Origin of the sequence: Methanohalophilus levihalophilus (assembly GCF_017874375.1) — an archaeon.
GTDB lineage: Archaea > Halobacteriota > Methanosarcinia > Methanosarcinales > Methanosarcinaceae > Methanohalophilus > Methanohalophilus levihalophilus.
The window spans coordinates 1-57,671 of record NZ_JAGGLK010000003.1 but is presented as its reverse complement, the minus strand read 5'-3'; the positions used below and the strand labels follow the sequence as shown (position 1 = coordinate 57,671).

58 protein-coding genes (1 of these 58 running past the window's edge) are annotated in these 57,671 nt (G+C 43.2%); 23 read left to right on the top strand and 35 right to left on the bottom strand.

The window, feature by feature from the left end:
* Both feoB and J2755_RS07565 read right to left on the bottom strand, forming a co-directional pair.
* Positions 1-1,130, bottom strand: the 5' portion of a protein-coding gene (feoB, locus tag J2755_RS07570; RefSeq protein ID WP_342591082.1) for a ferrous iron transport protein B. 805 nt of this gene lie to the left of the window's left edge; 1,130 of the gene's 1,935 nt are visible here — the first part of the coding sequence; the start codon lies at positions 1,128-1,130; its stop codon lies beyond the left edge, outside the window.
* 31 nt (positions 1,131-1,161) lie between these two features.
* Entirely contained in the window at positions 1,162-1,842 is a 681-nt protein-coding gene (locus J2755_RS07565; RefSeq protein WP_209681600.1) for a metal-dependent transcriptional regulator, read from the bottom strand.
* A 185-nt stretch (positions 1,843-2,027) separates the two neighbouring features.
* Here J2755_RS07565 and J2755_RS07560 point away from each other — a divergent pair, with 185 nt between their 5' ends.
* Entirely contained in the window at positions 2,028-2,969 is a 942-nt protein-coding gene (locus J2755_RS07560) for a deoxyhypusine synthase family protein (RefSeq protein ID WP_209681597.1), read from the top strand.
* A gap of 19 nt (positions 2,970-2,988) precedes the next feature.
* Positions 2,989-4,032: a decarboxylase gene (locus J2755_RS07555; protein ID WP_209681595.1), complete on the top strand. Its 1,044-nt coding sequence runs from the start codon at positions 2,989-2,991 to the stop codon at positions 4,030-4,032.
* Here the strand turns inward: J2755_RS07555 and J2755_RS07550 are convergent, their stop codons facing one another.
* A complete protein-coding gene (locus J2755_RS07550; protein ID WP_209681593.1) occupies positions 4,033-4,575 on the bottom strand; it encodes a pyruvoyl-dependent arginine decarboxylase in 543 nt (180 codons plus the stop codon).
* Positions 4,576-4,709: 134 nt separating this feature from the next.
* Here J2755_RS07550 and lysS point away from each other — a divergent pair, with 134 nt between their 5' ends.
* Together lysS and J2755_RS07540 are read left to right on the top strand one after the other, a co-directional pair.
* Positions 4,710-6,296: a lysine--tRNA ligase gene (gene lysS / locus J2755_RS07545; RefSeq protein WP_209681591.1), complete on the top strand. Its 1,587-nt coding sequence runs from the start codon at positions 4,710-4,712 to the stop codon at positions 6,294-6,296.
* On the top strand, positions 6,293-6,925 hold the full coding sequence (locus tag J2755_RS07540) for a class I SAM-dependent methyltransferase (RefSeq protein ID WP_209681589.1): 633 nt from the start codon (positions 6,293-6,295) through the stop codon (positions 6,923-6,925). Before lysS ends, J2755_RS07540 begins: the two co-directional genes overlap by 4 nt.
* Here the strand turns inward: J2755_RS07540 and J2755_RS07535 are convergent.
* The 7 genes from J2755_RS07535 to hisF all read right to left on the bottom strand — a co-directional run bounded on the left by J2755_RS07535 (position 6,922) and on the right by hisF (position 12,500).
* Positions 6,922-7,173, bottom strand: coding sequence for a pro-sigmaK processing inhibitor BofA family protein (locus tag J2755_RS07535; protein ID WP_209681586.1), 252 nt, complete (start codon positions 7,171-7,173; stop codon positions 6,922-6,924). The genes J2755_RS07540 and J2755_RS07535 overlap by 4 nt on opposite strands.
* A gap of 28 nt (positions 7,174-7,201) precedes the next feature.
* A complete protein-coding gene (locus J2755_RS07530; RefSeq protein WP_209681583.1) occupies positions 7,202-7,627 on the bottom strand; it encodes a nucleoside 2-deoxyribosyltransferase in 426 nt (141 codons plus the stop codon).
* The gene (locus J2755_RS07525) at positions 7,624-10,011 is read right to left on the bottom strand and encodes a DUF3656 domain-containing U32 family peptidase (protein ID WP_245312831.1); all 2,388 of its coding nucleotides are present in this window, start codon (positions 10,009-10,011) and stop codon (positions 7,624-7,626) included. Before J2755_RS07525 ends, J2755_RS07530 begins: the two co-directional genes overlap by 4 nt.
* A gap of 75 nt (positions 10,012-10,086) precedes the next feature.
* Entirely contained in the window at positions 10,087-10,323 is a 237-nt protein-coding gene (locus J2755_RS07520; RefSeq protein WP_209681581.1) for a hypothetical protein, read from the bottom strand.
* Positions 10,316-11,284 (bottom strand): DUF7490 domain-containing protein, encoded by a 969-nt coding sequence (locus tag J2755_RS07515; protein WP_209681578.1) that lies wholly within the window; start codon positions 11,282-11,284, stop codon positions 10,316-10,318. The genes J2755_RS07520 and J2755_RS07515 overlap by 8 nt, the downstream gene beginning before the upstream one ends.
* Before the next feature lie 92 nt (positions 11,285-11,376).
* Positions 11,377-11,664, bottom strand: a complete 288-nt coding sequence (locus J2755_RS07510) for a MazG nucleotide pyrophosphohydrolase domain-containing protein (protein ID WP_209681576.1) — start codon at positions 11,662-11,664, stop codon at positions 11,377-11,379.
* A gap of 5 nt (positions 11,665-11,669) precedes the next feature.
* Complete coding sequence (hisF, locus tag J2755_RS07505; protein ID WP_209681574.1) at positions 11,670-12,500, bottom strand: imidazole glycerol phosphate synthase subunit HisF; 831 nt, start codon at positions 12,498-12,500, stop codon at positions 11,670-11,672.
* A gap of 161 nt (positions 12,501-12,661) precedes the next feature.
* Here hisF and J2755_RS07500 point away from each other — a divergent pair, with 161 nt between their 5' ends.
* From J2755_RS07500 to J2755_RS07460, 9 genes are all read left to right on the top strand, one after another.
* Positions 12,662-12,940, top strand: coding sequence for a hypothetical protein (locus tag J2755_RS07500; protein WP_209681571.1), 279 nt, complete (start codon positions 12,662-12,664; stop codon positions 12,938-12,940).
* 129 nt (positions 12,941-13,069) lie between these two features.
* Positions 13,070-14,059 carry a DUF4198 domain-containing protein gene (locus J2755_RS07495; RefSeq protein ID WP_245312829.1) on the top strand — a complete coding sequence of 330 codons (990 nt, stop codon included), beginning with the start codon at positions 13,070-13,072 and terminating at the stop codon, positions 14,057-14,059.
* 108 nt (positions 14,060-14,167) lie between these two features.
* A complete protein-coding gene (gene cbiM / locus J2755_RS07490) occupies positions 14,168-14,782 on the top strand; it encodes a cobalt transporter CbiM (RefSeq protein WP_209681569.1) in 615 nt (204 codons plus the stop codon).
* A gap of 13 nt (positions 14,783-14,795) precedes the next feature.
* Positions 14,796-15,266: a carboxypeptidase-like regulatory domain-containing protein gene (locus J2755_RS07485; RefSeq protein ID WP_245312827.1), complete on the top strand. Its 471-nt coding sequence runs from the start codon at positions 14,796-14,798 to the stop codon at positions 15,264-15,266.
* Between the two features lie 21 nt (positions 15,267-15,287).
* On the top strand, positions 15,288-16,052 hold the full coding sequence (gene cbiQ / locus J2755_RS07480) for a cobalt ECF transporter T component CbiQ (RefSeq protein WP_209681568.1): 765 nt from the start codon (positions 15,288-15,290) through the stop codon (positions 16,050-16,052).
* On the top strand, positions 16,049-17,008 hold the full coding sequence (locus J2755_RS07475; RefSeq protein WP_209681567.1) for an energy-coupling factor ABC transporter ATP-binding protein: 960 nt from the start codon (positions 16,049-16,051) through the stop codon (positions 17,006-17,008). Before cbiQ ends, J2755_RS07475 begins: the two co-directional genes overlap by 4 nt.
* Positions 17,009-17,034: 26 nt before the next feature.
* Positions 17,035-18,762: a DUF11 domain-containing protein gene (locus J2755_RS07470; protein ID WP_209681566.1), complete on the top strand. Its 1,728-nt coding sequence runs from the start codon at positions 17,035-17,037 to the stop codon at positions 18,760-18,762.
* Positions 18,763-18,782: 20 nt separating this feature from the next.
* Positions 18,783-19,088 (top strand): hypothetical protein, encoded by a 306-nt coding sequence (locus tag J2755_RS07465; protein WP_209681565.1) that lies wholly within the window; start codon positions 18,783-18,785, stop codon positions 19,086-19,088.
* 76 nt (positions 19,089-19,164) lie between these two features.
* Positions 19,165-19,536 (top strand): pre-peptidase C-terminal domain-containing protein, encoded by a 372-nt coding sequence (locus J2755_RS07460; protein WP_209681562.1) that lies wholly within the window; start codon positions 19,165-19,167, stop codon positions 19,534-19,536.
* 477 nt (positions 19,537-20,013) lie between these two features.
* Here J2755_RS07460 and J2755_RS07455 read toward each other — a convergent pair whose 3' ends face one another.
* From J2755_RS07455 to J2755_RS07380, 16 genes are all read right to left on the bottom strand, one after another.
* Complete coding sequence (locus J2755_RS07455; RefSeq protein ID WP_342591081.1) at positions 20,014-21,267, bottom strand: sensor histidine kinase; 1,254 nt, start codon at positions 21,265-21,267, stop codon at positions 20,014-20,016.
* A gap of 147 nt (positions 21,268-21,414) precedes the next feature.
* Positions 21,415-23,184 (bottom strand): ribosome biogenesis/translation initiation ATPase RLI, encoded by a 1,770-nt coding sequence (locus tag J2755_RS07450; RefSeq protein WP_209681557.1) that lies wholly within the window; start codon positions 23,182-23,184, stop codon positions 21,415-21,417.
* 32 nt (positions 23,185-23,216) lie between these two features.
* Positions 23,217-23,606: an EMC6-like membrane protein gene (locus J2755_RS07445; RefSeq protein WP_209681555.1), complete on the bottom strand. Its 390-nt coding sequence runs from the start codon at positions 23,604-23,606 to the stop codon at positions 23,217-23,219.
* A gap of 75 nt (positions 23,607-23,681) precedes the next feature.
* Positions 23,682-24,671 (bottom strand): MBL fold metallo-hydrolase, encoded by a 990-nt coding sequence (locus J2755_RS07440; RefSeq protein WP_209683249.1) that lies wholly within the window; start codon positions 24,669-24,671, stop codon positions 23,682-23,684.
* A gap of 86 nt (positions 24,672-24,757) precedes the next feature.
* Entirely contained in the window at positions 24,758-24,952 is a 195-nt protein-coding gene (locus J2755_RS07435) for a hypothetical protein (protein ID WP_209681546.1), read from the bottom strand.
* Positions 24,953-25,101: 149 nt separating this feature from the next.
* Positions 25,102-25,371 carry a thioredoxin family protein gene (locus J2755_RS07430; RefSeq protein ID WP_209681543.1) on the bottom strand — a complete coding sequence of 90 codons (270 nt, stop codon included), beginning with the start codon at positions 25,369-25,371 and terminating at the stop codon, positions 25,102-25,104.
* Positions 25,372-25,496: 125 nt separating this feature from the next.
* The gene (cofE, locus tag J2755_RS07425) at positions 25,497-26,300 is read right to left on the bottom strand and encodes a coenzyme F420-0:L-glutamate ligase (protein ID WP_245312824.1); all 804 of its coding nucleotides are present in this window, start codon (positions 26,298-26,300) and stop codon (positions 25,497-25,499) included.
* Positions 26,284-27,540 carry a phosphomethylpyrimidine synthase ThiC gene (gene thiC, locus J2755_RS07420; protein WP_245312822.1) on the bottom strand — a complete coding sequence of 419 codons (1,257 nt, stop codon included), beginning with the start codon at positions 27,538-27,540 and terminating at the stop codon, positions 26,284-26,286. Before thiC ends, cofE begins: the two co-directional genes overlap by 17 nt.
* A 23-nt stretch (positions 27,541-27,563) precedes the next feature.
* Entirely contained in the window at positions 27,564-28,478 is a 915-nt protein-coding gene (locus tag J2755_RS07415) for a methylenetetrahydrofolate reductase (RefSeq protein WP_245312820.1), read from the bottom strand.
* Between the two features lie 32 nt (positions 28,479-28,510).
* The gene (locus J2755_RS07410; protein ID WP_209681539.1) at positions 28,511-31,945 is read right to left on the bottom strand and encodes a P-loop NTPase fold protein; all 3,435 of its coding nucleotides are present in this window, start codon (positions 31,943-31,945) and stop codon (positions 28,511-28,513) included.
* Between the two features lie 254 nt (positions 31,946-32,199).
* Positions 32,200-32,811, bottom strand: coding sequence for a methylenetetrahydrofolate reductase C-terminal domain-containing protein (locus J2755_RS07405; protein WP_209681537.1), 612 nt, complete (start codon positions 32,809-32,811; stop codon positions 32,200-32,202).
* Between the two features lie 6 nt (positions 32,812-32,817).
* On the bottom strand, positions 32,818-34,041 hold the full coding sequence (folP, locus tag J2755_RS07400; protein ID WP_209681535.1) for a dihydropteroate synthase: 1,224 nt from the start codon (positions 34,039-34,041) through the stop codon (positions 32,818-32,820).
* Between the two features lie 27 nt (positions 34,042-34,068).
* Positions 34,069-34,947, bottom strand: coding sequence for a tetrahydrofolate dehydrogenase/cyclohydrolase catalytic domain-containing protein (locus tag J2755_RS07395; RefSeq protein WP_209681532.1), 879 nt, complete (start codon positions 34,945-34,947; stop codon positions 34,069-34,071).
* Between the two features lie 10 nt (positions 34,948-34,957).
* Entirely contained in the window at positions 34,958-36,199 is a 1,242-nt protein-coding gene (glyA, locus tag J2755_RS07390; RefSeq protein WP_209681530.1) for a serine hydroxymethyltransferase, read from the bottom strand.
* A 43-nt stretch (positions 36,200-36,242) separates the two neighbouring features.
* The gene (gene purN / locus J2755_RS07385; RefSeq protein ID WP_209681529.1) at positions 36,243-36,851 is read right to left on the bottom strand and encodes a phosphoribosylglycinamide formyltransferase; all 609 of its coding nucleotides are present in this window, start codon (positions 36,849-36,851) and stop codon (positions 36,243-36,245) included.
* Between the two features lie 48 nt (positions 36,852-36,899).
* Positions 36,900-37,853, bottom strand: a complete 954-nt coding sequence (locus J2755_RS07380) for a transcriptional regulator (protein WP_209681527.1) — start codon at positions 37,851-37,853, stop codon at positions 36,900-36,902.
* Positions 37,854-37,919: 66 nt separating this feature from the next.
* Between J2755_RS07380 and J2755_RS07375 the strand changes: the two genes are divergently transcribed.
* Positions 37,920-39,203 carry a tRNA(Ile)(2)-agmatinylcytidine synthase gene (locus J2755_RS07375; protein ID WP_209681526.1) on the top strand — a complete coding sequence of 428 codons (1,284 nt, stop codon included), beginning with the start codon at positions 37,920-37,922 and terminating at the stop codon, positions 39,201-39,203.
* Positions 39,204-39,206: 3 nt separating this feature from the next.
* Here J2755_RS07375 and J2755_RS07370 read toward each other — a convergent pair whose 3' ends face one another.
* A complete protein-coding gene (locus J2755_RS07370) occupies positions 39,207-39,989 on the bottom strand; it encodes an NAD+ synthase (RefSeq protein ID WP_209681524.1) in 783 nt (260 codons plus the stop codon).
* A gap of 121 nt (positions 39,990-40,110) precedes the next feature.
* Here J2755_RS07370 and J2755_RS07365 point away from each other — a divergent pair, with 121 nt between their 5' ends.
* Genes J2755_RS07365 through J2755_RS07355 form a run of 3 tightly spaced genes read left to right on the top strand, consistent with a single transcriptional unit; the run spans position 40,111 to position 42,648 of the window.
* The gene (locus tag J2755_RS07365; protein WP_209681522.1) at positions 40,111-41,472 is read left to right on the top strand and encodes an ATPase domain-containing protein; all 1,362 of its coding nucleotides are present in this window, start codon (positions 40,111-40,113) and stop codon (positions 41,470-41,472) included.
* Positions 41,473-41,514: 42 nt separating this feature from the next.
* Positions 41,515-41,991: an NOB1 family endonuclease gene (locus tag J2755_RS07360; RefSeq protein WP_209681519.1), complete on the top strand. Its 477-nt coding sequence runs from the start codon at positions 41,515-41,517 to the stop codon at positions 41,989-41,991.
* Positions 41,992-42,033: 42 nt separating this feature from the next.
* Positions 42,034-42,648, top strand: coding sequence for an orotate phosphoribosyltransferase-like protein (locus J2755_RS07355; RefSeq protein ID WP_209683237.1), 615 nt, complete (start codon positions 42,034-42,036; stop codon positions 42,646-42,648).
* Between the two features lie 6 nt (positions 42,649-42,654).
* Here the strand turns inward: J2755_RS07355 and J2755_RS07350 are convergent, their stop codons facing one another.
* A complete protein-coding gene (locus J2755_RS07350; protein ID WP_209681516.1) occupies positions 42,655-44,784 on the bottom strand; it encodes a DHH family phosphoesterase in 2,130 nt (709 codons plus the stop codon).
* 121 nt (positions 44,785-44,905) lie between these two features.
* Here J2755_RS07350 and J2755_RS07345 point away from each other — a divergent pair, with 121 nt between their 5' ends.
* Entirely contained in the window at positions 44,906-45,667 is a 762-nt protein-coding gene (locus J2755_RS07345; RefSeq protein ID WP_209681514.1) for a slipin family protein, read from the top strand.
* 16 nt (positions 45,668-45,683) lie between these two features.
* Positions 45,684-46,985 carry an NfeD family protein gene (locus tag J2755_RS07340; protein WP_209681512.1) on the top strand — a complete coding sequence of 434 codons (1,302 nt, stop codon included), beginning with the start codon at positions 45,684-45,686 and terminating at the stop codon, positions 46,983-46,985.
* A gap of 4 nt (positions 46,986-46,989) precedes the next feature.
* On the opposite strand, the gene J2755_RS07335 is transcribed toward J2755_RS07340, so the two are convergent.
* The 5 genes from J2755_RS07335 to hisI all read right to left on the bottom strand — a co-directional run bounded on the left by J2755_RS07335 (position 46,990) and on the right by hisI (position 52,598).
* Positions 46,990-48,312 (bottom strand): AIR synthase-related protein, encoded by a 1,323-nt coding sequence (locus J2755_RS07335; protein WP_209681510.1) that lies wholly within the window; start codon positions 48,310-48,312, stop codon positions 46,990-46,992.
* Positions 48,313-48,322: 10 nt separating this feature from the next.
* A complete protein-coding gene (gene hisH, locus J2755_RS07330) occupies positions 48,323-48,931 on the bottom strand; it encodes an imidazole glycerol phosphate synthase subunit HisH (RefSeq protein ID WP_209681508.1) in 609 nt (202 codons plus the stop codon).
* A gap of 47 nt (positions 48,932-48,978) precedes the next feature.
* Positions 48,979-50,274 carry a UDP-glucose dehydrogenase family protein gene (locus tag J2755_RS07325; RefSeq protein WP_209681506.1) on the bottom strand — a complete coding sequence of 432 codons (1,296 nt, stop codon included), beginning with the start codon at positions 50,272-50,274 and terminating at the stop codon, positions 48,979-48,981.
* Between the two features lie 70 nt (positions 50,275-50,344).
* Positions 50,345-52,189: a PINc/VapC family ATPase gene (locus J2755_RS07320; protein ID WP_209681504.1), complete on the bottom strand. Its 1,845-nt coding sequence runs from the start codon at positions 52,187-52,189 to the stop codon at positions 50,345-50,347.
* A 46-nt stretch (positions 52,190-52,235) separates the two neighbouring features.
* Positions 52,236-52,598 carry a phosphoribosyl-AMP cyclohydrolase gene (gene hisI / locus J2755_RS07315; RefSeq protein WP_209681494.1) on the bottom strand — a complete coding sequence of 121 codons (363 nt, stop codon included), beginning with the start codon at positions 52,596-52,598 and terminating at the stop codon, positions 52,236-52,238.
* 128 nt (positions 52,599-52,726) lie between these two features.
* On the opposite strand from hisI, the gene J2755_RS07310 reads away from it, so the two are divergent.
* The 4 genes from J2755_RS07310 to J2755_RS07295 all read left to right on the top strand — a co-directional run bounded on the left by J2755_RS07310 (position 52,727) and on the right by J2755_RS07295 (position 55,383).
* Positions 52,727-53,491, top strand: coding sequence for an RAD55 family ATPase (locus J2755_RS07310; RefSeq protein ID WP_209681484.1), 765 nt, complete (start codon positions 52,727-52,729; stop codon positions 53,489-53,491).
* Positions 53,492-53,584: 93 nt separating this feature from the next.
* A complete protein-coding gene (locus J2755_RS07305) occupies positions 53,585-54,568 on the top strand; it encodes a hypothetical protein (RefSeq protein WP_209681482.1) in 984 nt (327 codons plus the stop codon).
* A 75-nt stretch (positions 54,569-54,643) separates the two neighbouring features.
* Complete coding sequence (locus J2755_RS07300; protein ID WP_209681479.1) at positions 54,644-54,967, top strand: HesB/IscA family protein; 324 nt, start codon at positions 54,644-54,646, stop codon at positions 54,965-54,967.
* A gap of 65 nt (positions 54,968-55,032) precedes the next feature.
* The gene (locus tag J2755_RS07295) at positions 55,033-55,383 is read left to right on the top strand and encodes a nascent polypeptide-associated complex protein (protein WP_209681477.1); all 351 of its coding nucleotides are present in this window, start codon (positions 55,033-55,035) and stop codon (positions 55,381-55,383) included.
* 31 nt (positions 55,384-55,414) lie between these two features.
* On the opposite strand, the gene J2755_RS07290 is transcribed toward J2755_RS07295, so the two are convergent.
* Together J2755_RS07290 and J2755_RS07285 are read right to left on the bottom strand one after the other, a co-directional pair.
* On the bottom strand, positions 55,415-56,842 hold the full coding sequence (locus J2755_RS07290) for a dihydrolipoyl dehydrogenase (RefSeq protein WP_209681476.1): 1,428 nt from the start codon (positions 56,840-56,842) through the stop codon (positions 55,415-55,417).
* 99 nt (positions 56,843-56,941) lie between these two features.
* Positions 56,942-57,313: a hypothetical protein gene (locus J2755_RS07285; RefSeq protein ID WP_209681475.1), complete on the bottom strand. Its 372-nt coding sequence runs from the start codon at positions 57,311-57,313 to the stop codon at positions 56,942-56,944.
* Positions 57,314-57,671: the final 358 nt, after the last annotated feature.

Below are 57,671 nucleotides of genomic sequence, written 5' to 3'. Positions count from 1 at the left end.
ATGTAAGCCGCACGGGTTAGATAGCCCGAGTCCTCCAGAATCGAGAGGACGATATAGAAAATTCCGATGTACGGCACTGCAATCGCAAAGCCGGCCTCGATGCCAAGCAACGAATAAATAACCACATTGTTGATAACAGGATGATATCCTGCCATCACCAAACGCGCAGGTTCAATCAGGTAAGTCTCAAAAATGTACACAATCCCCTCTTCAAGGAATCCTCCAACACGGAATACCATAAAGAAAGTTAACAGTAAAGCCGCAATCAGGCCAAGTATGCCGGCATATTCGGATGTCAGCATTGAATCGATACGATGCTTAAGCTTGTTTTCTACATCTCCCTGAGATACCACAATCCTGGTAACCTGCCCTGCTTCACCATAAAGATCCCTTGCAATTGTATCCGATACAGGCATGTTGTGTACCTGCTCGATGTTGTTTGCAAGGGTTGAAGCTTCACTAAGGAGTGCTTCTGCAACATCTTTTCCACATGATAGTTCTGTAAATTCAACATCAGCTTCAAGGGCACGCAGTCTTGTTACTTTATCAACATCAGGGAATTTTGCGCCGAGATCTTCAACTGCATTTCTTATGTGATTGTCATAGTGAACACGAATTCTGCCATCAAAGGAAAGAGAAGGATCTACCGCCTTTTTCATGACCTCATCAAGCCCGGTTCCTTTAGTCGCAACAGTAGGTATAACAGGAACACCTAGCAATTCGGAGAGCTTTTCAGTATCGACCTCAATTCCCATTTCACGGGCAGCATCAATCTGGTTAAGCGCAACCACTGTGGGAATTCCAAGCTCAAGAATCTGGAGTGTCAGGAAAAGATTGCGTTCCAGCCGGGTTGCATCCACCACATTAACAATTACATCAGGATGCTCCTTCAAAAGATATCGCTTGGATACTTTTTCGTCTTCTGTTGCCGCACCCAGAGAATAAATTCCCGGCAAATCAGCGACATTTACAGTCCTTCTGCCTACCTGTACCGTACCTTTTGTGATTTCCACAGTCGTACCGGGGTAGTTGGAAACTATTACACCAATTCCAGTGACCCTTGAGAAAAAAGCACTTTTTCCTACACTGGGATTTCCCACAAAAGCAATATTTTTGGAACTTAGGTCTATAGGCTGACCTGAAGAAGGTGGACAGCAGCTTTTAATCTACTTCACCTCCAGCATAATGCTGGCCCTTTAACATTACGAAGATTTTATTTGCGATGTCCTTACCAAGGGCAATTTCAGTTCCCTTTGTAAGAATAGAAAGACAGCCCTGTTTTTGTCTTCGTTTAATTTCAATGTCTTCTCCTGTAACCATACCCAGAGAAGTCAGCCTGTCGCGATCTGATTTGGGGAGATGGATAAGTGCAACTGTTGCCATTTCACCTTCGTGGAGATCATTCAGGCGAACGTAATCCCCATCTGTGCTGCGGCAGGTATCCGAGATGTCAGCAATATGCTTGCGAACAACTCCCTTTTCCTCCATATAGGAAAGCATGCTCTCAACCACAAGTTCGGAAGCGGAATGTTCAAGCACACAGGCTTCCCTGTCAGCAGCCACATCATCTATGCGAAGAACCTGGGATAGAAAATCACGGAGAATGTTGTGCCTGTGCTGTAATTCTGTGGCTTTCCTGATACCTTCATCAGTTAATTCAACGCCTTTGTATGGAATATACTTAACAAACCCTTCATCTGACAAACGCTGAATCATTTCAGTAGCAGTTGCCGGTGCAATGTCCAGTTCATTTGCAATATCCTTGTTTTTTGCAGGAGAGCTGGTCTTGCTGATGAGACTGAGAATTGTTTCAAGATATTCTTCTGTTTTTCCAGTAGCCATACGGAAATCACACCAGAAAATGGATTATTAGGAGATGCTAACTTTGATACTTCTAAATATATAACTTTCGATGCCCCGAAAAGTCAGAGAATACAATCACCTTTTTAAATAAAAACTGCTTCTACGACTATAACACAGCTACGAACCAAAATGAAAATCGGATTCGTACACAGTCGTGATTATTAATGGTTCAGGTAAAGGATCTTCAATGGAAAAAAGACATGCGTGTCTCCGAACTGGTTGACTCCTACGAGTATGTCGGATTCCAGAGTGTTGAATTGCAGCGTGCTTCAGACGTTATCGTCAAGATGAAAAAGGATTCAGCGAAGGTATTCCTTACATTCACATCCAACATGGTCACATCCGGCCTGAGAGGATTTTTCGCGCAACTCATCAAACTGGGAATTGCCGATGTTATTGTGACAACCGTAGGTGGCCTTGAAGAAGACATTATGAAAGCTACCGGAGAAGTGTTCAGGATAGGAAATTTCCAGACGGACGATGTGGAACTCCATGAGCAGGGAATCAATCGTGTTGGAAACCTGCTGATCCAGAATGAAAGCTACATGAATTTTGAAGACATGATTACCGACATTCTCGAAAAACTGTATGAAAAACAAAACCGTTGGACTGTTTCCGAAATGCTCAGGGAAATCGGCCTCTTGCTGGATGACCCTCACTCCATCCTTTATCAGGCTGCACGAAATAATGTCCCGATATTCTGCCCTGCAATAACAGACGGAGCCTTTGGATTCCATCTATACCTATTCCAGCAGGATCACCCCGATTTCGTGGTTGACGTTGTCAAGGATTTCGGAAATATCCTGTATGCGACAAGCCATGATGACAGGAAGGGGGTTATCGCACTTGGAGGATCTATTTCCAAGCACCATGCTATTCTTTCCACATTACTCAATGGTGGTGCGGAATATGCGGTTTACATGACAACAGCACACCGAACTTCCGGCAGCATGTCCGGTGCCAACACAAATGAAGCAAAATCCTGGGGGAAGGTAAAGGACGAAAGTGATGTGGCAACCGTCATCGGGGATGTGAGCATTACTTTCCCTCTTGCCATGATCAGGGCACTGGATGAACTTGAAAGTGAAGGACTACTGAAAAACTAAAACGATTCCGGAGATTTAAATGGCCGTACCTGAACCCAGATTTGTCCTTTCAAAAAACGTTGTCCTTGAGCAATATCATAAAGTTGAGAGTATTGCTGATATTGTATCCTACAGCTCCAAAACCAACCAGAAAGTCAGCCGTATTCTTGAAGATAACACAGATTGTCTTTTTAGTGTCCACATGGAAAACGAACTCAAGCATGTCCGGGACATGTCCAGAATATTATTCCTTTCACAGGGATGGACACAGGATAAAATTGAAGAACTTTACAACCTCGGAATCCGCTATTTCGTGGTGGACAATGAATCCGATCTGGACATCCTGCTTGAAACCCTTGAAAACAGGGATTGGAAAATCAATCTCATGCTTCGCCTCAAGCTGAAGGAAAACTCCCTTCGCACAGAGCGCTTTTTTGTGTTTGGAATGCCATCAGCGGTTATCAACCAGCGCATTGGTGAATTAAAAGAGAATCCAAAAATCGATAAACTGGGAATTCACTTCCACAGGAAAACCCAGAATGTCAGCGAGTGGAAATTACAGCGTGACATCGAAAATGTTCTTTCCCCGGAAACAATTGATGCAATTGACATCTTGAATATCGGTGGCGGATTGCCTTCAAAATACGCCAACAGCAACGCCGATGTTATTGTCGGCATATTCAAACGTGTTACAGATTTCAGGGATTACCTGCACGGTAAAAACGTGCAGTTGATGATTGAACCCGGAAGGTTTATCGCTGCGCCTGCCGGGAAACTTGTAACACATGTCACCGGTGTTTACGACAATAATGTCATCGTGAATGCTTCCGTTTACAACAGCGATATGGATGCAATTCTTGTTCCTGTAAAACTGCGTGTTGAAGGTGAGCTTGACAACAAATCCGGCGAACCTTTTGTTATCAAGGGCTGCACCCCATGCTCAATGGACCTGTTCAGGTACCGGGTTTACCTTGGAAAAAAGCCGGAAATCGGGGACACGATTACTTTTATCAATGCAGGAGCTTACAACTTCAGGTCCGATTTCTGTGATCTGGAAGAGATTGAAACTGAGATAGTTGAATAATTATCCCACAAAAACCATGGCTGCAACGACCGTAGTCCAGAGACCGTCCTTATCTCCTTTTGCAATCTGGCAGATGTTAGTTGTATTGAAAATATGACCTCTGGCCTTGTAGATCTGTTCCCGCTCCTGCCATGCGGAATCCGCATCAAACTCAATTCCCAGTGTCGTTGCCAGCATGGTTGCTGCAATATCCTCTGCGTACATTCCGGCGGTTTCTTCATCTTCTCCGAATGAGTGGTGCTCGGAGATATAGCCGTAATTTTCTTCATTTAAGGGAATGGCAGTCCCGATTGCAGAAGCTATCAAACGGTGTGGTTCATCAGTCTGGTTCCGGGCCAAAACACAGTAAACGATTTCACCCGGACTCAAATCGGACAGTCCTTCCTCCTTGGTAACGACACTGCAATTTGGAGGGAGAATGCTGGACACTTTTACAAGATTGAATTTCTCGATTCCCGCATCCCGTAGGGCGAGTTCAAAAGAAGCAAGCTTATCCCTGTGGACACCTGTACCTTTGGTAGGAAAAGCTTTTCGGGGAATCATGGTTTTTGGTATCAGGCCAGATAGATAAATACATTTCCCCAATGATAGTCTTAGATAGGCATTTAAAAGATAACACCTTTAGATGCCTATCCCTTAACTAATAAATCCAAATTATCATATCACTGGTGAAAACAATGGCAGAAATCAGGCACTGGGCAGACGTAGTGGCAGAAGAAGTCCTGACCAAAGGAAACAAGCATCTTGTAGCAAGTGGAATTACACCTTCAGGACACATCCATATCGGAAATATGCGAGAGGTTGTAACCGCAGATGCAGCATACCGTACCCTTTCGGACAAAGGAGCCGATGCCAGGTTGATCTATATTGCGGATACCTACGACCCATTAAGAAAGGTCTACCCATTCCTTGATGACAGTTATGAGGAACATGTAGGCAAACCACTTTCCGAAATACCATGCCCATGTGGGGATTGTGGAAGCTATGCAGAACATTTCCTGAAACCTTTCCTTGAAGCTCTCGGCAAACTTGGCATCCATCCGGAAATTTACCGTGCTGATGAAATGTACAAGACCGGCATGTATAACGAAGCTATCAAGGACGCGCTTCTTAACCGTGATAAGATTGCGACAATCCTGAAAGAGGAATCCGGCAAGGAAGTTACCGAAGACTGGAGTCCCTTCAACCCTATTTGTAACAGTTGTGGAAGAATCAACAGCACAAAGGTAACCGGTTTTAATCCGGATACCGAAATGGTTTCCTATGATTGTGAATGCGGTGATTCCGGAGAAGTTTCTATTCAGGGTGGCGGGAAATTAACATGGCGTGTTGACTGGCCTGCCCGCTGGAAAATACTTGGTGTTACAGTTGAACCATTCGGAAAAGACCATGCTTCCCGTGGTGGCTCTTATGATACTGGAAAGAGAATCACAAAAGAGGTATTCGGATATGACGCGCCACACCCCATCGTCTATGAATGGATTATGTTAGGCAAAGAAGGTGCAATGTCCTCATCCACAGGCGTTGTAGTATCCATTTCAGACATGCTGAAAGTTGTGCCTCCGGAAGTTTTGAGATATCTTATCATCCGCACAAAACCGGAAAAGCATATACGCTTCGACCCGGCAATGCCATTGCTGACACTCGTGGACACTTTTGAACGCCTCAACTCCACCGAAGAGACTTCAGAAAACGACAAGACCGTACTTAGTCTTTCACACGCATCCGGCCTCTGTCACACCGACATCCCATTCAAGCATATGACAACTATTTATCAGGTTGCACACGGTGATTTTGACAAAATCATGAAAATCGTGGAACGCGCCGGCTACGATGTAGATAAAGAGAAATGCATAAAGGAACTGACAAACAACGTCGCTTCCTGGCTTGATATGTTCGCACCTGATATGGTTAAGTTCAGTGTGCAGGAGAACATGCCCCCTGAAGCTGCTACTCTCACAGATGAGCAGCGTGCGTTTTTGCAGGCAATGGCAGAATCCCTGCAGGCAGCAGACGAACTGGATGGCTCTGATTATCACAATTTGATCTATTCCGCAAAGGAAGAAACAGGCGAACTTCACCAGCGTATCAAGGAAATACTCGCAGTGGATGAACTCTCACTAAGCCCGAAGACTCTCTTTAAGGCAATCTATCTTTCCGTTCTGGGTCAGGCTTCCGGGCCAAAAGCAGGCTGGTTCCTCTCTTCCCTTGAGAAAGATTTCCTCGCCGAACGGTTTGCCGAAGCTGCTGAATTCCGGCCATGACAAAAAAGCCGCACTTTGACGCCTGGGAAGAAGAACACAGGCATGTGCGCTGGACAGAAGCACGCAATCTTCCTGAAATCAAGAGCTTTCTTCGGGATAATTCGAAGATTCTGGACGTAGGGTGCGGGAAGGGAAGATACTGCCTCCCCCTTTCAAAAGATCATGAACTCTACGGAACAGACATTTCCATTGAAGCTTTGAGAAATTTGCGGAAAAAATCTGAAGGCAGGGATATTTCGTTGCCCCTGTTTCACTCAAGTGCCACTCACATCCCTTTCAAGGACAACTCGTTCAACGCAGCAATCTGTACCGGAGTCCTGCAGCATCTCCTTGAAAATGAGAGGACGGAAGCTGCAGGTGAAATTTCCCGCATTCTCAAACCAGAAGGCATCTTATTTTTCGAAGCCTTCGGAAGAGGTGATTTCCGCTATGGTGGAGAGGAAGTAGAACCTCACACTTTTTCCCGGAAAAACTGTATAATCTATCACTATTTTACAAAAGAAGAACTTAAAGAACTGTTCTCCGGGTTTGAGTTTATTGATTTAAAAGAAGAAAAAAGGGAAAAGAATTTTCACGGGAATAAGTATTCCCGTCATTCAATTTCCTTTGTGGCCAGAAAACTCGTTTAAAAGTTAAAAATACCAATCTGGTCAAGCAGTATAATCAGGAAGGCACCAATCGGACCTCCAATGGCACAGGTAAGAATTACCACTGCCGAATATGAAATCCCCAAGCCGAAGATGATATTACCGCCAAATATTATGAGCAAACCAAGTATTGTGTTAATGATCATGCTCTTGACGGTCTTGAGAATCTTCCAGATTATCAATGCCACAATTATAGCAACCAGAATGAGAAGTATCTCAGTTCCTACCATGTGTTAAAATATGCAGGTTCAATATTTATTATTTACCGATGCAGGATAAAAAGAAGCTACTGATTATTTTCTCCAGTTCCTGAAAATCGGAATAAATTCCAATATGAAGATTTGCGTTTGTGTTTCCCAGAATCATAGCTGAAACCGTTGAACCTTCTTCGTAAATGCACAAAACAGGAAGTCCCATATTGAGAGCAGAACACACCTCATAGCCTACTCCTGTGGACGCAACTGAAACTTCCGCAACCATGCAGTCACTCCTGTCAAGAAGATACATATCCCGGCTGAAGATTTCCGATTCAGCCATTCCGACTTCTTTTTCTTCAACCAGCGGGTCTGCAACGTGGTGAGTGCTGATTTCATGCCCTAGATTTTCAATAATCTCTGCAACCTGTTGGTATGTGGAGAGCTTCTGTCGGCCACCCCGAATCGAACCTGAAAGAAATACGTTCATAGGACTCCTCTGTAATAGTGACCTCTCGTATAGATTTTGCCTTTCCTCTCTACCATTTTTCCAGCATCCAGAGCTTTCCTGTAAGCAGATGTTACTCCCATGATGTCGTCTTCATCCCACCTGGCATCGATGCGGATACTTCTTACACCCGCATCTATGATATCCTGTAATTTTCCAAGCATGCTGAGTTTCTTTGAGTTAAGGATATGAGTCCTGCAATGTTCATCCGTGATGACCGGGAAAGAAAAACCTTTCTCATCCACAAACTCATACCTTGCTTTTTTGCAGATACTCTCTGATGGTCCACTGCAACCCAGAAGTTCTGCAAGGAGGCAGTATTCGGAGACCATGAGTTCCAGTCTTCCCTCAACAATTGCCTCCGACTCAAATGACATTGCAATTTCATTGATTTCCTCAAGAGTCAATTCCGGTGAGACCGTGGACATTACGCTGCCTTTTCCTTTCAGGAAAGAAGAGGAATAGCTATTGAAAACATTCAGTGGCGAATCTGCTATTACCGGAATTCCTCGTTGGTGGGCGAGATTGAGAACTCCTGCATTGGATGCTATAATACCATCGCATTCGACGGCCATTTCAAAGACTTTCAGAACATCTGCCATTTCTGAATCCATGCATATACGCGGAGTAAAGAGATAGAGCCTGCATCTGTGTTCCTGACAGAGGAACCGCGCACGCTTGAAATCCACTGGTGAAATCGGATAATCAAAATATATAGTATTTGCACCGCCAAGTACTGCCTCTTCAGCACCTTTGAAGGAAGAAACCGCAACCGATAGAGAAGGGACTTCTTCACTATAGTCTATCGAAAACTCAGGTAGAATGTATAATTCACAAGCACGATGAGAGGATTCAGCACGTTTCTCCGCAAGTATCTCAGCAGCTTCATTACGAAGATTATTGAGTGCTTTCAGGGGAACAAAAACATTGCCTTCAATTTCAACGTTTATGCTACTAGCTTCAAAGATGGTATTTCCAAGTTTACGTAGCTGTTCTTCAATCTTTTCAGAATCCATAGGCCTGCTTTTTGCTTCTTCAACATCAAAATCAGATGAGACCTGAACTGAAAGTGAATCCGTATCCTTCATCCGGATTTCAATTGGATTTCCCACTTTGATCCTTGCCTCAATATCAACAGGAATTTTTCGCAAAGGGTGAGGTGATGTATAGGTCTTTTGAAGAGTATCAATTTGTGAAAAATCGGAGGTTTTGAAAACAAACTTCTCGTTTTCTACCATTGGGGACGAGATTTCAACAATATCTCCGGGAAAAGCCTCTTTGATCCTTTTCCCATTCCGATAAATAGTAGTTGCATGGATGCCGGTTTCCCCGATAGAAATGCCGTCTCCCTGCTTTAATGCGCGTTGTAGTTTTACCCTGACCTGCCCATAGTTACGATTGTAACCGATTACTTTACCCAATTCCAATCCACGGTTTGCCGGATTTTCCCTACTCATCATCCCACGATCTTGCCCTTCAAGATAAGCAGAAGTAAAACCACGATTGAACAACTGCATCAGATCCTCAATCTCATCTTCTGACACATAATAGGACTCCGGGGATTCAACATACCTGTCAATGAAAGTACGATACATCCGTACAACACCGGCAACATACTCCGGTCTTTTCATCCGACCTTCTATCTTGAAAGAATCCACACCTGCTTCAATGAGTTCAGGAATCATGGAAGCTGCACAGAGATCCTGCGGACTCAGCAGGTAATCTCCCGGGGTTTCAATTTCCTGTCCGTTTTTGGTAAGCTCATATTTGCGACGGCATGGTTGTGCACAGTATCCCCTGTTACCGCTTCTGCCCCCGATCATACTGCTCATCAGGCATTGCCCGGAATAGCAGATGCAAAGAGCCCCGTGAACAAAAACCTCGATTTCAATCCCACAGGTTTCTTTCAGGTTTTTGATGGATTCAAAGCTCATTTCACGTGAAAGTACAATTCGTTTTACTCCCATTTCCGCGAGCAGTTCAACAGAAGGGATATTGTGTGCTGTCATCTGGGTACTTGCATGAAGAGGAAGTTCTGGATAGGCTTGCAGGGCTTCACTGAGCAGGCCGATATCCTGAACAATCACAGCATCTGCACCCATATTGCAAATCTGGTAAAGCAAATCAATGGCATCTTCGAATTCACTGTCTTTTATCAGGGTGTTGACAGTGACATAAGCTTTCACTCCCCGGATGTGGACAAAATCAATGGCTTCTTCAAGCTCCTCTTCAGAAAAATTGGTTGCGTAGGCCCGGGCACTGAACAGATCACTTCCCATGTAAACAGCATCTGCGCCATTTTCAACAGCCGCAACCAGCGAGTCCCAGTCTCCAACCGGGGCAAGTAATTCAGGTTTTTTCATCATAATACTGCTTGTGGGTATGTCCTGATGTGATATATATTGTAGGAAAATGAGAAAAAGAGAGGGCGGAAGTCAAAATCACTTCCGCACATAGTAACGTACTACGACATAAAGACAAACTGCCAGAATTGCCAGATTATACAGGGCACGAATCAATGATACATACTCATATTCAAACCATGTATAGATCGCATCGTTTAATGCAAAGTAAAACTGGAAACTCGTCATAAGAATCAGCAGCATCAGGATAACCAGACTACCCTGTTTGAAATATCCTTTGAGCTTCTCCATTTCTGTCATCGTATCTTCACTCATCCTTACTCCTCCTGATTAAAACAAACGCTGCACCAAGCAGTGAACACACCACCAGCAAACTACTGAATCCAGGTGTTCCAGGCGCTTCATATTCACCATAATCCAACTCCTCCTGTGGTTCTTCCATTATGAAGTCACTGGTATCCACATTCTTGGATTGTATTCGTGTATCTCTGTCAATCTCTACCGTCGGATTGAGCTGTACATAATCCTCTCCTCGGTTGATGATTGTGTCACCGTCCCACAAAATAACTTCCACGGCGTAATTGTAGTTATCCGGAACTGTGAGATTTACACTGCGTATTATAGTGGCATCAGGAGCAAAGCTCCCTGTGGAAGTCCAAACCTTATCAGCAATTAGACGTGTGTCCATCTCCCGGGCTTTGAGAAGCATACGATAGTTATCGTTTTTGTCAAGCCCTTCATTTGCGAGATAAACATCAGCCTGGAAAGTGACCTTTCCACTATCTACGTCCTTTACAAGGAAATCCATTTCCTGAATTTCTATCCCGATTTCATTTACGTCGGCAGGCAGACTCTCAAGATTCCTTATCTGGAAATAGCCGCCTGAAAGTTCCTTCCCATTTTCAAAAATCCTGATCCGGAGATCATAGCCATCCCTCTTTGGAAGAGTAATAACCATGCTATCATCCACAAAGGAATCTCCCTCTAAGATTCCAAGTTCTTCCTCACCTTCAAATTCCAGGAAACCGGTATTTGTGTTGTAAGCTTTCAGGATCAAAGTTATATTGTCTGATGCTCCAACCCCACGATTTTCAATTGTGGATGTTACATTAAGGTCAACAAAAGAACTTCGAACTTTGTCTGCAGCCACGTCCACATTGGAAACATGAACCTGACTATTTTCATCAAAAGATTTTATGCATCCGCCTGTGAAAGTTGCGATTAAGACAAGCAATAGCAATGATATAATTTTTATGTGGTTAGTAGTTTTACTCATAAAGTAACCCCTTCTGTGAAGGGTACTAAAGCTATTTAATCATTGTGTAAAAAATTCACTATGTTGAAAGGGGATATTAGTAAAGCAAGTTCTCAGTCTGTACAAATGCAGGGTTTCATGCCGCATGTTGGGCAGGAATCAGGATACTTCTCACAAAACACTTCTTCGAGATCAATATCATAGAGGTTAGCCAGAGCGCCTATCCAGGCAAAACAATCCGCCAGTTCTTCCCGCAGATTTTCCCTATCATCCCGACGTATGGACTCTGCAAGTTCCCCAACTTCTTCCACCAGCCAGAGAGTCGTTGCGGCTGGTCCTCTGCGTTTGTCATTTTCTGAGTAGAGGTCACGCATGAGCCGCTGGAATTCGGAGATCTGCATGAAATTCACCCTTTTCGATTACGCACCGGAACGTCACGGCTGCGAAGATACTCTTTTACATCGTCCACTGTGTATTCCCCGAAGTGAAAAATGCTGGCAGCTAAACCCGCATCAGCTTTTGCATCCCTAAATCCGTTGTACATGTGCTCGGGGTTGCCAACGCCTCCTGATGCAATGATCGGGATTTCAAGTTCTTCGGAAAGCTTGCGGGTAATAGGAACATCAAAGCCATCGTAGGTGCCATCGCGGTCCATGCTGGTAAGAAGAATTTCGCCTGCACCAAGCTCCTCAACTTTTTTAGCCCACTGGACAGCATCAATGCCTGTAGGTTTGCGGCCTCCGTAAATTACAACTTCGTACCAGACTTTAGTTCCGTCTTCAAGTGTAAGAATAGTTTTATCGGAATTATTCTCAACATCCGGATTTCTCTTGCAGTCTATGGCGACTACAATACACTGGGAACCAAAAATTGTGGAGGCTTCCCGCACAAGTTCCGGGTTTTTGATAGCAGCGGTATTAATTGAAACCTTATCCGCACCAGCCCTTAGAATCTCGCGAATACGCTCAACAGAACTGATCCCACCACCAACAGTCAATGGAATAAAGACCTCGTTGGCAGTACGCTCAATGACATCTATCATGGTGTCCCTGCCTTCATGGGATGCGGTGATATCAAGAAATACTAGCTCATCAGCACCCTGTTCATTGTACTGTTTCGCAAGCTCCACGGGGTCACCAGCTTTTCTCAGGTCAACGAATTCCACGCCTTTTACAACGGTACCACCTTCTTCATCAAGGGTGACATCGAGACATGGGATTATTCTTTTTGTGAGCATGATAATGGATAATGAATCATCCGTGTATTAAATATTGCTGCCGGGAGCTGGAGAAATTGTATTTAATACGGGAGATTCCAGTTATACTAAAAATCGTCTCGAAAATTTCATGTAACAACAGTGGAAAATATAGTATTGAACAAAGGAATGGGGTGGCTTATATGATGTACAGCAGGCGTGCCTTTGTTTCACCTGTTAAGTACATGCTTCGGGACATACCGAAGGACAGGTATCTAAATGTGCACGTCATCCTGAAAAACCTGAAAGAATACGACATTCCCAGGATTACTGATTGTCGAGAAACTTCCGATGGCAGATGGATTGTATTTGAAGAAGGGGAAAAGAACAGCCACATCGCAACTTTCCTCGATAAAGAGAATGTAAGAGAGTTTTACATTTTTTATGTGCAGGCATCAATAGACTGTGAAGCATGCGCGTGATTTTCGAATCGATTTAGACCTTTGCAGGCCAGATTTAGCGGATAGTTTGTAGTCAGTAGTAGCAAAATAATATATATTAGTAACACTTATAGCGCAGCAAATTGTCAATGATAACAAGGAGAGTGTTTTATGAAAAAAATAATAACAACAATGGCTATTGCCTTTATACTGCTTACCGCAGGTATGGCAAGTGCCCACTTCACCATGGTATTTCCATCTGATGATGAAAACATGTGGGATGTAACACCAGAAGATTATATTGCTGAACTTGGCGATACCAAGACAATCTACATGGCCTGGGGCCACCCATATGAGCATATTTCCTTTGACATGGATCCGGAAGTTGAAGTCTCAATAACCAAGCCAGACGGCGCAGTTGAACAACTGGAAATTGAAGAAGTCACTGTTGACAGCATGGATGAAGATGGAAACATGGGAACCTTTGTTGCCTACAGGACTTCTTTTGTTGTAGATCAGCTTGGAGACACGGTCATTTCTGTGAAATATGAGGATGGGGAAGAAGACATGATTGACTACACCAAAGCTGTGATCCACTGCGGGGAAGAAATGTGGATCGGTTGGGACGCCGAAGTTGATCAGGAAACCGAGATTATTCCTTATATGAGACCTTATGGAATGGAAGAAGGGTTTGTGTTTGCAGGAAAAGCGCTCTATAACGGCGAAAGCCTTGCAGGCGCTGATGTGGAAGTCGAAATTTATCACGAGCTTGAACCTGCAATTGACATTGTTGAAGAAGCAGAAGAAATGTACCCTTATGATGCACCCATGGTGTTCACACGACTCACAAAATCCAATGATGAAGGTGAATTCGTATACACGCTTGATGAACCGGGAATCTGGTTTGTGGGCGCAACAATGGAACCTGAAAATGGGCAGCCTGTAAGAGGTGTATTCATTGTACCGGTACTCGAGGAATTCCCCGCATCAGAAGAAATCGATCTTGTCGAGTTACAGGAAGCTGTTGAAGAAGCACAGCAAACAGCTGAAGAGGCAAAAGAAACTTCAGGAAATGGAAATACCAGTGTGCCCGGATTTGAAGTTGCTTTTGCAGCAATCGGAATGATTGCGGCAATCCTGATAACTTCCAGAAGGAAATAAAAGGGGAGTATTCTCCCCCCAATCTTTTTTTATACTAGTTAATAACTAATTATCGATTCATAACACTAGTTCGGATTAAATTTAGGAATTCTCACAAGAGGAAGTTAAATGGTTCACATATCAGATGGCATACTATCGCCGGTAGTTATTGGTACCGGCTGGATAATAACAGCCATCTTGCTTGCAGTCACCCTCTGGCTGGACAAAAGGAAAAACGACACATTGGATGAAATTCCAAAAATATCCATCCTGACTGCGGCGTTTTTTGTTGCTTCCCTGATTCACATATCCCTTGGACCAACAACTGTGCATCTGGTGCTCAACGGTCTCCTGGGAGTTGTACTTGGTCTAATGGCATATCCGGCAATGTTTATCGGGCTGGTTTTGCAGGCATTACTATTCCAGCACGGAGGAATTACAGTTCTGGGAGTCAATACCATGAATGTGGGGATTCCGGCATTGATTGTGCATTTCATTTTCCGGAAAGGTTGTTCACTTGGAATAAATCCGCCTGCAATCGGAGCTGTTTGTGGAGGGCTTGCTACAGCAATAACTGCCATTTTACTGGCTGCGGCCCTTGTAACTACAGGAGAGGAATTTACCGAAGTGGCTTATGCAGCCATTATAGCCCATATTCCAATCATAATTGTAGAAGGAATAATAACCGGTGCAGTAGTCGGTTTTGTACTCAAAGTGAGACCCGAACTCCTGAAAATAGGATAAGAGGTGTAAAGAAATGAAATACGGCAGAGTTTGTTGTATCATAGTTTTTGCAGCAATCATTTTTTCAACCATAGCATTGCCTGTTTCCGCACACAGGGTTTACCTCATGGAACAGGTAAACGAAGTGGAAATTAAGGCATGGTATGGCGGTGGAGACCCAATTATAAATGGCGAAATTACAGTTTATGCCATCAAAAATGGTGATGAAGAGGTTTATCTTGAAGGGGTTACCGATGAGGAGGGATTATACCACTTTACCCCGAAACTGGGAGTTTCCGAGTACAGGGTAATTGTTTCACAAATGGGACATCAGGACGAACTCAATTTTAACCTAAAAGGGGAAACTGGAGATGTTGCCTCAGAAACCAGTCCCGAAAACACAGAACTGCCGCTTGCTGCGAATATTGTTGCAGGAATCGGATACATTGCAGGAATTGCCGGAATTGCAATGATCCTGAAAGCCCGGAAAATACATGGAGAATAAGCCAATAAAGGTGTATGAACGATGAAATATCCGCATATTGATCTGTATGCATCCATGGAATCTCCCATACACCGCCTTGATCCCCGAGCAAAGATTATTGCATTTTCAACCCTTGTTTTTTCATTTGTTTTTCTTGGAGATATCCGGCTTGCCCTTATCGGATTGTTCTCATCTGTAGCGATATCCATGATATCCAAAATCCCCACGTCGTTTGTAATCCACAGAATTAAGTGGGTTTTCCTGTTCCTTTTCCCTCTTCTTTTTGTCCTGCCCCTGACTACAAGCGGAACATCGATCTTTAGCATCGCAGGGTTTCCTTTTACATCAGAGGGACTGGAATATGCATTGCTAATCATAATCAGAGGAACAGCCGCTGTAACAATCGTTGTCGTAATGCTTGGAAGCATGAGGTTTGACAACACTATAAAAGCCCTCTATATGCTGAAAGTGCCGGCTACCCTTGTCCAGATGCTTATGTTTACATACCGCTACATCTTTGTCATGATCGATGAATTCCAGAGAATGTGGAAAGCCATTACTGCCAAAGGTTTCAGCCTCAAAACAAATAAATATGGTCTTTCAATACTGGGAAACCTGATAGGAATGCTGATTCTCAAAAGCTATGATCGGGCAGAACGTGTCTACCAATCAATGGTTGCAAAAGGATATACAGGAAATCCGGCAACCCTTACAACATTTAAAATGGAAGCAAAAGATTACATAATATGCGCCTCTTTAATCAGTTTTGCAATTCTCTTACATACGTATCATCTGGTGCCACTATGAAAGAAGCTATCAAGGTGCAGGGGCTCAACTATACTTATCCTGACGGAACCCGGGCCCTGAAAAATGTCAACATGGAAGTTTTTCCAGGTGAAAAAGTAGGAGTCGTCGGCCCAAACGGCGCAGGCAAAACAACTCTTTTTTTACACCTCAACGGCACCATTAAAAATCCTGATGGGAACATAAGCATTTTCGGAAAGGACATCTCATCCCTGCAAACAGGCGAAAGAATACACAATGTGGGTGTGGTATTTCAGGATCCCGATGATCAGTTATTCATGCCCACAATCTTTGATGATGTTGCCTTTGGGCCTATCAATATGGGATTGCAGGAAGATGAGGTGCGTCAACGGGTCAAGACTGCACTTGCCCTTGTAGGTCTTGAGGGATTCGAAGACAGGGTCCCACACAACCTGAGTTACGGGCAGAAAAAAAGAGCTGCTATTGCCGCAGTTCTTTCAATGGAGCCGAGAATCATCATTCTTGACGAGCCCACGGCAAACCTTGATCCGAAAAGCCGGGCCGAGCTCATAAGACTTCTTAAGAGGCTCAACAGGGATGGAATTACTACAATCATAGCGACCCACGATGTAAACAGTCTGCCTGAGTTGGCAGATCGTATTTACATCATCAATCAGGAAATAGTTGCTGAAGGACCCCCAAGAGATATTTTTTCTGACTGGGAACTGCTAAAGGAAAATGATCTTGAAGCACCTGACGTATTCAAGCTGTTCAAAGTGCTTACATGCTTCGGATATGACTGCGAGGAACTGCCACTCAGTCTCGATGAGGCCGTTGCTGAATTAACAAAAACTATCAGTGATGCGGAAGGACATGTGCATCTCCATATCCATGAACACACACATAGTCAAGTTCAGAAATACCTGCACAACTACAACCATCATCAGACATCTGATGAAGATCCGAACGAAACGGCATCAAACTACAATAAACTTTAAAAGCTGTGCAACATAAGAATATAAAGATGAATCCCTGCCCAAAAATTATCATTGTCTTCATCCTACTATCCCTTTTTTGCATTCCTGCACTCGGATACGACTACCAGCACGAAGAGATCTGGATCCATCAGGGTACTTTTACGATAGGAGATGGTGAGAGAGCAGAAACCGGGATATTTACAATACGCAACTATGCACCTGAAGGAGAAGGCTTCCGAATACTCTTTTACCGAAACGGGGACTATGCCGATGACTTCTATCTGGATGATTCCTCAAGCAATGAATACGTCTATGATAGTTCCCTGAAAATAGCAACCGAAAGCATATCTGACGGAACAATAACAGTAAATGTCTTCCAGCGGGAGTTTGAGAAAGTATGGATCTTCAGGGAAAGACATCGGATTTCACCGGGAGAAGTTATTGATTACAGCGATGTTTCAGTGGAATTGCTGGAACTAAACGAAGCGGAAGCTGTGCTGAAAAATACCTATAACGGGGAAGAAGCTGAAGAACAATTTGAGATACGGGATGTGAAGCAGTATGGTGACACCAAGGTAAGGCTCACATTCATAGATATAGATTCAGTTGTTATTGAATTCTACGGCCCAGGTGTACCTGCCTTAGAGGTAGTTGCCGGCAACCTGAGTGAAAGTTACCGTTGTAATGAAACCGTAAATGTAGAAGTCATTGTGAAGAACACAGGTGAAATCCCGCTTCGTGGGGTGAATCTGATGGGTTCACTGGATACAGGCAGCATTTCTCCAGATTCATTCCAGACAGAAATAATCAACCCCGGAAAATCCAAATCCGCAATATTTGAAGTCCGGCCGCCAGTCTCACCGGTAGATAAAGAAATGATGATTAAGTTTGAAGTTGAAGCTTCCGATTATCTTGCCAATGAACTGTCTGCGGAAACAAGTAAGAGTACAACCGCAGAGCCTTTCATATCCATCAGTAAAGAGCATGAAGGAAACATTTTGTCCCTTACAAATGTTGATGATTCTACTTTAGAGGTATTTCTGACAGTGAGCAACTATGCACCCTCGGATACTTCTGTGAACGTCAGGGATGAAATCCCCGATTCATTCCTTCTTATTGATTACGATTCCCCCGAATGGGATGTTATAGTCCCTGCAGAATCATCCAGGAAAATCGAATACACAATTGCGGCCAATGTACCTGGAAATTTCACTTTGCCATCTGCAGCTGTTGAATACAACCATCAGGGCGGAAGCTATGAAATTAATTCAAACATTCCGGGGAAAGTAGTTGTTGAAGGTACAAAGATTGGAATTTCAAAGTCCTCGGATATTGAGTATGCACAGGAAGGGGATATTGTATGGATAACCCTTACCGCCATAAATGAGGGTACTACGGAAGCGACTGTTGAGATCAACGATGATATTCCCGCAGGCATTGAATTCGTGAGCGGTGAAACTGCATGGTCCGGATCACTTGAACCACAGCAAACCAAGATCCTCAAATATGTAATTCTGGCAGGAGCCGATGACTTCCAGCTACCGGCCGCAGAACTCAATTACCAGACAGCAAATGAAAAAGGAAAAGAGGTCTCAAATATCCTGACCATATTTTCCGGAGAAGAAACATTGGAAGAGACAGTTGAAAGGATTGAAACAGAACAAATGGGAAGACTTGGAATAACCGGCTTCCTGCTCAAGGCATACCTCGCAGTATTCTCAATCATACTTATAGGGCCCTTTGGAGTATACCTATATATAAATCGACGACATTAAAATACAGACAGAGGGATTTAATGGATATATTAATGCTTGTCGCATCGGTTCTGCTTTTTGTCCTGCTGTCTGTGGCAACAATATTTCTAATGTTCAGGGTATCATCTTTCTTCGCAATGATACTGCTTACATTGCCTTTTTTGCTCGCTGCCCTGATTCTTCCCGAGATGACACAAAGTTTCCTTTCCCATGAGCACTTCCTGCTTGGCGAGGGACAGGTCCCAATAAACAACTACCATATGCTCTTTGTTACCTGGTTTACAATTACCGGAATTGTTGTTTACAGTGAATTCCTGTCATGGTACATGAGCAGGAACCGCAGCTAAGTGCCTTAAACATCCAGAATACTTTTGATCCAACAGCTTATTATAGAAAAGCGTTCAGTGCTTCTATGGTGGTATTTTGAATTCAAAACTATTTTTATCCCTGATAATCCTGTTAACTGCACTGGCAATGGGATGCGTATATGAGTCCGCTGAAGAGACGTTTGTTATCGAAAAGGGAACTTACCAGTACTATGAATTTGAAATTCTGGAATATGACATCGTGGATATTAGTGCAGATACCGGAAACGTCCCGATAAACATCTACGTTCTTGATTCAACCAATTTCAACAGGTATGAATCGCTAAGGACGTTTGACACCATGGATATTAGAGTGGATACAATCAAAACCCAGCTATCGTTTGAAGCTCCACACGATGGCAAGTATTACGTTGTTTTTGAATCAATAGACTCAGATGCCCGAATTGATGTGTCCTATGAGATTTACTGATTTTGAGAGGATGAATTTCTCGCACCATTTTTACACTTCAAATTTAAACATCCATCAGATACTCAAGAAATTAAGATGTTCTCGATGAAAATTAAGACATTTGTGGCATATATGGAAAATAGTGACATTGATTTGACCCCTGCATAAATATCCTCATTGCCCAAATAATAAGTTTTAATGATTGTCACAAACAATGATTATATATATTAGGATTAAAGAATATATCTAAAAGAAATAGTACCGTTGTGTCAGGACACAGCCCGGTTCAAGCCCGGACAGCGGCATTGGTGCAGAGGTTGGAGCTCCCCAACTACCCCAAAAACGTACCCCAGCCTTATGTGCCTGAAAAACGACAAAAACGATGGGAAGAGCAGGACATAGCAGAAAACGATGCTAAGGGACCACCTTGCTGACTCTTGCTGCTCATGTTCTTCCCCTTCTTTTTATAGATATTTTGAGGAATTATTGATGGAATGATTACTCATCTGAATTTACTTTCTCTATGGGAACTTTAAATGAGAAAGTACTTCCTTTACCAACCTCGCTTTCAACCCATATCTCACCGCCGTGCAATTCTACAAAATTTTTCGCAATTGGAAGCCCGATACCAACACCTCCGTAGTCCCTTGTCATCGAACCATCAAGTTGCATAAAAGAAATGAATAGCCTTTTTTGATCTTCCGGGGAAAAACCAACACCTGTGTCTTTTATGGACATTTCCACGAAATTCCTGGCTTTTTTCGCTGCCACTGATATAAAACCCTTCGGAGGCGTAAATTTTATAGCATTATCAATCAGGTTATACAAAACCTGTTTGATTTTTTCCTTGTCAGCCTCAATGGTACCAATGCTCTCATCCACATCAAATGATATCGTAATCTCTTTCGACATAGATAAAGGCACCATGGAAACAGCAACATCATTGATAGTTTCCTGCAAATCAAAATGATGAATGTCAAGTTCCGTTTTTCTTAGATCAATATTTGCAATAGCTAGAATGTTGTTAATAACGCTCAATAGCTGTTCACCATTTTTCAAGACCTTTTTCGCGTATTTTAGCTGGATCTCATTTAGTGGTTCAGTATGCTCACCATCAACAAGTATGTTAGAAAAACCTATAATAGAGTTAAGGGGAGTGCGAAGCTCATGGCTCACGTTTCTTAAAAGTTCAGTCTTGGACATATTGGCACTTTCAGCCGCAATTCTTGCATTTATAATAGCTTCTTCTGCTTTCTTGTATTCAGTAATATCAACTGCAGATCCCATTATGCCAAGCAATTCGCCATCTTTGGACATAATCACATTTGCTGCTAGAATGGATGGGAATTCCGAACCATCCTTCTTAACACCTATCGTTTCTCCTTCCCATTTCCCCTCAGAAAGCAATGTTGCTATTATTTTCTCAGCACGATCTTTTCTTTTCCAGAAACTAAAGAGAGGCTTTCCAAGAACCTGTGATTCGTTATCGTATCCCCACATCCCAACGAAAGCAGGGTTGGCATAAATTAAATTTGAATTCATGTCTGCAAAGCCAATTGCATTAATGGATTTTTCAACAGCATTCTCCTTTATCAGAAGTTCCTGTGATAGACGCCTGGTTTTATGCTTTAAAATTTGAAATCCCAGTATTGAAAAAATTGGCAGGAATAGACAGAGAGCCGTGACCAGCAATATTAAGAAATGTACATGACTCAATTCCAGAACATAAAAAGAAAGTGAGAATATAACCACAATCGAAAAAACAACTACAGCATAGCAGAATATGATGAATAGTGTCCAAAGATCCCGTTTTTCTAAAAATTCAAATTTCACAATGAATAATTGAAATTTTAATATATAAAAACCTCACGTAGTGACAGAAATATGCCAGTCAAAAGCTCACTCTCCGACATTGTAATAGTAATACTCGCCCATGGACTTCTGTTTCCGATCAAGGTTTGAATCCTTTTTGTTAACACGTGGCCTGCGAGTGTCCTCATCCCTCCTGAAAGTAATATCGAGGTTAGCAAGGAACTTGTTCATGCCTTCCTGCATGCCTGTGGGAGAGTGAGCCAAACCATGGATCGCCGGTTCACCTTCAAACACAATGAGCCTCTCACTCAACATATCAATCATATAGATGTCATGGTCAACAACCATGGCGGTCTTCTTGCTGTTTTCCGCAAACCGCTTGATAGTCTTTGTTGCAAGAGCACGCTGCTCAACATCAAGGTGTGCACTGGGTTCGTCAAGAATGTACATGTCCGCATCACGGGAAAGACATGCAGCGATAGCTACCCTCTGCAGTTCGCCACCACTGAGATCGGTAAGAAGCCTGTCATACAGCTTCTCAAGGTTGAGAGGTGCTGCAATTTCAGACTGGTAATAGCTTGAATCAAATTTCTTGGATATACCCCTCAGGAAAAAGTTCACAGGGATTGGCTGATCCGCTTTGATGTACTGGGGTTTATAGGATATCTCAACATCCAGATCCATTTCCCCTTCGTCAGGTTCCTCAACGCCTGCGAGTACTTTCACAAATGTGGACTTGCCTATACCATTTGGCCCTACAATACCGAGCACTTCACCTTCCTTAAGGGAACCTTCATCCACATTCATGGAGAAACCGCCCTCATAGCTTCTCGTGAAACTGTCATACTCCACAAGGGTTGCTACATCAGTTTCAGATCTTGGTGGATGAACTTCAAAAGTAATGGCATCCGGCCTTACACGTACGTTTTCCTCGGGTAAATAACCCTTTAGGTACTGGTTTATTGCAACCCTTACACCCTTGGGGTGAGTAATCACGCCGTACCCTGCTGGCATACCATATGCAATGTGCACCGCATCGGAAAGCATATCAAGGATGGCGAGATCGTGCTCAACCACGAGCACCGCCCTATCCTCTGCGATTTCCTGAATAAGCTGGGAAACTTTGATTCTCTGGTGGATATCAAGATAAGGACTGATTTCATCAAAGAAATAGAAATCCGCATCTTTAGCAGCACACGCGGCAATTGCAACACGCTGCAGCTCACCGCCGCTTAAATCGCCTATATTGCGGTCAATTATATGTGATAGTGAAAGTCTTTCAATTAGGTCATCGAGCTTACCGGAATCATCGACACCGGCAAGGAGATCACGGGTTTTACCCTTGAAAGCCTTGGGAATCATATCCACATATTGCGGTTTCTGGGAAAGACGCACTGCACCATCTGCAACCTTTTTGAAATAATCGTACATGGAAGTACCGGCAAAATGCTCCAGCACGACGTCCCAGTCGGTATTTCCTTCCCCGAAATTGGGGATCATATTCCCGGAAAGTATCTGGACACAGGTACTTTTTCCGATACCATTGGGACCCAGGATACCTGATACCCTTCCAACTTCAGGTGTCGGAAGGCCATAGAGAGCAAAACCATTTTCCCCGTATCTATGGGTTGGCTTATCCAGTTCTTCGGGCAAGCCGATAATCATTATAGCATCAAAGGGACATTTGTTTATGCAAATGCCACATCCCACACACATTTCCTCGGAAATAATGGGTTTCCCGTCATCTCCAAAAACAATAGTCTCATCCCCGGTTCTCACCCGAGGACAAAATTTTTCACATTCATGACTACATCTGCGGGGCTGACACCTATCCCTGTTTAATATTGCAATTCGCATGCTAATCCCTTTAAGGCTATCAGGACATCTTATCAATTAAGCAGAAGAGTCCAGGTAACAAGACAGAAATCGATTACGATGAATTCAACATAGAGCCATCCCTTGATACCGAATTCTTTTGGATCGATCTTAAGTATCGGAAAGATCAGGCGCTGTACATAATAAGCAAGTATTGCAATGATAGCAAGCAAAGCATACCACTGTGTGCCAGTAGCTGCATCAAGCTGGAAATAAGCAATTGCTCCGGCCACAACTCCAAGATATGCAGCAACTGCGGTTTTGATAATGCCCTGAATCTGCGAGGTACGCTTTTCTTCAGGGGTCATCTCCTTGATAGCTATTTTGCCAGCAGAATCTGCTGTTTTTGCAGAAGAAGCTTTTTCTTCAGCGTTTTTGGAGCTTTCCTTAGTATTTTTCTTCAAGGGTCATTCTCCTGAGTGAATGTTGTGGATGTTCATAGACGTCATAACCTATATAAACATTTATTGTCCGCTTTTTCACAGGAACTCATTGCTCAATACATTTGAGATATTCTCAGTGGAAATTGCTTCAAAGCCGAGTGAGCATAAATGGGAAGCAAATCGTGACGGCCGATGTCCGGTAGGATGGTAGACCACAACAGCTTCCGGATCTATTTGCTCAACCATATCCACAAGGCCCGGTGCATCAAGGTGGTCACTGAGACAAACCGAGGGAAAAGGATGATCCTGCCTGGCGGACAACACATATTTGGAAATTGAGGAAGAAAGCTTTCCAAGATGATGAGGTGGAACTATGCTTACCTTTTCCGACATCCCGATATCAACCAGTTCACCTGCCTCATGAGTCAGGGAACGTGTAAGTTCAAGAGAAGTAGACTCCATGGAAATCGGGCCCTCATACCCCATCTGCCGGATTAATTGCACTGCTCTTTGTGCTTTTCCAAATGAATAAGCACCAAAAGCAACTCTTTCCTCTGAAAAAAGAACCTCTTCAAAAGCTTCCAGATCATCTTTAAAGTGGCAGAACGGATCTCCGGGATCACCGTAGTTTGCTTCGGTTATGAGTACATCACATTTCGGCAAATTTGATGCATCCTTTACGTCACCTGTGACCAGAATGCGAACCCCGTTTTCGTTTTCCCAGCCAAAAGCCACAGAGCCTTCCGTGTGCCCAGTGCTATAAGTCCGGACTTTTACATCGGCAATTTCACCTTCACCATTTTCAGTGACAAGATTACCTTCATAATTCTTTCCATGACGCAACTCAAGTGCTTTCGCCGTTTTCTCCGTGCAGGCAGCCCTCTCGGAGCGCATAGCTGAGCTGCCATGATGATCAGAATGAGCATGGGTGATGAGATAAGCATCCGGTTGAGGATATTTCTGAGGAGTACGGGTTGTATCAACCACAAATGAGAGCACGTCCCCTTCTTTGGATCTGAATTTGAGACCTATATGTGGTTTAAACCCACCACGTGAATTTTTCTGCCGGTAGACCAGTAAACCCATTTCTATAAGCTTATCCAAAGACGTCCCTCGGAAAGGAGAAGGGGCACAATGTATTTTAGGCTACCGAGAAATGGAAAATAAAATCTTTAAGCCTTGCTTAAGATTTTAAAGCCAACTATTGAGAACACAGGAAGATAAACACAGAGAGCAGTGATCATCATCACTACATAAGTAGGGGAGAGTTCCATCACCAAAAAAGCAATTGAAGCCATAATGACTACCAGAAAAATAACTATCCCAAAACCGATGATCGTTAAATAGTGAACTTTTTTCAGATCCATGGAGTATAATTAAACACATAATTATATAAATTGTTCTATAACAGGTTTGTTATATCCTGCCCGAATTAAAATCATTTTCCTGAAATGAAATCCAACTAAAACCCACTTATATGAAATGTAAATTGGAAAACAAAAAAAGAAAAAAAGAATCAGAGTAATTGTGATAACTCTGAGTTAAGGACATCCTTGCTGGTTACGCCGGTAAAGCGGCGAACTTCAGCTCCATCCTTTTCGATGATTAGTGTGGGTACTGCGTGGATCCCGTATTTACCTGCGAGATCCGGGTGCTGATCCACATCAATAAGCTTGACTTCGACTTTGTCTCCCATTTCATCCTCGATTTCCTTGAGGATTGGTTTCTGCATCTGGCAAGGGCCACACCATGTAGCGCTAAAATCAAGTAAAACAACATTGCTCATTTTTGATCACCTTTTGACCTTTGACTGCTATATACAACCCCTTCTTTCAAATGGTTTGCGTTGTGTGCAGTTTTGTAAACTCCCCACATAACCAAGTGGTATTTTAATATATAAATCTAACCGCCTTAAATGTCTTTTCCGGGAGATTTGCGGATGTTGCTGAAATACATGCATTCATCGCTTGAAAACAGAGGCATCGGTACATCTGCATCGACAATCCTGATTCCTGAGTTCCGTATTATAACACAGGGAATCCGTTCTCCGGCCTCTCCCATAACCAGCTGGGCTGCTGAAACAAGGTTGTCTGCAACAGCCTTGTGAGTAATGCTCAGAGGTTTGCCAAAAAGATCAAGAGAACCCCGTGAATCCTCAACCGGAACAATACCGGAAGTTCCAAGGGCAATCCCAACACATCCAAGCCGCATGGGTTGTGTCCTGCTATCCCCTATTATGATTCCTACTCTACAACCGTATTTATCATTAAAAGCTTTCCTGATTTGACCGGCACTCTTTTGCGCATCTTCAGGCAACAGTACAACGTGCCCTTCAGGAGCATTTGAGCCATCAATTCCAGCATTCGGGGACAGATTTCCTTTTGTGATAGTCAGTGCTGCACCGGCAACTCCACCGAATACTTCATCACATTCAAGGAGCACGAGTTCCATTTCCCTCGGATCAAGGCTGAATCTGTGAGCATAGCGGACAGCCTCCTGTCCCGGTTCCACCTCAGACAGTTTTACAACCCTGTTTTCTGCCGTTGCAACAGCTGATTCCGCAAGAACGACTATATCCCCATCTTCAGGGAAGATGTCATTTTCTTCAAAAGCAGCCTCAAGAATTGCAACAATGGAATCACCCGGCTTTATCAGTTCGGTCCGGATACCGAGCAATCCTATGAATTTGCCGGCATTGTCACTCTTTACCTTCAAGGTACTCCCCCATTATCTGAATAGCACAATACTCCCCGCACATGGAACATGGGCCAACCATGGGACAAATATCCCTTGGTCTGTCAGAATCGAAGGCAAGTTCCATCTGCCCTTCCCAGTCAAAACTTGCACGCCTCTCGGCCAGCAGTCGATCTTTTTCACTTATCCCGTATTTAATTGAATCCCCAATATGAGCTGCAATCTTAAATGCCACCAACCCCTCACGAACCTGATCAGGAGTTGGAAGGGCAAGGTGTTCGGAAGGAGTTATGTAGCAAAGGTAATCAGCGCCTGCCCCAGTTGCCATACTTGCACCAACAGCCCCCGCGATGTGGTCATAACCTAGTGCAACATCCGTTGGCAGGGGACCGGCAACAAAAAGAGGATGCGGAGATGTTGATTTGTAGAGTTCAACAAATTCAGGAATTGCGGATGCTGCAACATGTCCACCCATTCCTTCAATAATTACCTGCACACCGGCCTTGTTGGCAAGATTAGCAAGATTGGCATTGGTCTGCATCTCCATCAGCTGCGCAGGATCCCTTGGATCGTGTATACAGCCACTTCGCATTGTATTTCCAAGGGAAAGAACGACATCCTTCTCCCTCAGGATATCAAGAACCTCTTCAAAGTTGTTAAGGTAAGGATTATCGCAATCATTGGTGAGCATGAAAACACTGGTAAAGGAACCGCCCTTTGAGACCATGCCCATTACCCTGCCTGAGCCTTTTACGGTTTCGAGCATTTTCTTATCGACACAATGAAGAACAACAGAACTTACACCCTCTTCAACCTGCAATCTCAGGTATGAAATAATATCGTCTTCTGTTACAGTTTTAAGACCTTTTTCAACAATTGCCTGATATATCGGAACCGTGGTAATTGGAAGCGTAGTGTTTTCAAAAATGCTCTTCCTGATTCTTGAAATGCTGCCACCCATAGAAAGATCAGTAATTGTATCAGCGCCATATTTTTCGGCGATTGCAGCTTTTTGCAATTCAGAAGCGGGATTGATGCTTGCAGCAGACGTACCAAGGTTAACATTGATCTTTGTGGATGCACCTTTACCTATGGCAGTTGGTGGGCAGCCATCCCTGACCATTATTACAAGACTTCCCTCAGCCACACGGGAAAGAACCGTGTTTTCGTCCATACCTTCCTTTTTTGCAACATATTGCATTTCAGGAGTTACTGTACCGTTTTTTGCATGATCAATCTGCGTGAGCATTGTTATGTCCATCCAGCGTGATTGGAAGTAAATTATTATTTTTCGTATAAGCCGCTTAGTTCAAGAATTGTCGGGATGCTGCGATTGTTACCAACTGGCATAAGGTGAATTCCCCTGCAAATCTTTTTCAGCTCCCGGATATGTTCCGCACATATTAAAGCTCCTTCCTTAGCCGGGTCTTCCGAGGATTCCAAACGGAAAATCAGTTCATTATCCACTTTTATTCCGGGAACGTTTTTGTTCATAAATTCTGCCATCTTTACGGATTTAAGAGGAATCAATCCGGCAAGTATGGGAACTTCCAGATGGGAAATGCTCTCAACGAAATCCTCAAACCGTCCCACATCATAGACAGCCTGAGTCTGAAGGAAATCCAGCCCCACACGTGCCTTTTTCTCAAGTTTTACTAATTGCATTACGTTCTCAGGATCGGTATTGCACACCGCCCCTTTCACAAAGACAGGTGTTGATTCCAGTGAATTTCCAGCCATATCCTTACCATTTTCCATACGGCTTACGGCTTGCAGGAGTTGCACAGCATCGAGATCGTATACAGGTTTCGAGCCGGGGTGATCGCCCTTTGTGGGGTAGTCCCCTGTCATAAGACAGATATTCCGCACACCAAGCCCGTAAGCACCGAGAAGATCGGATTGCAATGCAAGACGGTTGCGATCCCGGCAGGTGAGCTGCATGATAACTTCATGACCGGCATCCAGCAGGAGTTTTCCCATTGCCAGAGGAGACATCCGCATGACAGCACGCTGGTTGTCAGTGATATTGAAGGCATCCACGTAATCCCTGACAAATTCTGCATCTTCAAGGGCTGATGCCGGATCAACGCCCTTGGGCGGAGAGATTTCTGTGGTAATGATGAATTGGTTTGAGTTGAGTTTGTCACGGAATGTGGAAGTCATCCCGGGATTATATGTGACTTTGGTTTTTAAACTCATCGCGGAGATTGTGAACTACAAATTGTGCACATTTATTCTTCACCAATAGAATCTTCAACTGTTGAGTCATCTGTATCATCATCGGACTCTGGTGTTTGCTCCTCAATTTCAACTTTGAATTTTTTAGCTATTCGTTTAAGAAGATCCTGCTTTTCCACATCCTTTTGAGCCCAGTATAACTCGTGAAAAGGATCTGAGAGAACATCTGGAATATGTGACGCAGGAAGAAAATCTCTATTCACATCATTTTCTAAAACTGTATCCAAGAACCCTAAGCTAATAAAATCACCGTCTTCTTTTAGAGATTCTTCAACTAGATCTTGAATATCAGATCTACCGTCTGTCACTAGTTTTTTGTATTCAACAAATTGTTTATTATATTCATAAAATTCATCTGTTACAGAAAAGTGTTCGTCAAGAATTAGTTTAGTGATTTTATCTTTGTAGCGTTTTTGGAAACTGTCCCCAAGTAGATCCACAAACTTATGCCATCTTTCCTTTTGTTGAGCATTTAAATGAATATCATCCATAGCCCATTGTTCAGCGATTTCAAAAATTGAATTCAAAAATGCATTTCCGAGTGAAAAGCTCGATTTCTTAGCCTTCATCATTAAGGCGAGGTCTGCAAGAGAGGTATCCTCAGCAAAACATGTATCCCATCCTTCTTTTTCTAGTCGGACTAAAGCTGATGCAAGAGTATCAAGTATTTCCTTATCAGTCGTTTTCTTCAAAATCAAAAGAAGTTCATCTGAATAATTTGAAACGTCTAAAGTTGAGGAGGATTTTATCTCATTTCCGATTTCCGAATGCTTCATGAACTCATCTAATAATTTAGCATTTATACCGCTTGAATCATCTCCAATTAACGCCATTACAAAGTGCAATTTATTGAGCGATTCTGAGCAACTAAACAAGTCTGCAATTTCATTGTCAACAGCCAATTCAAGAATGTCAGCAACAAGCTTATTTTCTGGATTTTCAGCAAGCTCCCACAAAATGTCAAGCTGATTGAATTTTTTCAGATTTTCAAACATCCCTTTTGCATTCTCTTTGTTTCTGGTTAGCCAAACATCACGCATCAATTGAAATCCATTTATTGAATTAGCAAGTGGTGGAACTTTAATATCATGCAATTTGTTTTTGAAATAGTAAGCCATTATGAAGGCAGAATCAATATCCAAAGTCTGATCTTGATGATGATAGACAAAGTTATGGAATTGTCCTGTTTTGAGCAACTCTGCTATCTTATCCCTACAAGATTCACAATAAAATGTCAGCCAAATTAAAATATCAAGTGCTTCCCTAGATGGTTGATTCCCGTTCGATGCCGTACCATTATTCCAAAATATGTGGTTTTGACATGCTTGAGGAAGCATTTCCCATTTCCTTATTCCCGAATTAATAGAGTAAATGAAGAGTTCTTTTGTACCAGGTACAATTGAAGGAGAAGGAGGGATGTTCTCAGCAATGGAATCTACTATATCTTGTGGAGGAAGAACCCACTTATAAGCTGGTATTTGTTGCAAATTAGAAGCTTGAGCCCATTTTATCCAATTTTTCGAATCAATATCGTGGAGCGTCATCCCTTGGAAAGATGTGTTTCCCATACTCTCAGCTATTTTTTCAACACCTCTAACATTGCTTTCGTAGTCAAACCCATCGCGTGTCCTAATTTTTTCTCCTAGATCTGCTAAAGCATTATTCCAAACTGATTCAAGGAAATCCTTGTCTGAGGACATTTTGATTATTGGCAAATAACCGTCAATGTTTTCATTTATTGGGAGAGTCGACGGATCTACTAAAAACGATTTTTGTGCCTTTTGCACAAATTGAGTGCATTTATACCCATAATCTTCCCATAACTCTTCATAAATTGCTTTAGAGTATTTGAACAAATCAAAATGTGTTGATAATCTGCTTATATGAAGATCAAATACAGACCAGAATCCATCCCCATGCATTCTCATCAAATCTTTTAATTGTTCCCCATTTCCATCTTGCAAATCTTTTTCAATTTCAGGTTCAAGAAGTAATTGCTGACCTATTTCTGGACTAACACCAAAAACAATCCCTGCTAAGTGTTTGTCACATTCAGAAGGCAAAAAATGCCTGTCAGTTTCTTCAGGCAATTGACCGTCTTTCAAGTTCTCTTTTATTTTTTCAGTATCGGTATTATACAAATATTTGTGAATTACGTAGTAGGCTATACTTTCTACTGGAATTTCTTTGAAGACATGCAACCTCAGCAGACCAACTTGATTAACATAATTCTTAATTTCACGAGGAGTCGGAGCATCCCCAACATGCTTACGTGTTAATTGTAGAATCCTAAAAACTGTTATTTTGTCCTCTTCATTCCAATTTACAAACGCTTGATCTATCATTTTTCGAGCAAAGCCTTCCCAGCCAGTCAAAACGGGTTTTGGAACTTCAAGACGTATTTGGAAACATTTATCAAAGAACGATTTTGCACATGCACTACTGCTAAAACCATTTGAATTTTTTCCACATTCCCCGTAATTGTCTTCGTCCAAATGTTCCTTATTTTCCCAAAGTTTAGAAAGTCCATTTTTGTCATGAGGTACAATAATCCAGATATTTTCATACCATTGACAACCAGAATTTGAAGGATTTCTCTTCTGAAGAAACGTTTGCAGAGTTGACCAAATTTTCAAAGAATCTTTTGCTTCAATACGATCTAAATTATCAACAACGATAACTAGCTTGCTAGAAGGGTTATCCTTGAAAAGCTCATCCATGATGTCGCCAAAATATCTTTCAAACTCAATTGAAGAACGCTCCTCTTCAGAAGATATTTCCTGAGTAGCGGTTACGTCATCTTTACGTTCTAAAAATACCCAGTTATTTGCATTGAACAAACTTTTCATACCATCTTCTTTGCGTGCAGCTAAGTAGCCAATATTCGCAACAACAACAAAAAAAGGCATTATTGATAGAATTACCCCAATCCAAAAAGGCCAATGTGGGTTTCCACCCCATTGAAATGATAGTTGTGAACTATCAACTCCTGAAACAAGGCCAGCACCCAGTGGAACAGCCATGACTGAAAATGCCATCAGTTTCCCAAGAGTTGTACCATATTGATTTGTGTGAGTAAAGGTTTTACGAGTGCGATTTGAAATCTTTGCTTTTAGCTCATCGATTTTTCTACTCTTCATGCCCAACTGATCTAACAAAGATTCTAAAAATATCCTCCGAAGATGATCGCCTTCATGTGCCCATGCATCAAAATAAAAATAATGGAAAGCTTTTCCCTCAAGTTTCTTTTTTAAAATAGAAATTACTGTTGATTTTCCGGAGCCCCATTCTCCTTCCAAACCGATTGTAAAGCCTCGATCATTAGAGTCTATTAGATTAAACAATGTTTCAGCTACATTTTCGTGAGTCTTATCTTCAAAATAATCGTCATCTGAAACTTCATCTGAAAGAAGGTTGAATTGGTACATGTTATCGCCATATTCTCACATTTATATTCGCTTTTTAGAAAGTTCATCTTTTGAAAGCTGTTTTGTCCTAACTTTTATTTTTGATACATGAAAGACGATGCCACAATTAAACTTTTCCTTTGTAATCAAAAATATTCATTCGGAGCTTGTTAAATTGAAGTTGGAAGTTCCTGACTATTCAAATTAAGAAAATATCAAAAAGTAGATGGGATTATCTTAATAATTGAATTTGAAAGTAAGAATATAAGGGAGCCTCAAGCATCATATTCCTTCGGCTCAAACATCCTATCCAGCAAATCCAACCGATTAGTATCCCTAAGCTTGATGTAAATTAATTCCCACACACAATCTTTTTCGGGATCAACCTCGCATTTGCCATCCATTGAACCGCCGCAGGGGCCATTCAGCAAACCCTTGGGACACCGGGCTGTGGGGCAGATTCCCCCGAAAAAGTCCGCAATACAGTCTCCGCACATCACACACTGTTCTTCCTTTACATCCCCACAGGAGATCCCGCCAAGAGAATCCGTGTTTGTAGCAGGATGAACTTCCGCATCCGTAACTGAGGCAATTATGGAAAGCCCGCTTCCGCAGGACATTATGAGAAGGGAATCAGCATCTTTAATCTTTGGATCAAGGTCCAGAAGATAATCCAGTGACTTTACGCTGCATGCCGCTTTTGTGACAGTTCCACCAATAACATCCTTGCCTGCCTCCCTGAGTTTGCGGCACATATCCTCTACTTCAGGCTCCCCGCCGACATGGAGTTTTGTGGCACAGACTCCGCATCCTATAACAAAGATTTTGCCGGCATCATCCAGCATGGAAAGAATTTCCTCGAATGGTTTGGAAGAAGAAATTATCATTTTATTTCACTGGTAACGGTATTCTATATCATTGTATTCCCGAAGAACTGCATCAATCATTTCCGCAATCTTTGGAAGACCACGTGCTTGCCCCTGAAGCTTCTCTGCCAGTTTTTTGAGCTGCAGCAGGGTCCCCATCACAACGAGATCCGTCTTCTCGGTTTCATGGGATACAGCATTTCTTTCAAGAGCTGCATCCCCGCCTCTTGCGAGGATTTCCTGTTTGATAATGAGAGCTTCAGTCGTAGTTACGTTTTTGACAAGTAAATTGAACATCACAGTCTTGTTTTTCATTATTTGCGCACCCGTGGAAGTAACGCCCAGGGACTGCATCAACCTCACGGAATCATCAGGATCTGCTATTTCCAGCATCTGCACTTCCCGTTCACCGTCAATTTCCACAGGAGGGTTTCCTCGAATTGCAGCTGCCACTTTGACAGCATCAAGGGTTGGAGCCACATCGTGAGTGCGAATAATGTGAGCGCCTTTCTGGACTGCAATGGCAGTAGCTGCAAGACTTCCGTAGAGTCTGTCTTCTGCAGGTTTATCCAGGACTTCACCTATACAGGATTTACGTGAAAGAGCTGCCAGAATCGGTTTGTTGAAAGTTTTGAGTCGCTCAAAACGATCAAATGTTTCAAAATCGTACATAGGGATTTTTTCAGGAATCCATTTCCCGATGGCCGGATCAAGGATTACCCTGTCAGTGTCAATCCCCTTATCCTCACTTATCTGGAGAATATTCGCCAGAGATTGCATCACTTCATCCATTCCGAGAACATCCCCGGGAACTTTTTTGGATGCCATTACAACAGTCGGACAGCTGAAATCCGCTACAACGTCAACCATTTTTTCATCGATGGCAAATCCGGAAACATCATTAATTACATCAGCACCTTTATTCAGGGCTGCTTCCGCGAGATCAGAAAACATGGTATCTACGGAAATAACCGCATCAACATTACCAGCAAGTGCATCAAGGGCTGGTAGCAAACGATTACGTTCTTCCTCCCTTGAAATTGGATCTGCAAGAGGCCATGTGGAACGTGCCCCAAGATCCAGAATGGTTGCTCCCTCATCAATCATTTTCTGGGCAACATCCAGCAAGGCATCGCCTTTGACAACTGACCCTTTGTAAAAAGATTCGCGGCTTAGGTTCATTACTCCCATGATATGGACAGGATGCCTGTCCCCAACCTTCAGTCCGCATATGTCAACATCAACGACCATGGAATTACCAATACAAAGCTTACTTTATCACTTATATAAGTGCGCCCGCTGCCCTGCAAAATGCTTTGCGGCAAGCGTGACATGTGTAAGAAGAGTTGCAATGGTCATAGGACCCACGCCACCCGGAACAGGGGTAATGAGAGAAGCCTTTTTTGAAACGTTCTCAAAGTCAACATCACCGTAAACTTTGCCGTCTTCCTCGGTGATGCCGGCATCAAATATCACAACGCCTTCTTTAACCATATCGGCTTTGATGAGGTGCTTGACTCCGGTAGCAACAATAAGAATATCCGCCTCTTTTGTGTAGCGCTTGAGATCATCAGTAAAAACATGGCACACTGAAACCGTGGCATTGCGGTTTAGAAGCATTGCAGCCATGGGCTTCCCAACCACATTGCTGTGACCTATGATTACCGCATTCTTGCCCTGAATTTCCACGCCGTATTCATCAAGTGCCTTGATTATTCCGGCGGGCGTACAGGGAACAAGTTGTTCATCCCCGATGAGCAGGTTCCCGACATTGCAGGGATGGAAACCGTCAACATCTTTTGTGGGAGCAATTGCCTGCATGGCTTCCTCTGCATCCAATTGTGGAGGAAGTGGAAGTTGCAAAAGTATACCGTGAATATCTTCCCTTGAATTAAGGGATTCAATCAAAGCAAGAAGCTCTTTCTGAGAAACGGATGCATCAAGATTCTGATCTTCCGCATTGATACCAACCCTTTCGCATGCTTTGTGTTTAAGGCGTACGTACATTTTGGAAGCAGGATCATCTCCTACGAGGATAGTGGCAAGACCGGGAACAACGCCTGTGCTTTCTTTCAAGCCTTCAACTTCGCTCTTCACCTGCTCTTCAATCTTTTTTGAAAGAGCCCTGCCATCGATAATCCTGCTTTCATCTGTCATTTAACACACCTTAGAGATTCTGATAGATTGGGAAATCACTGCAGAGCTGCTGGACATCAGCACTCACTTCAGCAAGGACCTTCTCATCAGTTGGGTTCCTGAGAACTGTGTCAAGGAATCCTGCGATGTCATCCATCTGCTCTTCCTTCATACCGCGGGTTGTTGCAGCCGGAGTGCCTGCGCGCAGACCGCTTGTGATGAATGGTCCGCGAGTTTCAAATGGAATCGCATTCTTGTTAATGATAACACCTGCCTTGCTCATGATAGCTTCACCGTCTTTACCGGTGATATCGAACTTGTTAAGATCCATAAGCATAAGGTGATTGTCAGTACCACCGGAAATAATATCGAAATCCCTGTCAATGAGAGCCCCTGCAAGTGCATCGGCGTTCTTAATGGTCTGCTCCTGGTACTTCCTGAAATCAGTGGAAAGGACTTCCTTAAAGGCAACTGCTTTTGCTGCGATTGTGTGCATGAGCGGACCGCCCTGGATTCCCGGGAAGACAGCTTTGTCAACACCTTTTGCGTATTCTTCCTTACACATAATCATTCCACCACGAGGGCCCCTGAGGGTCTTGTGGGTGGTGGTTGTAACAAAATCTGCATATGGAATCGGGCTTGGATGAACACCTGCAGCAACGAGGCCGGCAATGTGCGCAATATCTGCAAGCAGGTAAGCATCCACTTCATCGGCGATTTCCTTGAAGCGCTTGAAGTCAATGATCCTTGAATAAGCGGAAGCTCCGACGACAATCATCTGCGGAAGTTCCTTCTTTGCCATTTCCATGAGAGCGTCATAGTCAAGTTCCTCTGTTTCACGGTCAACGCCGTAAGGTACAATGTCATACAACTGGCCTGAGAAGCTTACAGGACTTCCGTGGGAAAGGTGCCCACCGTGGGAGAGGTCCATAGACATGATTTTGTCCCCGGGTTTGAGGACAGAGAAATAAACTGCCATGTTGGAACCTGAACCGGAATGTGGCTGTACGTTTACGTGTTCTGCACCAAAGATTTCTTTTGCCCTTTCAATTGCAAGATCTTCAGCAACATCCACATACTGGCATCCGCCATAGTAGCGCTTTCCAGAATAACCTTCTGCGTACTTGTTTGTCATGATGGAACCCTGTGCTTCCATCACTGCGCGGCTGGCATAATTTTCGGAGGCAATCAGGTTAAGCCTGAATTCCTGCCTTTCTGCCTCCTGTTTCAGTGCTTCTTCAATTTCCGGATCGATTTCTGAAATATAAGACATACCTTTTTCCTTTCCTTTGGATTTAACGAGATTTGATATAAATTTATGATATTGAAACAATGCGGCCTTTAATGTCAAGACGTCCTTCTGCATACAATTTCACAGCTTCAGGATAAATCCGGTGCTCTTCCCTGAGAATCCGCTCTGCAAGGGAATCTTCTGTATCATCATCAAGTACCGGAACACATTTTTGCAGGATAATAGGACCAGAATCCATGTCTTCATCTACAAAATGAACTGTGCAGCCTGCAACTTTTACCCCATGCTCCAGAGCCTGTTTTTGTGCATGAAGCCCTTTAAAAGAAGGAAGAAGAGCAGGATGAATGTTTATTATCCTGTTTTTGAAATGTCGAACAATACCGCCACCCAGCAACCGCATATAGCCTGCGAGCAGCAGCAATTCCACGTCATAGCCGTCAAGAATCTCCAGAATACGACTCTCATATTGATCTTTGTCGGAGAAAGCTGACGGATCCACAAATTCCGCATTAATGCCGTGATTTCTGGCTCTCTCAAGCGCGTAAGCATCTTCCTTATCGCTAACAACAACACGGATAGCAGCATCCTTGATGTAACCATTTTCAATGTTGTCGATTATGGACTGGAGATTTGAGCCCCGTCCGGAGACCAGCACTGCTATGTTGAGAGTCATCGGACAACCATAGTTAATAAGTATATATTAGAGTTTTGGAAAAAGCACTCAACTTGAAACCTTGGAACGCTCATCTATGAGTGTATCCAATTCATCAGAATCCGAAAGTGAATCAAGTTCTTTCTTTTCAATCAAAACAGTATTTTCCACTGAAGTGTATTTGCTGTTTCCTTCAATGATGTATACAGATCTGGTTTGTGTAACCTCGGAGATGCTGCTCATCAGGTGAGCCCGCTTGAGCATTGAACCACTGTATTCACTGATTCCCGTAAGGAAAATAGTGGAAGGATCTTTGGAAACTGCCTTAAAGGGTGCCTGATCCGTTGACAGGACATCATAACCCAAACCCTGGATAAAACTCAGGATGCTATCACCAGAGGGGGCCGGCTTTTCAAGTTCAAAATCACGTCTTTCTTCCCTGAGTCCCCGATTCAGGATATCAATGGAACGTGCAAGAGCTACGTCCAGCAATTCCTCAAGCTGGAGAACTACATCAATGGAAGCATCCATGCACCCTTCTTCATACTTGCTGATGGTACGTCGTGAAACACCCAGATGTGTTGCAAGAGCTCCAAGAGATAAAGCCATCCTGCTGCGGGCCTCCTTTAGCACGTCACCGTCAATTGAAACGTAAAGTCCACCGGGGGCTGCTGAAACCAGTGGAGGAACATCTTCGACAAAACAGTCGTAAAGCGTCTGCAGGTTTAGAGCCGGAATGTCATACCTCATGTAAACTACGCTGTCCTCAAGCAACTGATCCCGTGTTTTAGCGCCAATGAGTACCGGGGAACCTCCCAGGTATTCCGCCAGCGACCTCATTTCAGAAGCCGTATCCTCATTCAGGCTGTCAATATTGTATAAAACCTTGCAGAAAAGAAGGACATCACCCTTTCTTGCAGCAAGATCAAAGCTTCGCGGACGGATATTGCATCTGTTGGAGATTACAAAATCAGCTCTGTCCAGTACATCAATTATTTGATGTATCAGAATGTCCTTTGTCATGACAAGTAGAATCTTCCAGACACAACTATATAAACATATCCGTTATAGAATGCTGACGTTGAACATATGATAATTGCATTTGATGACACCGATTCCCGAAATACAGGGATGTGCACCACATATCTCGGAGCCCTGCTTTTTGAAGAGCTGCAACAATACGGTAAAATCACAAATGAACCACTACTTATCCGCTTGAATCCTACAATTCCTTACAAAACAAGGGGAAATGCAGCTGTAGCCCTGCAAATTGAAACTGAACGACCTGAAGAAGTGATTTCCCACGTAATAGAAAGGGTGGAAGATTTTGCACAATTCCAGGATGAGAACACAAATCCCGGCGTGGTGTTTATTCACGCTGGGCAAGTCGAAAGCTGCAGGGAAGAGCTTGCAAACTTTTTCCTTGAAACGGTTCGGCAGGTCATAACAATTGACAGGGCAAAGGAAATCATTTCAAGAAATAAACTTGAAGCACGTGGCTACAAAAACGGCAGGGGGTTAATTGGAGCACTTGCTGCATCTGGTGCAGCCCTTGCAGAGAAGTGGGATTACACTTATGAATTGCTTGCTTACAGGCAACCGGAGAACTGGGGAACTCTCCGCCGTGTTGATGATGAAAGTGTCTGGAAAGCGGACAATGCAACTTATCCTGAAACCTGGGACAATGTTGATATGTCAAACAATTTGGTTGTCTGTGTACCACATTCCGTTGATCCCGTTCTTTATGGCATCCGTGGAAAGAACAAAGCCGCCATCAGGGAAACTGCAGATACGATTGAAGGAGAGAATACCGAAAGAACTCTCCTATACAGGACAAACCAGGGAACGGACATGCACCTGATTCCGGCATCCTTCATTGAAGATTTACAGGATTTGCATTCCTATACCATTCAGTTGAAAGTTACATCAATTCCTCATACTATCGAAGGAGGGCATACCTTTTTCCAAAGCACTGACGAAAGGGGAAATACCATAGACTGCGCCGCTTTTGAACCAACCAAAAATTTCAGGGAACTTGTAAGGAAACTAATTCCAGAAGACATTGTAGTATTATCAGGCAGTGTCAAAGAAGGAACATTCAATATTGAGAAACTTGAAATCAAAAAACTTGAAACAAAATCTGAATTGGTAAACCCGACCTGCTCTTCCTGTGGAAAAAAGATGAAATCCGCAGGGAAAAATCAGGGATACAGGTGCCGCAATTGTAAAACAACAGCTTCTGAACTCGAAATGGTTGAAATTCCAAGGGAACTTGAAATCGGGATTTACGAAGTGCCTCCCTGTGCAAGAAGGCATTTGTCAATGCCACTTATCAGGAGAGACAAGGATGGATATATTCATCCATCAAGGTAAGTTTCAGAAGCGCAAATCGCTGAGATCCGCAATTGGCGGAACTTTTCTTTTGTGGAGATTAGAATCGATTCTTACCAGCAGTGAATGCATTTCTTCAGCGGAAACTCCCACCATCGATTGAACTACATTTGTATCCAGTCCTTCCAGAAGCAACGAAAGAATCCGGTCAATAGTATCATAAGGCAAACCAAGGTCTTCTTCATCTGTCTGGCCAACATAGAGAGCAGCAGATGGTGGCTTGTTAATAATATCTGCAGGAATGTCCAGAATATCGGCCATCTGCCTAACCTCAGTTTTGAAAAGATCACCAATCGGCTCGATATCAACTCCGCCATCGCCATATTTTGTGTAATAGCCAAGCAAAATCTCTGTTTTGTTCCCTGTGCCTCCCACAAGGTATCTTGCAAGATTTGCATAATAATACAAGATAGACATTCGTATTCTGGCTTTCAGGTTGCCATTGGCATACGACTCAGCCGGATTTCCTTCAGGCATATTGTTCAGGAAAGACTCGACTATTTCGGAAATGTCTATGGTTTTGAATTCAATTCCTAAAATGCCGGCAACCTGTGTGGCATCCAGCACATCTTCCGCCGGCGTAACATTCAGTTCTGGCATATGTATTCCTAGAACATTTTCAGGACCAAGTGCTTCCGCAGAAAGGTATGCAACCAGACTGGAGTCTATTCCCCCACTTAAACCAACAACAACTCCACCACATCCTGCTTCTTCACACTTTGTACGAATGAATTCAACTATCCTTTCCTTTGAGGCAACAAGTTCCATTAATCTACACCACAGAGAGGTTTAGGAAGAAAATATATGTACCTTTCCTATGAAAATGAAGGAAAAATAATTATATGCTGTGCTTCAATATATTTTTACATATATCCACCCGGGTGCAACGATGGAAGAAACTGTTTCCCACATAAAAGGGCTTGATGAAATACTTGAAGGAGGTTTAAACAAACCTTCCGCCATCCTGATAGCCGGTGCAGCCGGAACCGGAAAAACAACGATGGTAATGCAGTCCCTTTTCCTTGCTGAAAAGAAAGGAGAAGTCTGTATGTATGTGACATCCGATACTGACCCCTCATCAATGGTTCACAACTTTCTTACCGGGATGAGCTTCTATAATGTTTCTTTGCTTTCAAAGGGAAATATCCATCAGGTTCCAATCAACACGGAAGCCCTTGACAGGGGCATATACTCTTTTATGTGGAATCTAGAGGAATCAATTGAAAAAATACGTCCTGATCGCATCGTAATTGACCCAATAAATGCAATCGGATGTAGCTTTGATCTTGATGCGAGAAGACGTTTTTATTACGATCTCTTCCAGAGGACGAAGAAATGGGGTGCACTTGTTCTTATTACGGCTGAACTTACAGAAGAAGAGTTAGCCGGAAGTGAACTCAGTCATGTAGTAGACGGCATAATCCAGCTTTCAAACGACAAAAGGAGTTCCAGGAGAAATCGGCATCTTGAGATCTTAAAACTGCGTGGTCAGGAGTACATTCCCGGAAAACATCTGTTTTCAATAACCGGGGATGGAATTAATGTCTTACCCCGGGGCAGGGACATTGTTTCAGAAATCAGAGAGACAACTACGACAGGGATTCCCGGACTTGACGATATGACATCCGGCGGCATCCCTAAAAACAGTTCCACTTTACTCTGTGGGGATACAGGAATTGGAAAAACAACATTTGGCCTCCAATATGTTTGCTCCGGAGCTGAAGCCGGGGAAAATGCAATCTTTGTTAGCTTTGACGAGAATGCGAACAGGCTCAAAAGCATGGCTTCTGCAATTGGACTGGACATGGGAAAATTGGTAGAGGATGAATTGGTTACTGTTCTTGAAGAAAAGTCTTACTCATTTGAAATACCAAAGCACATTGCAAAACTGGAAGAACTCATTGAAAGTACCGGAGCAACACGGGTTTTTGTAGATGATCTGGAAAGGTATCTGGAAAACCTGGGAGAGGAAGGATTTGATTACATCCGTTGTTTGGCTGCGACCCTCAAAAACAGAAATGTTACATCTATTTTTGCTATCGCTGAAAGAGCGAACAGCAATTCCGGAAAAGCATTCCAGATGGATAACAAAATATCCCTGAATTACGTTAAGAGCAAGGCCGGAATCAAGCGAAGTTTAATGATCCAAAAACTCGCTCACGGGATACCTGATGATAAACTGAGGGAGCTAACAATAAAATCTGATGGAATCGAAATCATGGGAGAATTATCCCCGGACTTCCTTTTCTGATACATCGATGTTATTTAATCCTATTAATACATAAGCAGGGATATGAAAATCTTCGTGGCGGATACTGCAGTTTTTATCAACAGGTACCGGAAAAATGCCCCATTTGTAACTGTTCCGGGTGTTGTTGAAGAATTAAGAAGCAGAGAATCCAGCATTGAAGGTTTACTGGCAATTGAAAGCGGAGCAAGGGTTGAACAGCCTGACCCGGAAACGGTAGCAGAAATCCACCAAATGGCCAAAAATACCAGGGACATTGAGGAGTTATCAGGAACGGATATTGATATTCTTGCCAAGGCTTTGGAGTATAGGGATAAAGCTGTACTCCTGACAGATGATTATGCAGTACAGAATGTTGCATTGCTTCTCGGAATAGAAGTAAAGCCGGTTTCACAAAAGAAAATCAAAGATCGTATTATATGGGGAAAACGTTGCATCGGGTGCAGGAGAAAGTTTGACAGCGGAGATGAATGCCCGGTTTGTGGGTCGGCCCTGAAAAAAACCCGCAAAAGAAAAGTATAAGGTAAAAGATAATAGGATATGTCAGTAGAAAGTGGTGCCAATATGAAGAATATTGATGAATTAATACAGAAAGCAGTTGAACTGCAGGCAAACGGTCTGGTTACCGGGGAAATTGCCAATGAGTTGAATGTTTCAAGGGACACTGTTACATGGCTTCTTGCGAGAGCAAAAAGAGGCGCTGCATCACCTGCTGCACCAAAGGATATTTCCGTAAACTGGAGTAACATCGGTAAAAGCTCATACCGTCTCCGATACATTTCCCAGGCACTTTGCGACATGGTTCTTGAGAGCCTTAGTGAAAGCGGTGAAACCGTAGATATGGTTGTGGGAATCGGACTCAGCGGAGTGCCCATGGCAACAATCATGGCAGAGGAACTCGGCGCTGATTTTGCGATATTCCACGGTTATGATAACCGGAAAGAAAAGGAAAACCAGAGAGGCATTTTCAGCAGGAATTTCGGAAACGTTGCCGGAAAGAACTGTGTGGTTGTTGATGATGTAATTTCATCCGGTTCCACAACAACCGATGTATGCAAACAGTTAAAAGACAGCGGTGCAAAACCTGTCTCAATTGCCGTCATTCTCGACAAGAAGAATGCTGACCACATAGAAGGCGTTCCTGTAAACGCTCTTGTTCATATCGTAAGGGTTGATTGAGGAAGTTTAAACTTCCTCCACTTCTACGGCACCAACCTTTTCAGCCAGTCTGGAAAGCACTTCTTTTCTCATACCTTCAACAAATTTGATGCTGCCTACAACAAGGTGGCCTCCGCCGTTTACACCCGCCCCTACGAGTTCATCATGGAGTTCCCGTACCATCTGCGGGATATTCATTTTCACTCCACGGGAGCGGATTACGGCAAAGTCAGGACCGTAGCCAATGGTGATGACAGGTTTGCCCTCGAATTTCCGGCATAGCCTGTCATGAACTTCACCTGAAGTTTTCCCGGGTGCCGGGAAGGTGAATTTGTGAGCGTAGTTTTCCACATCCAGCACATTCATGATTGCACCGTTTGGCAATTCCGTGGATTTGACATTTGGAAGACATGCTTCAAGCTGCTCATCAATCATTTCATTTGCCTGTTCGCAGAGCAATGAAACCAGTTTGCTGTGACGAGAAGAACCAGAGAGATTCAAGATGTCGTCGATAATTTGTTTCCCACTGCTGAATTTCAGCCAATAGGCTTCAAAGTCCAGTGCAAGAGCCATTTTCTTAAGCTTTTCAAGCGGATAATAACCTGAAACAAGGTTTATGTACCGTTCAGCTTCAGGAGCCTCGGAGCGATCTCCCACAGCAGATACCGCAGGCAGATGTTTGATTTTGTCTGTCACATCCGGGTTAATCATCCTTGCAACTTCCGCAGAAAGCATACCTGCAGTCACACCGAAGTCTCCACCCACATGGGCCGGGTTTACATGAGCTTTCAGGTACTTATCCACCGATTCATGCGGATGGTGATGATCTACTACAACCATATCCATACCATACAATTCCACGTATTTCATCGCCGGAACATCCTCATCGGTGGAACCGTTATCAACCATGACTATGAGAGGAAGCTTCTGGCCGTGCCTCTCTGAATCTTCGAGAGCGAAGGAAATGTCCTTGGTGACATCCATCATTTCATAGAACGGGGCTTTTGAAGGAGCCCGTTTGTAAAAATAATGTTCGGAATCCGCACCATTGATCTCCTGGATCATCGGCAGTATTGCTTTCTCGATTGCCACTGCTGCAGTCATACCATCAGCGTCAGCATGGTGACGTAATAGAATCGGACGGGAACGAATAACAGCTTTTTTAATTACGCGGGCTACATTCTTCATTGCGGGACGTAAGTTTTCCATGATTTCGCTTTCCACAAGGAATTCCGTTTCTGATGGCTCTGCCTTCTTGTCAAGAGCAGCATCAATTCTTGCTTTTACGGATTTTTCCCTTTCACCGGTGAGATGCTTCATGCTGCGGACTTCAACCTGAAGTCTGTCAGCCCTCTGGTTTACATCCCCTGTAACCTTCACTATCATATCGGTGTCAATTTCAGGATATGCACGCTCTCCTGCCTTTTCAAAAGCAGCAGCGGAAATAAGTCCTTCTTCATCGGATATTATGAAAATCGTGGGCCCACCTGTCTGCTTGACCTGTATGACCTCACCCTCCACTTTCACAAGCCGACCCACAAGATCCTTGAGTTCGGAAGATTTCCGGATAGGAATGTCTTTTTCGACTTCAACCGTCCTGAATTCCTTAACGGTTTTAGGAATCAAATCCATTTTCCCATCCTGTCGGAGTTCATTGAGCTCCACTATGATGTGATCCCCGACTTCCAGCTTATCCTTGATATTACTGGAATGGACAAGACCCCGAACATTGGAATTCATATTGACGAAAGCACCGAAATCCACAACGTTGTTTACCTTTGCATGGTAGAGTTTTCCTACTTCAAGTTCGGCGATATCACACGAATCATCCAACTGGTGGACAATGTGAATTTCCCCACAATTCCTGCAAACTTCTTTTCCGTCAAGTGGCTCATCGATGGGTTTGCCACACATTTCACATTTGTAGAAATAGCCTGCGCCTTTGCAGGAAAGACAGTCTTCCTTTACTTCGATTTCTCCGCTCCCACAACATTTCTCACATTCGGCGGAGCCTTTCAACAAACTGTTCATGTCTTTTTCTGAAAGGGACATAAGATTAACAGAACGTGGTTTGCCGGAACCCTTGCATTCAGGGCATTTTTCCTTTGATACGGAAGTATAACCTGCGCCGTCGCAGTCATTGCATTTCTCTTTCATTGTATCTGTAGGGGTGATTGATCTACTGGTTTATTTAGGTTGCTGAAAGAAAAATCATATTTCGTCAACAACCTTTATTATCAACATTTACAAATTATTACTTCCAGGGAGAGGTATACTCATGGTGTTCGAACAAATTACAATTCTTGCAATTATTGTAGTGATAGCTATCCTTACGCAGGCCATTAAGGTCGTAAAGGAATACGAACGTGTTGTGATTTTCAGGCTTGGAAGATTTAGCGGGGTGAAAGGCCCCGGTATTTTCTTCATAATCCCTATCATTGATACGGCGGTCAAAGTTGATCTGCGTGTCGTAACCATTGACGTCCCAAAACAGGCAGTCATAACTCATGATAACGTAACAGTGGCCGTTGACGCTGTTGTGTACTATAAGGTGCTCAACCCCGAATCTGCAATTACGGAGGTCGAAGATTATAAGTTTGCGACCGCAGCGCTTTCCCAGACCACCCTTCGTGATGTTATCGGCCAGATGGAACTCGACGACGTCCTTTCATCAAGGGAAGAGGTCAACAGGGATATCCAATCAATGCTGGATGCATCCACAGATCCCTGGGGAATCAAGGTTACAGCCGTAACCCTGCGTGACGTGAGTATCGATGACACAATGCTTCGCGCAATCGCCAAACAGGCAGAAGCCGAAAGGGAGAAGCGTTCACGTATTATCCTTTCAGACGGTGAATTCAAGGCAGCCGAGAAGATGAAAGAAGCAGCTAAGTTGTATCAGGATGTACCTGTAGCCATCAAACTCAGGGAACTCCAGACCATTGCAGAAGTTGCAAGGGAAGGCAATATGGTCGTAGTTACCAATACCGGAGACACGGGCAATATTGCTGCCCTCACGGAAGCCTTTGCAAAGAAATAAGCGGAGGATCTGAAACATGAAAGGGCTCCAATACCTTTCTTTCTTTTCTTGCATACTCATCCTTCTACTGCTGATCCCGATGGCTTCAGCAGAAGAAGTTATGGTTCTTGAGATGGATGATTCAATTACACCTGTTGCCGATGATATGGTAGCGGATGCACTTGCAATCTGCGAGGAAGAAGGTTACGAAGCCCTTGTAATTACCTTAAATACGCCCGGCGGCGGACTCGATGAAACCCTGAAAATCATCGAGAACATAGACGACTCGCCGGTTCCCGTCATCGGATATGTATATCCGGAAGGTACAAAGGCCTGGTCTGCAGGAACTCTCATTCTCATCAGCACCGATGTGGCAGCAATGGCACCCTTTACCGTAATTGGTTCAGCCCAACCGGTAAGTGTATCACCAACCGGCTCACAGCCTATCAATGATTCTAAAATCATAAACGCAATTGTAGCCCTTGCACAGGAAAAAGCGAGCCAGCACGACAGAAATGTGACGGCAGCAGAAGAGTTCATCACCAAAAACCTCAACCTGAATGCCGAAGAAGCACTGGAAGCCGGGGTAATCGAGTACATTGCTGAAGACATCGATGATTTGCTTGTACAGGTGGACGGTGAAAACGTAAAGGGCAGGCAACTCAACACTTCCGGAGCGGATATAATTCCTTATGAACCGGGAGTTTCACTTGCATTTATGGAAATTATCTCAAACCCGATAGTTTCATCCCTGCTTCTTATGATTGGAATATACGGGATTATCTTCGGCATTTCAAGCCCTGGAGTCGGAGCGGAAGTGTTCGGCGGCATAAGCCTCGTTCTTGGTTTAATCGGGATCGGTTTTGATGTGAACCTTGCAGCCATATTCCTCATTGGAATTGGAATTGTGTTGTTGATATTGGAATTGCAGGCGTCAGGCTTTGGCATATTCGGTATAGCCGGAATAATATGCTTGGTTGCCGGCAGCGTCTTCCTTGTTCCGAATGATTTCCCGCGCTGGTATGGTCCAGCGGAGGCACAAATGACAATGATATATTATGTACTGGTTCCCACAGCAATTGTAGCGATATTCTTTGCTTTTGCCCTGTATAAGGTCATACAGGTGAGAAAGAGAAAACCCATAGTAGGAGAAGATATGGTGGGCGAACGTGCAGAAGCACTTGACGAGATCTCACCTGAAAACAGGGGTTATGTGCGCTACCACGGAGAATACTGGAAAGCCGAATCAGAAGAAACTATCCATCCCGGAGAAAAAGTGGAAATAATCGGAAAAGACGGACCCGTTTTGACCGTCAAACTAAAAGAAAACCCAAAATGAAATATCAGGAAAGGTGTCTAAGCCTTTCCACAACTTTTCTTTTCTTTTCAATTGCCTCATTTGCAGCCTTATCGATTGCTTTTCTCATGGTCTCGAAATCATCAGGCTGCTCCTCACCCATCATCTTCTTGATTGGAGTGTAAGCAGATTCCCTGAATCTTGGTGAAAAGTCCCGGGTCACGCCATCAACTATCAAATCGGCACCTGTACCTTCTTCCACACGACCAACTATATCGATGGCTACACCCGCATTACGAATACATTCCATGATTGCAGGAGCGATATCAGCTGGAGCAATAATCAACAATGCATCAAGTGAAACACCCAAGTAATCTATTTCGAGTTTTTCCAGCATTTCCAGAACACGAGTATTTACAAGCGGCCGGAGTTTGTCCTCTTCAAATATGAGTTTGACACCAGCAGTTCTGGAGATCTCTTTGGCATCCCCACGAACCCCTCCGTTAGTTACATCAGTCATAGCATGTACCTTCTTCTCCAACCCTGACTCAAGAAGGGCTTCACATGCTTCAAGGAATTTGATATTTATGGTTTCATCAATCACATCATGCATACCATAGTAAAGTGCCGTTGTCGAAATCGTACCTCCACCGGCACCTTCTGTCATTAGAATAACGTCCCCAACTGCAGTGTTTTGCCTTGCTGCAAGCGATGATGAAATTCCAACAGCCCCCACACCACCGGTCATACGACCACCGATAACCATATCCCCGCCTATTCTGAGAGTACTACCGGTAATCAAAGGAATACCGGTAAGTTCGGAAACAGTGGTTATTCCTGCAATGTGGTCAAAAATCATACCCACATCACCATCATCTGCAACATGGATGTCAGATAAAAGGGCGAGTGGTCTGGTACCCATTACATAGACATCCCTCAAAGAAGCTCTTGCAACATGGAAACCTGAAAGATAAGGGAAATCGCTCAGGCGTGAATGCATCCCATCAATGGTAATCACAAGATACTTGTCATCATCAATTTGGACGGCTCCGGAATCGTCCAACTGGCTGCTGTCCACAACAGCATTTGTGCTGCCTATAACCTCTGCTATTTTCTCATGGGTGTAAAAGTCACCTGTTCCTCGTGAACCTACACCAAAACGTCCCATGCTGACACCGGAAACGGATGAAGTTAGGACATCCCCTTCTACATTCAGAGTTGCTTTTGCTTCCTCAACTGCTGCCTTTGCAAGTGCGAGAGAATATTCAGGAGTGGACCCTTTTATTTCCTGAATTCGATCTGCAAGCCTTTTTTCAATATTTTCCTCGCCCTTTGAAAGGGCCCGTTTTGCGTATCCTTCAATATCCATGTTATCCCTTTCAGCACATATCGACAAAATTGCGGAGCATTTTTAGTCCCACTTCACCACTTTTCTCGGGGTGGAACTGTGTTCCCATGACATTGCCCTTGTCATTTACAACTGAAGCGGCAAAATCGAGGCCATAGTTGCATGAAGCAAGTGTGTGGGAAAGATCCGTATCTACATAATAAGAATGTACAAAATAGACAAAGGAACCGTCTTTAATCCCTTTGAAAAAAGGGTGCTCCTGCTTTATGGAAAGAGCATTCCAGCCCATGTGTGGAACCTTCAGTTCAGAATGAGGAAACCTGACAACGTTGCCCGGAATCAGACCAAGTCCTTCAGCTTTCTCTCCTTCCTCGGAATGCTCCATGAGCATTTGCTGGCCCAGACAAATCCCGAGCATAGGTTTCCCGGATTTAATAAATTTGTTTATTCCTTCAAGAAACGGAACGATGTTTTTCATGGCATCATTGAATGCCCCGACTCCCGGTAGAACAAGACCATCTGCATGCTCTAATTCATCAGGATTTTTTGTTATAGTTACCGTTGCCCCTGCATGCTCAAGTCCTTTCTGGACACTCCGGAGATTTCCAAGACCGTAGTCAATGATCACGATATTTTTCATGGTGATTAAGTAATGGTTTTAATACATCAATTTAACGAACCGTGGTGTCACCAGCAAATTCCTACATACTCGATTTCCGTAGACAGCGCTTCTGGATCAATCAAATGACGACCATCTATGACAAGATTTCCTTTCATCAAAGAGAAAGCTTCGTCCAGATCCCTGAATTCGTCCCACTCAGTCATGATTAAACAAGCATCTGCATCTCTGAGAGATTCAACACTGCTTTCACAGTAAGTGATTGTATCAAAAACGTTCTCCATGTTTTCTGATGCAAGCGGATCATATGTTTTTACTTCTGCACCGAGTTCGAGCAGTTTCTTTATGACCGGAATTGAGCGTGATTCCCTTATGTCATCAGTGTTGCCTTTGAAAGCAAGCCCTAAAACAGAGATGGTTTTTCCTGAAAGATCAGGAATCTTCTCCTGTAACAACTCTACCATCTGGAGAGGTTGTAGTTCATTTACTTCCATTACGGATTCAAGAAGGGAGGGATAATAATCCATTTCCTTTGCCTTTCCTATTAGTGCCCGAACATCTTTTGGAAAACAGGAGCCTCCAAACCCTGCGCCACTATTAAGAAAATTAGGACTTAGCCTGAAATCTTTCCCTACGGCATTCATCACTTCGTAGGTGTCTATACCCAGTTTTTTGCAGATATTACCTATTTCGTTTGCAAAAGAAATTTTGGTTGCAAGAAGAGAATTATTTGTATACTTGATCATTTCTGCGGTTTTTGGATTGGTGTAAGTGATTTCACAATCAACGTCTCTATATAACTCGGAAACAAGTGCTCCTGAGCGTTCGTCGATGGCACCCACAACAATCTTGTCAGGATTCATGAAATCATCAACGGCTCTCCCCTCTCGCAAAAATTCCGGATTCATCGCTACTCCAAAACCTTCTCCTGCGATACGGCCGGAATACTCTTCAATCAGGGGCAGGACAACATCTTCGGTGGTACCGGGTACTACCGTGCTTTTGACAACTACAACATGATAGCCACTTTTAGAGGCTATTGCAGAACCCAGACTCTTACTGGCAGCGCCTACAATGGAAAGATCAATCCCGCCATCATTGCCTGAGGGAGTGCCGACACAAATGAATGAAATATCAGTATTCTGGACAGCGTATTCGTAGTCTGAAGTTGCTATCAGGTTCTTTCCAACATGTTTCTGCATGAGATCTTCGAGGCCTTCTTCCCATACAGGAGGATACCCATCATTGATTTGACTTACTTTCTTCTCATCTATATCAATGCAAATCACTTCGTGTCCAAGAGCTGCAAAACATGCTGCTGTTACTGAACCAACATAACCGGAACCTATAATTGAGATTCTCATTGTAATTATCACCCGGATTTGTAAAATGTTTTTATGAATATATCAGGATAATGGTGAAGGAAATCAAATATCAAACCGATTTCACAACAATAGCTTCTCCTGCTTCAATGGCATCAAGAATATCCGCTGCTACATGTGAGTTCTTCCGGATCTTCACTTCCCCATGCCTGCTTACTGTAGCTGTAAAAAGATAATCCTGTCCGATAAGAATTTCAACGTCACGAGTAGCCAGTTCCGGGACATCAAGAATCAAGTGACGTTTTGTTTGCTCGACCACGGGTCTTAGTTCAGAAGAGGAAGATCTACTTCGTTCACCTTTTTTATCAGGTTTCCCACTTAGCTCACGCACGTCAATGCCAATTCCCAGCTGCTTTTCAATTTTGTCAATGGTTGAGCCACCCTTTCCTATGACCTGCGGGATCTCGAACTCAGCAACTTTGACAACTGCCTTGCTATCGGAAATAATCTCAACTTCCACGCGACCGTCTACATAACGTTCCATTACGCTGCGGATTTCATTTTCAGCAAGTTTCCATGTGGGTTTCCCTGATACTTCCGAAACAGGCATTACAACTACCTGCTCTCCAAATGTATAGATTTCATATTCAACCACTCCACTCTCGAAGTCTGAAATCACAATCACAGGACGTGCAAGATCTGCTTCGGTCATGCCAGATGGCACTTTCACTGTAAATTCCAGAACCTGCACCTTTGCTACTTCACCCTTGTCAATAAAAACGACAGTATCAACTACCTGGGGAATAATACCGAGTTCAACCCTTCCAATCAGACGTTGTATCGCATCAACCGCCCGGTTTGCATGAACTACGCCAACCATTCCGACACCGGCAAGCCGCATATCTCCGAATATCTCAAAATCATGGGTTTTGCGAACTTCGTCATAAATGGTGTAATCGGGTCTTACCAGAAGCAATACATCAGCAGTATTCGCCATATCACCTTCCAGCGGAGCATACTGTGTAATTTCAGTCGGCACCTGAAGATCCCTGGGAGATTCCATGGTTTTGACAACATAACCGTTTTCGTGGAGATAATTAGCAAGCCCTGCAGCAAATGTGGATTTTCCTGCTCCGGGAGGACCGGCTATCAGGACACCACGCTGCATTAACACACGTTCTTTTAGCTGTTCGCTTAAGCGGTATTCCTCAAGCCTCACGGAGGCCACAGGTCTAACTGCTGTAATTTCGATATCGTCTGAGAATGGTGGACTCGAAATAGCTATCCTCATGTCACGAATCTGCAAAACTGATGCGCCTGAGGCCGATAATTCAATGAAGGATTCATTGTCTGATCTTGCTCTTTCAGACAGTTCTCTTGAAATGTAGTGCAGTTCCCCATACGTACATGGTGTTTCACGGACAGGTACAAACTCTACATTTCCGATACTGCCCCTTTTTGCCATGGGAACGACACCGTTTTTGAGATGTACCGACATTGTATCATCTGTGAAGAAATCTTCGATTTTAAGTGGAGTTACTTCAAACAAAGAGGGCTTCAGGTATTCAACATTCATTCCCCGTGCTCTGGCAACTTCAGCCTGAATTCGATCCCCTGTGACGAATTTGGCATCCAGTTCCTCGCCTACGGAACGAATTAGAGCGTCAATTTCGCCACCCTTTGCCAGCTTAACCTCATCCGGTCCCGGACGAATTCCAACAAAAGAAACATCCACCTCTCCTTCGCGAGCCAGATCCTGAATTGCTTGCAATTCCTCAAGGCCTTTGTACCCGATTTCAAGTCCACGGTTGGCCTGTGCTTCAATTTCCGCAACCACGGCTTCCGGGACAAAAATCTTCGCACCAGCATACTCTCCTGAACGTATTTTTTCGGAAATACGCCCATCTATGACAACGCTGGTGTCAGGAACTACTCTCAGGTCATTGGAATTATCCATGCTAAATGGATAGTGGCGAATGTATTTAATTCAATGCTTCAAGAAATTAGTAAATGTCTTCAGGATTAAAGATCTTCTTGCCAACAACGTCACCTTCGATGTTGCGGTAGAAACATGATCTGTAACCGGTGTGACAGGCCCCGCCTTCCTGTTCTATTTTCGCAAGAAGGACATCCATATCACAGTCAACCAGCAATTCTTTTACGGTCTGAAGATGACCTGAACTTTCACCTTTTTTCCACAGTTTCTGTCGGCTGCGGCTCCAGTAGTGCATTATACCAGTTTCGATGGTGAGTTCAAGAGATTCCCTGTTCATGAAGGCAAACATGAGGACTTCACCTGTTTCACTGTCCTGTGCAATTGCCGGTATCAGGCCGTTGTCAAACTTTAGTTCATCAAGATCGATCATGGTAATCACCTTTGAGACATACTATAACTATAAAAAGTAAGAGGCTTCATATAAAAAGTAATCAATCCTCTATTTGCTAGTATTAACTTTGAATTACATTGCATAACATATCATCATAAGGTGAACAGATGGACTATAGTTTTGATGGATCAGGTAGCTACAGGACACCGACAGGAGTTGCGGGTCTTGATGTACAATTGGGAGGGGGCGTCCCACCGGGAACTACAATATTACTTCTGGCAGAACCCGGCACCAGTTCGGAAGTTTTCGCACAACAATTTGTTTATGGAGGTCTCACCAGTGGAGAAGAAGTATACTATTTTTCCTCCGAACACCCAATAAATGAAATTGTAGAAGATATGAAAAACTTCGGATGGGATATTGAAGGATACATTGACACCAACCAGATGGATTTCATCGACGCATACAGCCTTCGTTTTTACAATGTTCTCCCAAAACATCTTTCCATCGATCTTTCTGCAAAAGACTTCATCAAACAGAACATCGATTCCATGAATTTACTTAAGGCCGTTGTGAATGAACCGCGGAAAGAAAGATACAGAGGGGTTATTGACTCAATGTCTTTCTTCCTGAGAGCATATGAGCTCAGTAATGTTGTCGAAGCAATTGAAGTGATTTCCTCTGTGGGGAAAGCAACAAATGCAGTGCAGCTTATTCTGATGACTTCAGGAATGCATGATACTACTGTGGAAAATACCATGAAGGACATATGTGACGGAGTCATTGAATTCAGGATGAAGGAGCGGGGAAGTGAAGTTGAGAGATCTATTCTCATAAGAAAAATGCGTGGCATGATCCCCCCCAGCAAGACCATATCATATAATATTACTAACAAGGGAATTGAACTTGAAACCACAACCAGAGTCCTTTAATTGAGCCAAAAACATAATACGAGGTGGCAATTCATGAAAAATAACCTTTCACAAATATTGAAAGATATATTTACCTCATCCGGGTACAACGTTATGGATTCAAGTACCGCGGATTTAATAGCTGAGAAAAACGGAGACAAGATGTACATTAAGTTTGGAAACGGACTTGATCGTTATTCAATAGATGATTTTTCAAGACATATTCCCGATGGAGTAGGCCTTTTCGTTGTTACAGGCGAAGCTGAACAGGAAACTGTTGCCGATGCAAGAAGAAGAGGTATTATGATCTGGGACCGCACTGAACTGGCATACCAGATTGGAAAAGCAGTGCTTGCAGATCTCGAAGGTGAAGAAATCGATCTTGTGGAAACAGAAACTGCTGTACCCAGGGAAGAGAATTACATTATTGCTGAGGATAACACTTTCCAGAATAATATGTTTGTAACTTCGACATCAAGTGAACAAAACCAGGAGGTTACACAACCTGTTGCTTCTATTAAGGCAGAGGAGGCACAGGTTTCTGAGCTTAACCTGAAATCTTCACCAATTAATATCAGAAAGGATAAAGCTATTTCAATTGCAAGACCTCAGCTTGGTTCTGTCAGCGATGCAGAACTGAAGTTTGTTCCTTTCTGGAAGTATGTCTATTCCCTTCATTCAGAATACCAATTTAAGTCCAAAATGATAGATATCTCCGGCGAAGGGGAAGGTTTTATCAATGCAGTTAACGGAAATTCGGAAGAGTTTACGCTTCCTGAAATTCGCAATAGCGTTCAGGTTGAATGCGAATATGAAATAAGAAGTCCGTCTACAACTGATGCTGAAATTCGGGGAGATTTGCTCGAAAAAATTATTGAAGAGCATACAAAGGACGTTAAATTCGGAAACACAGTCGGAGAAGCAATTATTTCAGAGCATAAGCGGTTTAAGCCGATGAAGGATGACATAACGATTCGAACCGAACTTGTTTATGTTCCTGTCTGGGAAGTAAAGGGAAAAAGAAATTCAGTAGAAATCAATGCATCAACTGCTGAAATTCTAGACAATCCGTCTGACAGCGATGTTGAATTCATGTAATGGATAGGCACGACAATTTAATATAGCAACACCCGGCTAAAGTGAAGTATACTTACTTACAAAAGGAGAGAACAAATGGTAGAAATTACTGATATCGCAGCTCAGGAACTTAAATCCCTGATGGAGTCTGAGGATAAAAAAGACCATGCACTGAGAATTTTTGTCGCAGGTCTTGGTTGCAGTGGTGTACAGTACGGTATGGCACTTGACAACGAAACAAAAGAGGACGACGTCACAATTACCGATAAGGATGTTAAGATTGTAATGGCACCTGATGTTCAGGAAGAACTTGATGAAGCAAAAATCGACTTTATCGAGACTCCTGATGGCAAGGGTTTCATTATTGATAATCCAAAAGCCATGAGCAGCTGCGGTTCATGCGGTGGCGGATGCCACTAATTTAACTTTTTATAAACTTCTTTTTTTGCATAAAAACTGCATTACATCAGTAGAGGTGATACAGGATGATTCCAGGCATGGGTGGAAAGGGTATGAACCCTAAGAAGCTTAAGCAGATGATGAAGCAAATGGGCATCAACATCAACGAGTTGGCAGATGTGGAACAGGTTATAATCCGTATGCCAGATCGTGAAATTATATTCAATGATGCCAACGTGACTATAATGAATGCACAGGGAGTAGACACTTACCAGATAGTAGGAACCCCTGAAGAAGTAGCAAGAGAGTTGGAAATTCCGGAAGACGACATCAGGCTTGTCATGGAGCAGGCAAATGTCTCCGAAGACGAGGCAAAACAAGCTCTCAAAAATGCAAACGGCGACCTTGCCGAAGCAATTGTCGCATTATCCTCCTGATTAACAGGAGGAAAACTCTTTTTTCCCTTTTTTATTCCATTAAATTCATTTCCATGAGAATGGAATGATATTCATTAACAGTGTACTGGGAATTTACAGCCCGCTTTATAACTTCGCTGAGTGAGGGGTGGATATCCATTGAATAGATTAGCGGATATACATTCTGTGTTTCGGTATACATTAATGGAATGAATTCATGAATTAGAACTGAAGCTTCAGGCCCGATTATATGAGCACCTAATATTTTTTGGGATTCTGCTTCAAGGATAACCTTCACAAAGTAGTTCTTAAGACCCATGGCAAGGCCTTTCCCGGTGCCCTCAAAGGGTTGGAAGCCAATGGAAATCTTTTCTTCCCCATAGTGTTCGATTGCTGCATTTTCGCTCATACCTAACCCAGCAATTTCAGGCCATGAGAACACTGCATGTGGAACTGCGTGATAATCAACACTTACATCGTGTTTTAGGATAGCATTGCGATAGACAACGGTAGATTCATGGTTTCCCACATGTTTGAACAGGTATTGTCCATTTGAATCACCAAAAGCCCAAACATTGGGGGACGTGGTCTCAAGATGTTCGTTTACTTTGATCCAGCCTCTTTCATCAACTTCAACATTACCTTTTTCAGGATGGAGTATATCAGAATTTGAAGCCCTTCCCGTTGCTACCAGAATTGCTTCTGCTTCGATTTCCAGCTGGGAACCATCTTCTGACGAAGTCCCTGCTACTACTTTCTTACCGTTTTCCTCACGAACTTCAGTCACGTCATAGCCGGTTAAAATTTCCATGTACTGCTCCATTTCTCTCCGGACCAATATGGAGATTTCCGGTTCTTCCTGAGATAGAACACGATTGCCTCTGCCTATTATGGTAACTTTGCTACCCATTGCCGAAAAGAAATGCCCATATTCCGCTGCGATATAGCCTGCCCCAATAATAACGATGCTGTTCGGAAGAGAAGTCATCTGGAGAACAGTATCGCTGGTCAGGTATTCAGTATTTTCAAGGCCTTTTATTGGTGGAATAAGGGTTTTTGAGCCGGTGCATAAGAAGATCATGGAGGCAGTAATTGTTTCATCTCCTACTTTCAAAGTGTAGGGCGATATGAATTCAGCAACCTCCGGATAGTAATCGAAATCTTCTGTCTCCTGAAGACCACTACGAATCATTTCAATGTCAGAAGAGATTGATTTTCGCATTCTTTCCATGACTGTATTGAAATCTATGTTGTCAATCCTGCTATGTATTCCAAAGTTTCTTGCAATTTCAATGTTTCGAACAAGTTCTGCCGGATAAAGGAGCATTTTGGAAGGGATACAACCTCTCGTGAGACATATCCCACCCGGGTCATCCTTGTCAATAACGGCAAGTTTCATTTCAGGATGTTCCTGAAGAATTGAACCAATATAGTTCATCGCAGAGCCAGTACCGATGATGATAAGATCGTATTGTTTCATGATCAAACCCCTTTCTGAAGAAATATTGGAAGCAATTCCAATTATAGGTAGTGGTAACTGGCCCTTATGAAAAAAAATGAAATTATGGATTATCAAACTTCAGTTATCCATGTTTTCAACTTTGTCCTTAACCAGATTCTTAAGATCTTCAAGATCTGTCTTCTGGTTAATTTCATCTGATGTGATGAGAAGGGATAGTTCCCCGTCTTCATCCATAAAAGCACATGGGAATGAAGCTTCCATTTTTCCGTATGTCTGCCTGAACTCATCCTTGTGCAAAAACTTAACAGGCAAGCCAAGATCGTCTACAAAAGACTTCCAATCACTTTTCATTCCAGTGTTGCTGTATGTGAGAGCACAAAGATTACAACCGTATGTGGAAGGAGAAACTATTTTGTGAAAATAATCTTTCATTTCATTCATCAATCCACTGTCAGCATTGTAAACAAAAACAAGAGTTCTCTTTGCCATCAAAAACACCAAGACCCATTACTGTCTGAAAGTATACTTTTCATTTCATATAGGGTTTTTGAAATGCGAATTTCTTCAAATCTCCATTTCTCTTATAAATAAGCTCACCAGAAATGTAGAGATGGAACTCATTGATAGTAGATTAATCAGGAAAAAAATTGAGTAGGTAAAAGTAGAGTGAGCACAGCCGACGCCCGAATTGCGCTTCGGGAGAACACGTCTGTTTCGCTCCGCTCAACAAGACTTCCAGCTCGTTGATAGTCGATTACTCAGAAAAAAATTGAGTAGGTAAAAGTAGAGTGAGCACAGCAGCGATGTATAGTTCCCAAAGACTCGCGTACTTTAGTACAATATACAA

Bases quoted from the DNA above. Each gene is read 5' to 3' on its own strand.
- J2755_RS07350 (WP_209681516.1), bottom strand. From the start codon at position 44,784: ATGAAAGAGAAATGCAATGACTGCGACGGCGCAGGTTATACTTCCGTA.
- J2755_RS07435 (WP_209681546.1), bottom strand. From the start codon at position 24,952: ATGGATCTGAAAAAAGTTCACTATTTAACGATCATCGGTTTTGGGATA.
- J2755_RS07335 (WP_209681510.1), bottom strand. From the start codon at position 48,312: ATGGATATTGAAGGATACGCAAAACGGGCCCTTTCAAAGGGCGAGGAA.
- J2755_RS07300 (WP_209681479.1), top strand. From the start codon at position 54,644: ATGGTAGAAATTACTGATATCGCAGCTCAGGAACTTAAATCCCTGATG.
- J2755_RS07410 (WP_209681539.1), bottom strand. From the start codon at position 31,945: ATGTACCAATTCAACCTTCTTTCAGATGAAGTTTCAGATGACGATTAT.
- J2755_RS07310 (WP_209681484.1), top strand. From the start codon at position 52,727: ATGGACTATAGTTTTGATGGATCAGGTAGCTACAGGACACCGACAGGA.
- purN (WP_209681529.1), bottom strand. From the start codon at position 36,851: ATGACTCTCAACATAGCAGTGCTGGTCTCCGGACGGGGCTCAAATCTC.
- J2755_RS07515 (WP_209681578.1), bottom strand. From the start codon at position 11,284: ATGAGTAAAACTACTAACCACATAAAAATTATATCATTGCTATTGCTT.
- J2755_RS07405 (WP_209681537.1), bottom strand. From the start codon at position 32,811: ATGATAATTTCTTCTTCCAAACCATTCGAGGAAATTCTTTCCATGCTG.
- J2755_RS07560 (WP_209681597.1), top strand. From the start codon at position 2,028: ATGGTTCAGGTAAAGGATCTTCAATGGAAAAAAGACATGCGTGTCTCC.
- J2755_RS07510 (WP_209681576.1), bottom strand. From the start codon at position 11,664: ATGCAGATCTCCGAATTCCAGCGGCTCATGCGTGACCTCTACTCAGAA.
- J2755_RS07370 (WP_209681524.1), bottom strand. From the start codon at position 39,989: ATGGAACTTGTTGCCTCAAAGGAAAGGATAGTTGAATTCATTCGTACA.
- J2755_RS07430 (WP_209681543.1), bottom strand. From the start codon at position 25,371: ATGAGCAATGTTGTTTTACTTGATTTTAGCGCTACATGGTGTGGCCCT.
- J2755_RS07440 (WP_209683249.1), bottom strand. From the start codon at position 24,671: ATGGGTTTACTGGTCTACCGGCAGAAAAATTCACGTGGTGGGTTTAAA.
- J2755_RS07320 (WP_209681504.1), bottom strand. From the start codon at position 52,189: ATGGATAATTCCAATGACCTGAGAGTAGTTCCTGACACCAGCGTTGTC.
- J2755_RS07295 (WP_209681477.1), top strand. From the start codon at position 55,033: ATGATTCCAGGCATGGGTGGAAAGGGTATGAACCCTAAGAAGCTTAAG.
- J2755_RS07520 (WP_209681581.1), bottom strand. From the start codon at position 10,323: ATGAGTGAAGATACGATGACAGAAATGGAGAAGCTCAAAGGATATTTC.
- J2755_RS07305 (WP_209681482.1), top strand. From the start codon at position 53,585: ATGGATTCAAGTACCGCGGATTTAATAGCTGAGAAAAACGGAGACAAG.
- J2755_RS07465 (WP_209681565.1), top strand. From the start codon at position 18,783: ATGGATATATTAATGCTTGTCGCATCGGTTCTGCTTTTTGTCCTGCTG.
- J2755_RS07535 (WP_209681586.1), bottom strand. From the start codon at position 7,173: ATGGTAGGAACTGAGATACTTCTCATTCTGGTTGCTATAATTGTGGCA.
- lysS (WP_209681591.1), top strand. From the start codon at position 4,710: ATGGCAGAAATCAGGCACTGGGCAGACGTAGTGGCAGAAGAAGTCCTG.
- J2755_RS07450 (WP_209681557.1), bottom strand. From the start codon at position 23,184: ATGCGAATTGCAATATTAAACAGGGATAGGTGTCAGCCCCGCAGATGT.
- hisH (WP_209681508.1), bottom strand. From the start codon at position 48,931: ATGAAAAATATCGTGATCATTGACTACGGTCTTGGAAATCTCCGGAGT.
- J2755_RS07550 (WP_209681593.1), bottom strand. From the start codon at position 4,575: ATGATTCCCCGAAAAGCTTTTCCTACCAAAGGTACAGGTGTCCACAGG.
- J2755_RS07340 (WP_209681512.1), top strand. From the start codon at position 45,684: ATGAAAGGGCTCCAATACCTTTCTTTCTTTTCTTGCATACTCATCCTT.
- J2755_RS07380 (WP_209681527.1), bottom strand. From the start codon at position 37,853: ATGACAAAGGACATTCTGATACATCAAATAATTGATGTACTGGACAGA.
- J2755_RS07540 (WP_209681589.1), top strand. From the start codon at position 6,293: ATGACAAAAAAGCCGCACTTTGACGCCTGGGAAGAAGAACACAGGCAT.
- J2755_RS07345 (WP_209681514.1), top strand. From the start codon at position 44,906: ATGGTGTTCGAACAAATTACAATTCTTGCAATTATTGTAGTGATAGCT.
- J2755_RS07415 (WP_245312820.1), bottom strand. From the start codon at position 28,478: ATGAGTTTAAAAACCAAAGTCACATATAATCCCGGGATGACTTCCACA.
- J2755_RS07475 (WP_209681567.1), top strand. From the start codon at position 16,049: ATGAAAGAAGCTATCAAGGTGCAGGGGCTCAACTATACTTATCCTGAC.
- J2755_RS07360 (WP_209681519.1), top strand. From the start codon at position 41,515: ATGAAAATCTTCGTGGCGGATACTGCAGTTTTTATCAACAGGTACCGG.
- J2755_RS07285 (WP_209681475.1), bottom strand. From the start codon at position 57,313: ATGGCAAAGAGAACTCTTGTTTTTGTTTACAATGCTGACAGTGGATTG.
- thiC (WP_245312822.1), bottom strand. From the start codon at position 27,540: ATGGACATAACAATGCTCACGCAGATTGATCATGCAAAAAACGGTACA.
- hisF (WP_209681574.1), bottom strand. From the start codon at position 12,500: ATGCTCACAAAAAGAATAATCCCATGTCTCGATGTCACCCTTGATGAA.
- J2755_RS07530 (WP_209681583.1), bottom strand. From the start codon at position 7,627: ATGAACGTATTTCTTTCAGGTTCGATTCGGGGTGGCCGACAGAAGCTC.
- J2755_RS07470 (WP_209681566.1), top strand. From the start codon at position 17,035: ATGAATCCCTGCCCAAAAATTATCATTGTCTTCATCCTACTATCCCTT.
- J2755_RS07355 (WP_209683237.1), top strand. From the start codon at position 42,034: ATGAAGAATATTGATGAATTAATACAGAAAGCAGTTGAACTGCAGGCA.
- J2755_RS07495 (WP_245312829.1), top strand. From the start codon at position 13,070: ATGAAAAAAATAATAACAACAATGGCTATTGCCTTTATACTGCTTACC.
- cbiM (WP_209681569.1), top strand. From the start codon at position 14,168: ATGGTTCACATATCAGATGGCATACTATCGCCGGTAGTTATTGGTACC.
- J2755_RS07565 (WP_209681600.1), bottom strand. From the start codon at position 1,842: ATGGCTACTGGAAAAACAGAAGAATATCTTGAAACAATTCTCAGTCTC.
- J2755_RS07375 (WP_209681526.1), top strand. From the start codon at position 37,920: ATGATAATTGCATTTGATGACACCGATTCCCGAAATACAGGGATGTGC.
- glyA (WP_209681530.1), bottom strand. From the start codon at position 36,199: ATGTCTTATATTTCAGAAATCGATCCGGAAATTGAAGAAGCACTGAAA.
- hisI (WP_209681494.1), bottom strand. From the start codon at position 52,598: ATGATCGATCTTGATGAACTAAAGTTTGACAACGGCCTGATACCGGCA.
- cbiQ (WP_209681568.1), top strand. From the start codon at position 15,288: ATGAAATATCCGCATATTGATCTGTATGCATCCATGGAATCTCCCATA.
- J2755_RS07485 (WP_245312827.1), top strand. From the start codon at position 14,796: ATGAAATACGGCAGAGTTTGTTGTATCATAGTTTTTGCAGCAATCATT.
- J2755_RS07500 (WP_209681571.1), top strand. From the start codon at position 12,662: ATGATGTACAGCAGGCGTGCCTTTGTTTCACCTGTTAAGTACATGCTT.
- J2755_RS07290 (WP_209681476.1), bottom strand. From the start codon at position 56,842: ATGAAACAATACGATCTTATCATCATCGGTACTGGCTCTGCGATGAAC.
- J2755_RS07395 (WP_209681532.1), bottom strand. From the start codon at position 34,947: ATGACAGATGAAAGCAGGATTATCGATGGCAGGGCTCTTTCAAAAAAG.
- J2755_RS07365 (WP_209681522.1), top strand. From the start codon at position 40,111: ATGGAAGAAACTGTTTCCCACATAAAAGGGCTTGATGAAATACTTGAA.
- J2755_RS07525 (WP_245312831.1), bottom strand. From the start codon at position 10,011: ATGATGAAAAAACCTGAATTACTTGCCCCGGTTGGAGACTGGGACTCG.
- folP (WP_209681535.1), bottom strand. From the start codon at position 34,041: ATGGTCGTTGATGTTGACATATGCGGACTGAAGGTTGGGGACAGGCAT.
- J2755_RS07325 (WP_209681506.1), bottom strand. From the start codon at position 50,274: ATGAGAATCTCAATTATAGGTTCCGGTTATGTTGGTTCAGTAACAGCA.
- J2755_RS07555 (WP_209681595.1), top strand. From the start codon at position 2,989: ATGGCCGTACCTGAACCCAGATTTGTCCTTTCAAAAAACGTTGTCCTT.